This is a genomic window from Lentzea miocenica, assembly GCF_033949945.1.
GTDB lineage: Bacteria > Actinomycetota > Actinomycetes > Mycobacteriales > Pseudonocardiaceae > Lentzea > Lentzea miocenica.
The window spans coordinates 1-56,888 of sequence record NZ_JAXAVW010000050.1 but is presented as its reverse complement, the minus strand read 5'-3'; the positions used below and the strand labels follow the sequence as shown (position 1 = coordinate 56,888).

Sequence of the window (56,888 nt, the reverse complement as noted above, 5' to 3'; positions counted from 1 at the left end):
CGAGGAACGCGAGGACGGCTGGCACCTGATCGCCTCGATGGACGACCTCTACGAGATCGCGGCCGAGTGGGGCACGCGGGCGTACTGGGACCTCATCGACCAGGTGAAGTGCCCGTCGCTGGTCATCGAGGCAGGCAAGGGCGGCCAGCTACCAGGGCAGATGGAGGAGGCGGCGCGGCGTTCGAAGGGCCAGTACCTCTACGTGCCCGAAGCCGGGCACGTCGTGCACGCCAGCGCGCCGTGGGTCTACCGGGGCGCTGTGGAGGCCTTCTTGAGCACGTCGATCTCGCCGGTCTGAGTGTCGACGACCGACACCTCGCGGACCTTCGCGCGGATCGGCTCGACTGGGAACACCGCGGCGAATGCGGCCTTCATCGCCTCGTCGTCGATGTCGTGGGCGAGCGTGCAGTGCGGCACCCAGTTGCCCGGCAGGTAGTAGGCGCTCGGGTTCTTGACCTTGCTCGCCAGCACGTCGTGGATGGCGGAGTGGACCGCGAGCAGTTCGGTGTCGACCACGGCGCCCAGCATCAGCACGTTCTCGGAGGTCGAGAACGTGCTGAGCGTGTGCAGGTAGAGGTCCGGCAGCCACAGCCGTTCCAGGTCCTCGCGCAGCTCCTTGCGGACCTTGGGGCCGATGGTGCTCGCCACGGCGTAGGTGAGGTGTGGCGGGTAGTCGTGCTTCGTGCCGACGCGTCGTTGCAGGTCACGGACCTTCTTGTCCGCTTCATCGTCGAAGAACGCCACCAGCGCGTGCATCAGTGCTCTCCAGGTAGTGCGAAGAGGCCGTCGTGCGTCTGCTCGAGCAGGCCGTCGTCCAGCAGCGAGACCAGGCACTTCTCGCGCTGCGTCACGTCGTGCCAGACCACGTCGAGCTGGATCTTCGGCACCGGTCCGGGCGCACCCCGCAGCACGTCCAGCAGCTTGCCCCGCACCTGCCGATCGGTGCCCGCGAACTGCTGCACCTTCTTCGCCGGCCCCGCGTAGGCCGGTCGGCCCGCCTGCTGCCACGCGCACTCGGTGTAGAGCGGGCAGTCCGCGCACTTCTGGTTCTTGGCCGTGCAGATCAACGCCCCGAGCTCCATCAACGCCGCCGAGAACACGGCGGCGTCGTCCTGAGCCTCGGGCAGGATCGCCTCGACGTCCCGGAGATCGCGCTTGGTCGACGGCGGCCCGGCGTCACCGGCACCGTGGACCGCGCGAGCCACCACGCGCCGGACGTTCGTGTCGACGACAGCGCACTTCTGCCCGTACGCGAACGTGGCCACCGCACGAGCCGTGTAGCTGCCGATGCCGGGCAGCGATTCCAACGTCTCGACGTCCGAGGGCACCACATCGCCGTGGTCGCGCGCGATGGCCGTGGCGGCCTCGTGGAGACGCAACGCGCGGCGCGGGTAGCCGAGCTTGCCCCACATGCGGAGCACCTCGCCCTGGGAGGCGGCGGCCATCGCGGACGGCACCGGCCAGCGCGCCAGCCACTCGTGCCAGATCGGTTCGACGCGGGCCACCGGGGTCTGCTGCAGCATAATCTCGCTGACCAGCACACCCCAGGCCGTGCACTCGGGACGGCGCCACGGCAGGTCGCGGGCCGCGGTGTCCCACCAGCCCAGAAGCAACTCGTGATTCATCGCCGCCATTGTCGCAAACGCACGCGGGGCGCTTTCGTACTCTCATGTAGTACGAAAGCGCCCCGCGTGCGGAAGAATCAGGCGGCCTTGGCGTCCGCCGCGTCGACCTCGCGCAGCTCACCGGAGTGCACGTCGTACACGAACCCGCGGATCTTGTCCGTGTGCGGGATGAACGGGCTGCGGCGCAGCCGGGCCATCGATCCGCGGACGCTCTGCTCGACCACCTTGAACGCCTCGACGGCCCAGGTCGGCCGCAGGCCGGTGTCGGCCTCCAGCTCGTCCTTGAAGTCGTCCTCGGTCACCATCTCGAGACCGCAGTTCGTGTGGTGCACGAGCAGGACCTCGCGCGTGCCCAGCTTGCGTTGGCTCAAAGCGAGCGATCGGATCGCGTCGTCGGTGACGACACCACCCGCGTTGCGCAGCACGTGCGCCTCACCCTGCTTCAAGCCGAAGATCTCGAACACCCGGATGCGCGAGTCCATGCAGGTCAGAATCGCCACCTGCAGGGACGGCTTCGCGGACGAACGGTCTCCGGGAACCACGTTCCCGAGTTCGTAGTTCCGCTTGAGCAGTTCGTCGATCGCGGTCATGACACCTCCATGGCCTACCGGCGGACCCCTCAGGCGATTGGAACTGGTGTTAGCGCACGTTCACAAGGGGTTTCCGGCCAATATCACGTTCACCGGATCGAGCGATGCTCGCCTACCACTGGATTCCACCTGGTCGGGCTACGTTCGGGCCGTGACCGAGCCCACAGGACCCCTGCCGTCCACGGTGTACTGGCGCCGCCGCCTCGCCGCGATCGGGGCCGCACTGGTCACACTGCTGCTCGTGATCTGGATCGTCGGGATGTTCGGCTCGGACGACCACCAGGCCCAGCCCACCAACGCGGCCGCGGCGTCGTCCTCGAACCCGCCGCCGAGCATGTCCGAGACGGCGTCTCCGTCCTCGTCGACGACGGCACCCTCGCCGACCGCGACCACACCGCCTGCCCCGCCGCCTCCGCCTCCCGGACCGCCGCAGCCCTGCCCGGACGACGTGATCGGGGTGATGGCGAAGGCGAACAAGCCCTTCTACACCATCGGTGACCAGCCGGAACTGTCGATGGACGTGGCCAACAACGGGCCGGTGCCGTGCATCAAGGACATCGGGCGCCAGCACCGCGAGCTCACCGTGCTGACCGCCGACGGCGCGACGGTGCTGTGGTCCAGCAACCACTGCCTGTCGACGGCGGGTTCCGAGGTGCGGGTCATGCAGCCCAAAGAGGTCTTCAACTACGGCACGAAGTGGGCGGGCTCCACCTCGAAGCCGGGGTGCGGTGCGCACACCCGGCTCGGGGCCGGCGACTACCTGCTGGTGGCCAAGCTGGCCGGGAAGGCCAGCTCACCCGTGGTGTTCAGGCTGGAGTACTAGCTAGCGCCGACGCAGGCGGTACCACTGCTCGTCGGGCCGCAGGACCGCCTCCATCAGCTTGGGCAGGGTGAAGTGCGACTGCTCGACACCGGTGATCGTCCAGTCCGGGAAGGCCAGCTCGATCTCCTCGCGGTCGGCGCCGCGGATCAGCGGCCTCCTGCGGCGGGGCCAGGCGATCAGGAGCAGGGTCGCGTCGGCGGCGGCCACGGCCGTCACCTCGCGGCCCATCGCGCGCTGCCGTTCGGTGTCGAAGTCGTGGAACGTGCCGGAGTCGACGATCAGCCGGTAGCCGGAGCCGACGTCCGCGGCACGCAGATCGGTCACGTCGCCGTGGACGAGCCGGACGTCGACGCCTGCCTCGGCCACGCGGTCCCTGGCGCGGCGCAGGGCCTTGTCGACGATGTCGACACCGGTGACCTGCCAGCCGCGCTTCGCCAGCTCCACCGCCCAGATGCCGCTGCCGGTGCCGAGGTCGAGCGCCGGGCCGAACGGACGCTCCCGTCCCGCTTCCTCACGGTCGAAGAGCTCGGAGATCTTGTCGACGAACGGCTGGTCGGTCGCCGCGTCCTCCCACGGGTGAAAACCGATCGAGTAGGCCAGTTGGTAGTGCATGGCGCCCTCCTGACGAAGCGGGTGCGCCGACGGTAGGAGTCCGAGACGCGCCACCACATCGGGAGAACTGCGGAGGTGGGCACTGCCGGGCGTCAGTACTTCAGACGAGGCCGTTCTCGTAGGCGTAGGCCGTGGCGGCGGCCCTGCTGGGCAGGTCGAGCTTGGTGAGGATGTGGCTGACGTGGCTGGCCACGGTCTTCTCGCTGATGACCAGGTCCGCCGCGATCGTGCGGTTGCTGCGGCCCGCCGCGACCAGGGCGAGCACCTCGCGTTCGCGTGCGGTGAGCACCCCGGTGTCCTCGGTGTCGACGCGGTCGAGCCACCCCAGGTCGGGCACGGCGCGCAGCGTGCGGAACATCGAGCGGGCCGCCTGCCACTCCACTGCGGCACCGTCGGCGTCGCCCAGCGCCCGGCAGGCGAGTCCGATGTGGACGCGGACGCGGGCGTTCTCGTGGCGGGCACCCAGTTCGAGCAGCCGGGCGGCCGCAGGGCGCAGCGCGGTCAGTGCCGCGGCCGGGTCGTTCTCGGCGAGGAGCACCGTGCCGAGAGCGTGGTCGGCCCGTGCCCGCGGCAGCGGTGCGGCGAGCCGCACGGCGTGCCCGGACAACTCCTCCGCACCGGCCCGCGCGGCCGCGATGTCACCGCACGCCAAGGAGATCTCGACGAACGCGGGCAGCAGCGCGCACCGGCGCAGCGGCTCCTCCGCCTCGTCGAGTGCCCTGCGGATGCCACCGTGCGCCGCATCGGCCCTGCCCTGGACGAGCCGCAGCAACGCCAAGCCGGGCTGGGGATCGCGCCCGTGCGAGGCGGCCTCCTGGTAGGACCGCTCGGCCTCGGTGAACCGTCCGGTGAACCGGCGCAGCTCACCCTGCTCGTAGCAGGCGGCCGCGAGGGTCATCGGCCCGGCAGCGGGGGCGAACCGCTCCCGCGCACACGCGAGTTCGTCGGCCGCGGCCGACCACTCGCCCTGCAGCCGCAGGAGTTCGGCGCGGTGCACGAGACACTGCCCGCGGTACAGCACCAGCCCCTGCTGGCCGTCGCACCACCGGCTGAGATCCGCCGTCCACTCGCGCGCCCGGCCGAGGTCGAACAGCTCCACGCAGCCCTCGATCACCGTGCAGTACAGGTCGCCGACCGCGAGTGGCGAGATCTCGCCCGACGTGACCGCGGCCATCGCCTCGTCGAGCAACGCCACCCCTTCGGCGACGTCGCCGAGGTAGATCAGGCAGCGCCCCTGGCCGACACGCGCCAGCGTCGTCAGCTCGACGGAACCGAACCGCTCGCCGATCTTGGCCGCCTGCGTGAAGCCGTCGTGCCCGGCCACCACCTCGCCCTGCAGCACGTGCCGCAGGCCGGTCAGGTACCGCAGATAACCCTGCTCGACGCACTCGCGTTCGTTCAGCAACCGCCGCGCCCGGTCGGTCCACCCACCGCCGCGCGCGAACTCGCACCTGTTGATCAGTCCGAACGCGAGCCAGAACGCGCACCGGACGGCGCGCGGCGGGTCGTCGGCGGTGAGCTGGAAGGCGCGACTCCACGCGGCGACGCTCTGCTCGTCCTCGCCCACGAGGAACGCGGCCTCGGCGAACCGCACGAGGCCGTCTGCCTGCTCGGCGCCGGACAAGGAGCGGTACGTGGCCGGCCAGTCCTCACCCGCCATTCCGGGAACGGTACGCGCGTACCCGGCAGAACGCCGGACTTGTTCGTCCAGTCCTCACGGACCGAACCAACGCTCCTCCGCACCACCGCGCGGCGGACCGGACGTCTTGCCGATGATCAGCTCGGTCGCGAGGTTCACCGACCGCGGCCGGGTCCGCTCGTTCGCGTCGAGCAGCAGCTTGCCCGCCGCCCGGCCCTTCTCCAGCACCGGCTGACGGACCGTCGTGAGCCCGGCCTCCTCGCCGGCGCGGATGCCGTCGAACCCGGTCACCGTGATGTCGTGCGGCACGCGCAGGCCACGCCGGGCCGCCTCGGTCATCGCGCCGAGCGCCAGCACGTCCGAGGTGCAGATCAACGCGGTGATCTGCGGGTCCTTGTCGAGCACCTGGGCGGCACCGGACGCGCCGGAGGCCATGTTGTGGTCGAAGCGCTCGACCACGGGCACCTGCGACCAGTCGACGCCGGCCTCGCTGAACGCCTCCGCCAGGCCGGACAGGCGGTTGCGCTGGACGTGGAAGTGCGCGGCGTGCTGGCGGTCCGGGGTCACGAAGCCGTCGTTGCGGTCACGCGCGAGGCGCATGCACACGACGCCGACGCGACGGTGGCCCAGCCCGATCAGGTGCTTCGCGAGCTCGTACATCGCGCCGCGGTCGTCGATGCCGACCCGGTCGACCGTGCCGAGGTCCGGCTGGTCGCAGACCACGGTGGGCACCGGGCGCTCCAGGACCGCGGCCAGGTGCGGGTCGTCGTCCGGCACCGAGTAGACGACGAAGCCGTCGACACCTGCGCGGTGGACGGACGCGACGTCCTCACGTTCGGGATTGGCGGGCACCAGCAGCAGACCGGTTCCCGCGTCCTCGCACGCCAGCGCGAGGCCCTCGAGGAAGCCGATCGCCGCCGGGTCGCGGAACGCGTAGGAGAGGTTCTCGGTGAGCAACAGGCCCACCGCACCGGCCTTGCGCGTGCGCAACGAGCGCGCCACAGGATCCGGGCCGGGGTAACCCAGCCTTCGGGCCGTGTCCAACACCCGCCGACGCAGCTCGGGCGAGAGCTGGTCGGGCCGGTTGTACGCGTTGGACACCGTTGTCCGGGAAACGCCCAGCTCAGCGGCCAGAGAGGCCAACGTTGCCGGACGTCGCACATGCATCGACCGCGCCATGAAAGGACCGTAACGGTTCAGAACCAATTCGTGAAGTCAGGGTGACCTGCGTCCCTCAAATGACGCATCCGCGCTGGTTGACCCATCTGCCTTGTTCAGAAGTTGGTCCAGACCAATATGGGCAATCGGTCATCTCATTTCGGGGGCGCAGACGATTCCCTCGCGACCAGTCGCGGCCGGAAGACGCGGGTGTAGTTGTCGGTGCCCTGCCTGCGGCGATCCGGATCCAGACGCAGCACGAGCTCGTCGATCGCCGCGGCCGCCATCTCCTCGATCGGCTGCGCGAGCGTCGTCAAAGCGGGCGACGAGTAGGCCGCCAGCGGGATGTCGTCAAACCCGACGACGGACAGCTCGTCCGGTATCGAGATCCCTCGTTGGTGTGCCTCACGCATCACGCCGAGCGCCATGTGGTCGGACGAGCAGATCACCGCCGTCGGCGTCACGGTGTCGAGCAGCTGCGCCACCGCCAAGCCGCCGCCTTCCGCGCTGAACGGTCCGTGCGCGACGTACTCCGAACCCGCCGGCAGATGGTTCTCCTCGAGCGCCGCGGCCCAGCCGGCGCGCTTCAGCCGTGAGGGGAGGGACCGCGCCGGACCCGAGACGAACCCGATCCGCTCGTGGCCCAGTTCGATCAGGTGCTTGGTGGCCATGTAGCCCGCGAGCTGCTCGTCCACCGTCACGTCGGGCACGTCCAGCGCGGGCGTGGCACCGTTCAGGAAGACCATGTGGACGCCGTCCGCGACGAGCTTCGCGTAGTAGCTCGGCTGCGGCGCCTGACCGAGCGGCACCTCGACGTTGGTGATCTCCGGTGACACGAACACCATGCCCTCGACTCCGCGAGCCAGGAGCATCCGGACGTACTCCTCCTCGCCCATCGGGGCGCCGCTGCGGGTGTTGCACAGCAGTGACGAGTAGCCGAGGCGCGCGGCCCGCGTCTCCAGTGCTTCGGCGAACGCGGGGAAGACCGGGTTCGAGAGCTCCGGCACGAGCAGGCCGATCACGCCGGTGCGCTGCAACGCACCGAGCCCGCGTGGGGTGTAAGGCATCTCCGCGAGCACCGACAGCACCCGCTGCCGGGTCTCCTCGTTCACACCTGCGCGCCTGTTGAGGACACGGCTCACGGTCGAGATGGACACCCCGGCTGCCCTGGCGATCTCGGACAGTCCGGACACGTTGCCTCCCTGGTCAAGCACGGTTGCGCGCAAGCTTGCCGCGAACAGAAAAATTTTGCAACGAGCGTTTGCAAGACAACGCCGTTACGGCTTGGTTACGGTCGACGTCTTGACCTGACCATGGTTCTGGTAGTGAAATCGCCCGCAACATCTTCGCAAAAACTTGCAAGACCCCTCATCTCACTGGGAGATGAGGCCCAGCTGGAGGGAACGGCAGCAACGATGCGACGGACAACCCTCGTGACCGCCATGGCGACGGGTGTCGCCCTCGTGCTCACCGCCTGCGGAGGCGGTGGATCGAGCAGCAACAGCGGATCCGACTCGGGCGAAGTGACCTTCTGGGACACCAGTGGCCCCAACGAGAGCCCCGTGTTCAAGAAGATCGCGGAAGGCTGCGCCACCAAGGACGGCTACAAGGTCAAGGTTGAGACGCAGGCGTTCGACACCGCCTTCGCGAACTACAAGACCGCCGCGCAGGGTGGCCAGGGCCCCGACGTCTTCCGCGCAGAGGTCGCGTGGGTGCCCGCGCTCGCCAAGCTCGGCTACGTCGCCGACCTGACGGACACCGACCTGGCCAAGGACACCTCCGACTTCGTGGAGGCCGCGCTGGGCTCGACGAAGTTCGAGGGCAAGAGCTGGGCCGTGCCGCAGGTGACCGACTCGCTGGCGCTGTTCTACAACAAGAAGAAGCTCGCCGACGCGGGCGTCGAGCCGCCGAAGACGTGGGACGAGGTCAAGGCCGCCGCTGCCAAGCTGGGCGGCGAGAAGGCGATCTTCCTCAACAACGACGCGTACTACGCGCTGCCGTTCATCTACGGCGAGGGCGGCGACCTGGTCGACGCCTCGGCGAAGAAGATCGTGGTCAACTCGGACAAGAACGTGAAGGCGCTGCAGACCGCGAAGGGCCTGCTGGACGCCAAGGCCGCGTTCACGTCCCTGGACGCGACGAACTCCTACACCACGATGCAGGCCGCGTTCTCCAGCGGTGACACCGCGATGGTGATCAACGGTCCGTGGTCGGTCGCCGACTACCTCAAGGGCACCGCGTTCACCGACAAGGCGAACCTGGGCATCGCACCGGTGCCCGGTCCCTCCGCCGGCAAGGGCAGCGCGCCGGTCGGCGGCCACGACTACGTGATCCGCCAGGGCACCAAGGCGAAGCAGTCGTCGATCAAGTTCATCCAGTGCATGGCGTCGGTCGAGTCGCAGGCCGCGATCGCCAAGGACCTGGGCCTGCTGCCGACCCGCAAGTCGGCCTACCAGAACGCCGACGTCAAGGCCAACGCCGTCGTCGCCGCGTTCGAGCCGGTCACCAAGACCGCGCACGAGCGCGCCTGGATCCCTGAGGGCGGTCAGCTGTTCGACCCGCTGAAGATCGCGTACGCCGACGTGCTCGCCGGCAAGAAGGAGCCGAAGGCGGCACTGGACGAGGTCGCCAAGGCCTACAAGGACACCGTCGTTCCCGAGTACTCGATCGGCTGATTGGTGCTGAGTGGCCGGGGGCGACGTCCCCGGCCACTCGCCTGAGGTTCGGAGGAGTTCGGTGCGTCGGTTCCTGGACCGGTACTGGTACGCGTATGCGATGGTGCTGCCGGTCGTGGTGGTCATCGCGGTGTTGGTGCTCTACCCGCTCGCCCAGGGCGTGTTCTTCACCTTCACGAACATCAACGAGGGCAACATCGCCAACCCGGTCCTGGACCGGCCCGCGTCCTACGACGTGGTGGGCTTCAAGAACTACCTGAACGTCCTGTCCGGCGGTGAGTCGTACGGCGCGTTCTGGGGCACGCTGGTCCGCACGTTGATCTGGACCTTCGCCTGCGTGTTCTTCCACTACACCATCGGTCTCGGCCTGGCCCTGCTGCTCAACCGGCAGGTGCGCGGCCGGTCGTTCTACCGGGTGCTGCTGATCCTGCCGTGGGCCGTGCCCGCGTTCATCAGCGCGTTCGCGTGGAAGTACATGTTCAACGCGCAGTACGGGATCATCAACCAGGTCCTGCGCGCGGTGGGCCTGCCCGATCCGGTGTGGCTCGGTCAGTCCAGCTGGGCGTTGGTGTCCGTGATCATCGTGAACGTCTGGCTCGGCACGCCGTTCATGATGGTGGCGCTGCTCGGTGGCCTGCAGTCGATTCCCGGCGACCTGTACGAAGCGGCCGAAGTGGACGGTGCCACGCCGTGGCAGCGGTTCCGCCACGTGACGCTGCCGGGTCTTCGTTCGGTGTCGTCGACGGTGATCCTGCTGGGCATCATCTGGACGTTCAACATGTTCCCGGTGATCTACCTGGTGGCGGGCCCGAACCCGAACACCCGGATCCTGGTGACTTACGCGTTCGAGCGCTTCTTCTCCGGCGCGTCCCGCGACTACGCGATCGCCTCGACCTACGGCGTGCTGGTCCTTTCGGTGTTGTTGGTGTTCGCCACGGTGTACCGGCGGGCGCTGCGCAAGCAGGGCGAGGTGTGGTGATGACGCTCGACGCTTCGTCCCTCCAGGTGGTTCAGGCCCCCGAACGCCGGCTGCGTCGCGCGGACCGTTCGAAGGGCGCTTCCGCGTTGCTGCACGGCGCTCTGATCGTCGCCTCGGTCATCTCGGTGTTCCCGATCTTCTGGGTGTTCGTCACCTCGCTGAAGCCGGACGCCCGCGCCGTCGAGCCCACGCCCAAGCTGGTCAACGAGTCCTCTTTGGACAACTACACCCGGATCCTGGCCGGCGAGAAGGGCGACTTCCTCGCCTGGTTCGGCAACTCCGTGGTGATCGCGCTGATGACGACCGTGATCGGCGTCTTCATCTCGGCCACCGCCGGGTACGCGGCCTCGCGGTTCCGGTTCCCAGGCAAGCGCGGCCTGATGATGTCGTTTCTACTGGTGCAGATGTTCCCGTTCGCGGTGCTCATCGTGCCGCTGTACAACATCCTCATCGCGTTGGGGCTCAACGGAACCTCCATCGGTCTGGTGCTGGTCTACTGCACGACCGCGGTGCCGTTCTGCACCTACATGTTGAAGGGCTACTTCGACACGGTGCCCGCCGACATCGACGAGGCCGGCCGGGTGGACGGGCTGTCGCCGTTCGGCGTGTTCTGGCGGCTGATCATGCCGCTGGCCAAGCCGGGTCTCGCGGTCACGTCGTTCTACGCCTTCCTGACCGCCTGGGGCGAGGTGGCGTTCGCGTCGGCGTTCCTGTCGGCGGCGGACGAGTCGAAGACGCTGGCCGTCGGGCTGCAGGTGTTCGTGCAGCAGAACAGGACGGAGTGGGGCCACCTCGCCGCCGCGTCCATTTTGGTGGCGATTCCCGCGATCATCGTTTTCTACCTGGTGCAACGGTTCCTGGTGCAGGGCCTCGCGTCCGGCGCGGTCAAGGGCTGACGGAACGTAAGCGCTTGCGTTGAGGAACCTCGAAACGTAAGCGCTTACGTCTGTTCCCGTAAGCGCTTGCAATGCCTAACGTCGCGCCCAGACAAGGTGAAAGGTGCGTCACATGGCTGAGGTGTCCTACGTCAAGGCGTCGCGGATCTTCTCCGGCAACCCGCCGGTTCGCGCGGTTGACGAGCTGTCTCTCGAGGTCTCGGACGGCGAGTTCCTCGTGCTCGTCGGCCCGTCCGGTTCCGGCAAGTCGACCGCCCTGCGCATGCTCGCGGGCCTCGAGGACGTGGACGAGGGCGCCATCCAGATCGGTGGCAAGGACGTCACGAACGTGCCGCCGAAGGGCCGGGACATCGCGATGGTGTTCCAGTCGTACGCGCTGTACCCGCACATGACCGTCGCGGAGAACATGGGCTTCGCGCTCAAGCTGCGCGGCGTCAGCAAGACCGAGATCAAGGCGAAGGTCGAAGAGGCCGCCAAGATGCTCGACCTGCAGAAGTACCTGGAGCGCAAGCCGAAGGCGCTGTCCGGTGGTCAGCGTCAGCGTGTCGCGATGGGTCGCGCCATCGTGCGTGAGCCCTCCGTGTTCCTCATGGACGAGCCGCTGTCCAACCTGGACGCCAAGCTGCGTGTCGAGACCCGTGCGAACATCGCCGCTCTCCAGCAGCGTCTCGGCACCACCACGATCTACGTCACGCACGACCAGGTCGAGGCCATGACGATGGGTCACCGCGTCGCGGTGCTCAAGGACGGTCTCCTGCAGCAGTGCGACACGCCTCGCGCGCTGTACGACCGCCCGGCCAACGCGTTCGTCGCCGGGTTCATCGGCTCGCCGGCCATGAACCTCAAGACCGTGCCGATCTCGGCTGAGGGCGCGAAGCTCGACGGCGTCATCGTGCCGCTCAGCCGTGCCGCGCTGGACGCCGCCGGCGGTCTGGACGAGGTCACGTTCGGCATCCGTCCCGAGGCGCTCGGCATCGTGCCGTCGAGCGAAGAGGGCATGGACATGACCGTTGAGCTGGTCGAGGAGCTCGGCGCCGACGCGCTCGTGCACGGTGCCGTGAAGATCGGCGACGCGTCGCAGCGCTTCGTGGTCCGCGTCGACGGCCGCACGCCGCCGACCCTGGGTCAGAACGTCAAGGTCGCCGTGCGCGACCACACCGAGATCCACCTGTTCCACCCCGAATCGGGCGAGCGCCTGGAGGCGTGAGTCACACGCGAAAGCCCTCGGCGTGACAGTCGGGGGCTTTTTCGTGCTCTAAACTGAACTCGACAACGGTTTCCATTACCTGATCGAGGGACGGCGTGATGACTCTCCGCAACGTTCTGGTGGGTGCGCTCGCAGTGGTGAGCCTGGCCGCCTGTGGCACCAGCACGCCGTCCGGAGACAGCGGCAAGATCCAGGTCGTCGCCTCCACGAACGTGTGGGGCAGCGTCATCAAGGCCGTCGGTGGCGACGCCGTCGAGGTCAAGGCGCTGCTGGACGACCCGTCGGCCGACCCGCACTCGTACGAGAGCAAGCCCGCGGACGCCGCGCTGGTCAAGGACGCCAAGCTGGTCGTGTTCAACGGCGGTGGCTACGACGACTTCTTCGCCAAGCTGATCACCAGCGACGCCACGAAGAAGATCGAGGCGTTCCCGCTGCGCGACAACCACGCCGAGCCGCAGACCGGGACGCCGGACGCGGACGGGCACGACCACAGCGTGAACGAGCACGTCTGGTACGACCTGCACACCGTGCGCGCCGTGGCCGAGGCCGCCGCGAACGAGCTGGGTGCGATCGCGCCGGACAAGAAGACGACGTTCGAGAGCAACACCCAGCAGTTCACCGCCGCGCTGGAGGACCTCGAGAAGAAGGTCGACGGCATCGGCAAGGGCAAGAAGGTCGTCGCGACCGAGCCGATCGCGCACTACCTGATCGACGAGACCGGTGCCGAGGACGTCACGCCCGAGGCGTTCAGCAATGCGATCGAGGAGGAGTCGGACGTGCCGGCCGCCGCACTCGCGTCGATGAACCAGCTGGTCGAGGGCAAGCAGGTGAACGCGCTGGTCAACAACACGCAGACGGAGAACCCGGTCACCAAGGGCGTCGTCGAGAAGGCCAAGACGGCCGGGGTCGCGATCGTGCCGGTCACCGAGACGTTGCCCGAGGGCGTGACCGGCTACCTTGACTGGATGAGCAAGCAGGTGGACGCGTTGTCGCAGGCGCTCAAAGCATGAGCGCGATCTCGCTGCGCGGGGCCCGGCTGTCCTACGGGGACAGGGTGTTGTGGGACGGGCTCGACCTCGACGTCGAGCCCGGTGAGTTCCTCGCGGTCCTCGGGCCCAACGGGTCCGGCAAGACCAGCCTGATGAGGGTGCTGCTGGGGTTGCAGCCGCTGTCGTCGGGCTCGGTCGACGTGGCCGGCGGAAACCGCGCCATCGGGTACATCCCGCAGCAGCGAGCGCTCGACCAGTCCATGACGTTGCGCGGCCGCGATCTCGTCGGCCTCGGCCTCGACGGTTACCGGTGGGGCCTCGGCCTGCGCAACCGTCGTGAGCGCGGGATCCGCGTCGACGCGGCCATCGAGTCCGTCGGCGCCACCCGGTACGCGGACTCGCCGATCGGCCTGTTGTCCGGGGGTGAGCAGCAGCGGTTGCGCGTCGCCCAGGCCCTGGTCGGCGACCCGACCGTGATGCTCTGCGACGAACCGCTGCTGTCGCTCGACCTCGCGAACCAGCGCAACGTCAGCGAGCTGATCGACAAGCGCCGCCGCGAGGCGGACACCGCAGTCCTGTTCGTCACGCACGAGCTGAACCCCGTGCTGCCGCTCGTCGACCGGGTCCTCTACCTGGTGGGCGGGCGGTTCCGCGTCGGTACGCCGGAAGAGGTCATGAACTCCCGCACGCTGTCCGAGCTGTACCGGACGCCGGTCGAGGTCGTGCGGGTGCGCGACCAGATCCTCGTCGTCGGTGCCGGGGCCTGCGAGGAGCAGACCCACCACCTCACGGCGGAGGCCGCGTCGTGACGTTCCTCGACCTGCTCGAACTGGACTTCGTGCAGACCGCGTTGATCGCGGCCGCCGTGCTGGGTCTGGTCGCGGGCGTGCTCGGACCCCTGGTCGTGACCCGCAAGATGGCTTTTGCCGTGCACGGGACCAGTGAGCTCGCGTTCACCGGTGGTGCGGCGGCGTTGCTGCTCGGCATCGGGATCGGGTACGGCGCTCTGGCCGGGTCGATCATCGCCGCGGTGTTGCTCGGGGTGCTGTCGCGCCGGGAGAGCGACCGGGACTCGGTGATCGGCGCGATCCTGGCGTTCGGGCTCGGCATGGGCATCCTCATGCTCTCGCTCTACAAGGGGAAGGCGACGAACAAGTTCGGCCTGCTGACCGGGCAGATCGTCGGCGTCGACAGCACCGACCTGAAGCTGCTGGTGGTCTCGTCGGTCGCGGTCCTGGCCGTGCTGGCGTTCATCTACCGGCCGTTGTTCTTCGCCAGCGTCGACCCGGACGTGGCTGTTTCCCGCGGTGTGCCGGTGCGCGGACTGTCGGTCGTGTTCGCGGTGCTGGTCGGTGTCGCGACCGCGCTGAGCATGCAGGTGGTCGGCGCACTGCTCGTGCTGGCTTTGATGATCACACCAGCGGCAGCAGCCATGCGCGTTACCGCCTCGCCTCTGCGCGCAACGTTGCTGTCCGTGGTTTTCGCCGAGGTCGCGGCAGTGGGCGGCATTCTGCTGTCGCTGCAACCCGGCCTTCCGGTCTCGGCTCTCGTCACGGCGGTGAGCTTCGTGATCTACCTCGTCTGCCGGGGTGTTGGGGCTGTGCGACGACGTTCCGCATGATGGGCCGCGTCGGCGGCGGCCAGGACCGCGTCAGCGACCTCTACCAGCGGCCGGGTGCCGTCGATGATCGTCGCGCCGAGGGCTCGGTAGGTGGCCTCGACACCGTCGTTGTGCTCGAGTGAGGCCACCAGCTCCTCGGGGTGCTTGCCGAAGGAGTTGGTCGTGCGGGTCAGCAGGCGGTCGCGGAGCGTCTCGCTGTCGATCACCAGGCAGACCACGTGGGTGAAGAGGTCCCGGACTTCGGCCTCGTTCTCGACACAACCACAGAGGAACACGGTCTCGTCGGGCGTCCTCGCCGCGAGAGCCTCGATCTTCGCTCGGCTCATCCTCCAGCCGAAGCGGTCCAGCCAGCCCGCTGGTACCGGGTCGGGAGGATCGACGACGACCTCTCCGCTCGTCCGGCCCACCCAGTGGTTGTAGCCCTCCCAGTCGGCGTCGATCGTCGACCGTCCCCGGCTCTTGAGGAGCGCGCAGACGGTCGACTTGCCGGCCCCTGAGGTGCCGGTCACCCACACCAACGGCACGGCTCAGGCCGTGCGGGAGGTGATCGGCTTGGTCACGTCGTCCTGGCGTGGGGCGGGCATCAGGCGCGGCGGGATGTCCAGGCCCGCCACGCGGACCTGGTTGCGGCCGTTCTCCTTGGCCTTGTAGAGGGCTGCGTCGGCTGAGTGCTGGGCGGTGGCCATGTCCGGGCCGTTGTCCGGGATCACGGCCACGCCGATCGAGGCCGAGATCGCTTGCAGCGACTCGCCTTCGGGTTCCGGCGGCTGGATCTCGCGGCCGTACAGGGTGACCACGTTGCGGTGCTTGTCGGTGGTCGGGACGGCCAGCGAGCCGATGGCCTCGCGAATGCGTTCGGCGATCGTCACGCCTTGGGCCACCGGGGTGTCCTTGAGCGCCACCACGAACTCTTCGCCGCCGTCTCGGCCCGCCACGTCGCCCGGGCGGAGTTTTTCGCGCAGGATTCGGCCTACTTCGGCCAGGACGGCGTTGCCCGCCGGGTGTCCCCAGGTGTCGTTGATGCGCTTGAAGTGGTCCAGGTCGATCACCAGGACGGTCATCGGTTCGCCGTCGAGGCGGCAGCGTTCGGCGAGCCTTCCGGCGTACTCGGTCAGTCCGTTGGTGTTGAGGAGGCCGGTTCGGTAGTCGGTGTGGGCGTCGGCTGCCAGGCGTTGGTGGAGCTGTTCCTGTTCGCGCAGCAGGCGTTCCAGGTGGGTTCGGCGTTCTCCGGCGCGAGAGAGGAGGGCGTTCACGAGGATCACCGGGACGGTCAGCAGCAGGGGGCCTACCCAGTGGGTGGTCATGAGCATGCCGAGCATGGCGCCGGCGCCGAGGGTGCTCATTTCGAGCATGTTGTCGACTTTGGAGCCGAGGAAGTCGAGGACCTTGGAGTTCGGGGTAACGATCTTGAACGCCACCGCGACGGTCATCACCTGGACGAACCAGTAGAGAACGGCGGCGATGGCCAGGACCAGGACCAGGCCCAGGTCGGTCGGGATGCTTCCCGTTGCTGCCAGCGATACACCCGAAAGATGGACCAGTGCCCACGAAAGGAGGGTGGAGGCGAGCATCGAGGCTGTGCCGAAGACGAAGCGGTACGGCTGGCGGCGCGCGATGGGCTGGATCAGGATGCGCATCCAGATCGTGGCTATGACGGCCAGACCGCCTGGCAGGGCCACGGCCGCGGCGAAGGTCCAGACCGAGGTCAGGTCGATGTGGGGGCCTGAGGCCTCGTTGCGGCGGGCCTCTTCCGCTCTGCGGACGACGGTCAGGTGAATGGTGATCGCGGCGATGATCGCGCCGAAGCGCAGCCAGTCGGAAGTGGAGACCGTCGTCAGCTTCGTCAGCAGCCAGATGGACGCCACGGCCACGGCCGCTTCGAGCACGAAAAAGTACGCGATCGCACTAGGCGCAACGGTCCAAAGGTCCCAGTTGCGAATCGGAGTCAAGCCGAGTGCCCGCGATCGCCTGCGATCAGTCAAACTGTTCTTCACCACGACCCCCTACGCTCATGGCACTTCATGAGCTAAGCCGCCGCTGACCAGGTCGTAGACCACCCGCTGCTGCTTGTCGCAACGAGGAGGTGTCCTTCCATGTGCAACCGAGACTTCTGAACGCTGCCTCTCTTCTCGACCCGACTTCAATCGCACCTGATCATCCTGGTGCCTCTGCTACGGATATCGCTATTGGTGACCGTTCTGTTTCAGATTGCCACCGCCTTCGTGTCGTTGCGACCCCGAGCACGTCGCCAGGCGAAGGTTGCCTGCGTCGCCAGCAGCAGTCCGATACCGCCCGCGCCCGCGATCGTGGCCGTGAGCGAGCCGATCGAATGAGCGACCACACCGGCCAGCGCCATTCCTCCGCCCTGGCTCGAGCGCAACGCAGCGCGCCCAATGCCATAAGCCCTTCCTCGGTACTGATCCGGTAGCAGCCGCATCCAGGCTGAACGAGCAGGCGTGTGATAAGCCCCGCCTATACCGGCAATGACCAACAAAACGATCGTCCACGTCAGGTTCGGGTGGAACGCGAACATGATCAACGGGGCCAGCGACAGGATCGCCAGCGGGCCGATCAGCCGTTCTCGCTTTGCCGGATCTCGCACCAGACGGAAGAGCAACGCCACACCCAGCACGTTCGCCGCGGGTTCGATGGCGAGGATCAGACCGACCGCCCACACCGCGTTCAGGCTCGCCGCGAGTGGCACCGCGAGTCCTTCCGGGACCATCGCGAGGCCCGCGAGCAGCCGGACGCCGAGCAGTGTCCTCAATCGCGGCTCGGACACCATCAGGGTCAGCACGCCGCGCGGTTCGTCGTCCTTCTTCTTGCGGCCCAGTGGATCCGCGGCCGGACGGTGCTTCACGGACACCTGCACCAGGATCGCCAGGAACGCGAACGTGGCCGCGTTGATCGCGAGCGCGACGCCGGGGTTGGTCTGCGCGACGAGGAAGCCGGCGGCGGCCAGTCCGGCCATCTGGGCTATGTCAACGGACGTGCCGAACAGCGCCACGCCGTCGTCGTAGCGGTGTGCCGGTAGGACGTGCGGGAGGCTCGCCTCCTGGGCCGCGAGGTACGGCGACGAGATCGCCAGCACCGTCACCAGCAGCACGATCATCGCCCACAGCGGCATGCCGGGAATGGCCATCGCGGCCATGAGCGCGGCCTGCATCCACGCCGTGGTCACCATTACCGTGCGTCGCGGGAACCGGTCGGCCACCCAGCCGAGCAACGGGCCCGAAATCAGCGGCGGGAAGAGCGTCAGCGACCAGGTGAGGGCAGTCCAGGCAGCGGATTGTGTTCGCTCGAATACGAGCAGTGACAATGCGACCGCGGCGAGTTGGTCACCGGCGGTCGAAGCGGTCGAACCGATCCACATCGCGCGGAACTCCCGCAAACCCACGAGCTCGCGGAGGGCGCCGCGGGTCGTCATGCGCGACCTCGGCGAGCCGCGCGTCGCGCGCGGCGAATCAGCACGTCCTGATTCGCTCTACGCCGAGTCACGTCGCCCCCGCCGGTGGTAATCAATTTCTATCGACAATCACGGTAGAAGCTGCCTGACCGTTCAACGTCTGTCCTACCACAGTGTGTACCTAAACGGAGCAGGCTGGTTACCTAAAGTAGTTACAATAGCGAAACGTAACGCTGATCTTCTTCACAGTTGACCTCGGCGTCGCCTGATTGGACCCCAAATGGTCACGTTGTGTGTCAACTGGTGCCAAACGGGTGTCATCTGCTCGGCCAACCGGTGCAATCGGCTCCGACTCCTGCACGGCTGAACTGGTAATTGGTGAACCGGACAGAAGGTACCCGCGCTCGGGAGTGGCGCGGAATAGGCCACGCCGTTTGTCATCACAGTCACCCGCAAGTGCTTGGCAACAGCGAAGTTCATCGTTTCCCCGCCCGCTCACCTAAACCGGTTTCGCAGGCAGGAAAACGATCACTAACGTCGGAGAATGGACGCACTTAGCGTCGCGAACCAGCCGATAACGTCAGTCGACTCAGGCCTCGTGCGACTTCAGCCCTTGGCGACGATGCGGCGGCGGCGCGCGATCTCGGCGAGCACGACACCGGCCGCGACGGACGCGTTGAGCGACTCGACACCGGTGGCCATCGGGATCGACACGGTCTGGTCGCAGGTCTCCTTGACCAGACGGCCGAGGCCGCGGCCTTCCGAGCCCACGACGACGACCAGCGGGCCCGTCGCGAGGTCCAGACCGTCGACGTCCACGTCACCGTCCGCGTCGAGGCCCACGATCATCAGGCCGGCCTCTGCCCAGTCGCGCAGCGTGCGGGTGAGGTTCGTGGCCATCGCGATCGGCAGCTTGGCCGCCGTACCAGCGCTGGTACGCCAGGCAACAGCCGTCATCGAGGCACTGCGCCGTTGTGGCAGCACCACGCCGTGCGCACCGAACGCCGCGGCCGAACGCACGACGGCGCCCAGGTTGCGCGGGTCCGTCACGCCGTCCAGCGCCACGAGCAACGGCGTGTCGCCGGCGCGCTGTGCGATCTTGAGCAGCTCGTCGGGCGTGGCGTACTCGTACGGAGGCACCTGCAGGCCGAGGCCCTGGTGCATCGCGCCGCCGGTGATCCGGTCGAGCTCACCGCGGGCCACCTCCAGCACGGAGATGCCCCGGTCGGCGGCCAGGCGCACGGCTTCCTGCACGCGGTCGTCCGCGTCGATGCCCAGCGCCACGTACAGCGCCGTCGCCGGCGTGCCCGCGCGCAGACACTCGACGACGGGGTTGCGGCCCGCCACGGTCTCCGCGTAGGCCTTCTCGTTCTTCTGCCTGCGCTGGGACTTGATCGCCTCGGTCTTCGCCACGACCTTGGCCCGCTTGTACGCGGGGTGGTTCGGGCGCTCGGAGGCCTTCGGGGTCGGGCCTCTGCCTTCCAGCCCCTTGGACTTCTGCCCGCCGGAGCCGGTGACCGCGCCCTTCTTCGAGCCCGGATTGCGCATCGCGCCCTTGCGCTTGGAGTTGCCAGCCACGGAAGTCAGTCGTCCTTCAAAGTCCACTGCGGACCGTCGGGGGTGTCCTCGACGGCGATGCCCGCCTCGAGCAGTGAGTCGCGCAACGCGTCAGAGCGTGCGAAATCCCTGCTCTTGCGAGCTTCCTGGCGCTCGACGAGCAGCCGATCAACCAGCGTGGTCAGCGCCTGCCGCATGCCGAGATCGGCAGACGACTGGTCGTTCCACTTCGGCGCCAACGGGTCGACGCCGAGGATGTCGGCCATCCGGCGGACGCACTCGGCGGCCTCGCGGGCCGTCTCGTGGTCGCCGTCGGCGAGTGCCGTGTTGCCCTGGCGCACCTTGTTGTGCAGTGCGGCCACGGCCTGAGGCGTGTTCAGGTCGTTGTCCATCGCAACGACGAAGTCCGGGCACATGTCGCCGCGGAGCTGAACCTGGCCCACCCGCTCGGCGGTGCGGCGCAGGAACGACTCGATGCGCCCGTAGGACGTCACCGCCTCCTGCAACGCCTCTTCCGAGTACTCGATGTGCGAGCGGTAGTGCGGCGAGACCAGGTAGTACCGCAGCTCCTGAGCGCGGACCAGCTCCAGCATCGCCGGGATCGACACGGTGTTGCCCAGCGACTTGGCCATCTTCTCGCCGGACATCGTGACCCAGTAGTTGTGCATCCAGTAGTTCGCGAAGCCGTCACCGGCCGCGCGCGACTGGGCCTGCTCGTTCTCGTGGTGGGGGAAGATCAGGTCGAGCCCGCCACCGTGGATGTCGAACGTGCCGCCGAGGTACGTCGTGGCCATCGCGGAGCACTCGAGGTGCCAGCCGGGCCGTCCGTTGCCCCACGGCGTCGGCCAGCTCGGCTCACCGGGCTTGGCGGCCTTCCACAGCGTGAAGTCACGGGCGTCGCGCTTGCCGCGCACGTCCGTCTCGCCCTGCTGCTGGTCGTCCAGCTTGCGCCCGGACAGCGCGCCGTACTCGGGGAACGAACGCACGTCGAAGTAGACGTCGCCGTCCACGTCGTACGCGTGGCCCTTGTCGATCAGCCGCTGCATCAGCTCGACCATCTGCGTCACGTGCCCGGTGGCACGCGGCGCGTAGGTCGGCGGCAGGCAGCCGAGCGCGTTGTAGGCGTCCTCGAAGGCCAGCTCGTGCTTGTACGCCCAGGCCCACCACGGCTTGTCGTGCTCGGCGGCCTTGGTGAGGATCTTGTCGTCGATGTCGGTGACGTTGCGGACCAGCGTGACCTCGGCGCCGTCGCGCGCCAGCCAGCGGCGCAGCACGTCGAAGTTCAGACCGCTGCGCACGTGCCCGATGTGAGGTACGCCCTGCACGGTCGCCCCACACACGTAGATCGACGCCGTTCCGTTGACCTGCGGGTGGAACTCCCGCATGGACCGGCTCGCGGTGTCGTAGATGTGGAGGCTCACACGGGAATGGTACGGGCCACATCCAAAAGAGCGTTCGGGCGGTCACTCGTCGGAACCGGGTTGACGAGCCGGAAGGAGCAACCGATCGCCTCCGCTCCGCCGTCCGCCTCCTCGCTGTCACCGACCATTACGGCGTTGCGCGGATCGACGCCCAGCCGTTCGCACGCCGTGGTGAAGATCTTCGGGTCCGGCTTGATGACGCCTTCTTCGTAGGACAGCACGAACTCGTCCACGAGGTGGGTCAGGCCGTGCCGCTCGAACACCGCGCGGATGTCCCAGCCGATGTTGCTGACGACCGCGACGGGGATGTCCTTCAGGCGTTCCAGCGTGGCCTTGGTGTCCGGGTACGGCTGCCAGGAGTCGGCGTGCAGCAGCTGCTCGTAGAAGGCCTCTGCGTCGGGCACCAGCGAGTCGTTGAGCACCTTCACGTGGACCCAGCGGTGGACGTCGGGGTCGAGGTCGCGGCGTTGCCACGCGTCGGCGAGCTCAGCGTCCATGCCGTCGGCGATGCCGACCGGGGCGGTGAGAGCACGCATCAGGTCGCCGTTGGACTCGAGCTCGGGGTGCTCGAGCCGGAACAGCGTGCCGGAGAAGTCGAAGAGCGCAGCGCGGATCGTCACGCTCCCGACTCTACGTTCTCCCGGCTAGGTGGTCTGGACCTTTTTGAGCTCGGCCTCGACCGGCGACGTGTCGTAGGAGAGGTTCAGCTGCAGGTCGCCACCGCCGCGCTGGCTGGCGGCCGCGAACTGCTGCACGAACTCCTCGATCTGCTTGAGCGGCTGGTCGGCCAGCTTCGCCGCGGCCCTGTACAGCGTGCGGAAGCGGTCCGGCGTCGTGGTGCCGCGCAGGTCGGCCGCCCAGTCGAGCAGGCTCTCGTACGACTCCACGAACCGGTTGGCCAGGAGCCTGATCCTGTCCTTGTCACCCGGCCGCCCCGCCGGTCCGAACGCCCACTGCTGCTTGCCGGGGGAGAGCAGGTCCGCGATCCGGTTGACGATCTCGTCGAACGTGCGGCTGCGGGCCAGGAAGTTGTCGAGCGCGTCGGTGTCCGTGGTGATCGTGCGCCCCGGCGAGACGTCGCCCATCTCGTGGCTGATCTGCTTGTCCTCGAGCTTGCCCATGTGCAGCGCGATGCTGTCCGAGAACAGCTGGTACTCCCAGCCTGCCGACTGCGGGCCGACCGCGAGGCCGACCTTCTTCGCGATCATCTCCGCCAGCTCGCGCGGCGTGCGCGTGCGCAGGTCCAGATAACCGACGCTGGGGCGCAGGCCAGGGACCTCGGTGTCGTCGAACCGGGCGGGCAGCACGTACTCCTGCTCCGGGTTCTGCATGCCGCGAGCGAGCGCGCTGCGGCGTTCGTGGATGGTCCACATCTTCCGCACGTAGTGCTCGGACACGAACATCACGCAGAACCGCGAGTTCTTGCGGTAGATGTCGTCGAGGTGCTCGCTGAGTTCCTTGCCCCAGAGCTCCGCCTGCTCGTCGACGTCGTAGAAGTGCTCGATCCCCAGGTTCTTGAGGTGTTCGGCCACTTCGGCGACGTACTTGCGGTCTTCACCGGCGAACGACAGGCAGACGGCGTACTTGGTCACCGGGTGGATGTTAGTGGCGGGAACCACAGCGCTCGGCGGGGAGTTGTCCAGGTATGAGCCTGGGGTTCCTTTTCGCGATGTCGTTACCGGCGTTGGTGGCTGCCTTGTTCCTGCTCGCCGTGGTCGAACGGTTCGCGCGCGGCAAGAAGGGCACGCCCATGGCCACGGCCGGAATCGGTGAGCTCGGCGCGACGTTCGAGGCCGGCAAGCGCGAGGAGCTCGAGTTCCGCAAGGAGGAACGGCAGCTGCGCGACGAGGAGGGGGACGGCGCGCCGCCGCGAAGCCGGGTGGACCTCGACGGCGGCTTCGCTGTCCTGAAGGTGCCGGCCCAGCGGACGCCCAACTAGACGTTGCCGGTGGTCTTCGCGACCTGCACGCGGACGATCACGCGCACGTTGTCCGTGCCGACGTCGCCGGGGTAGTCCTTGCCGAGGTACTTGTGCGACAGCTCGTTGATGAGCTCGGGCCCGCCCTCGGTCGTCAGCGACGCGTCGCCGCGGAACTCCGAGTACTGGTACGGGTTGTCCTTGTTGATGACGGTGATGCTGACCCGCGGGTCGCGCGCGATGTGACGTTCCTTCGCGCGGCCGACGACGGTGGAGAAGAGCACGTCGTCGCCGTCGCGCTTGATCCACACGACCGAGGTCTGCGGGCTGCCGTCCTTGGTCAGCGTCGCGACGGTGGCGTAGTTAGCGCTGTCCAGCAGTTCGCGCTGCGGTTCTGAAAGCGTGGCCATGCGGTCAGGTTACGCTGATCAGCAACGCCGTGGCGATGGCCGCGATCCCCTCGTTCCGCCCGGTGAGGCCGAGGCCGTCCGTGGTGGTGCCGGCGACGGAGACCGGGCCGCCGATGGCCTCGGAAAGCGTTTTCTGGGCTTCGGCGCGGCGCTTGCCGATGCGCGGCTGGTTGCCGATGACCTGCACTGTGGCGTTTCCCACACGGAAGCCGGCCTCTTCGACGAGGCGGCGGACCTCGGTGAGCAGGACCACGCCGTGCGCGCCTGACCAGCGCGGGTCGGACGTGCCGAAGACCTCGCCCAGGTCACCGAGACCGGCGGCGGAGAGCAGGGCGTCGCACAGCGCGTGCGAGGCGACGTCGCCGTCGGAGTGACCCGCGCAACCGTCCACGCCGTCCCACAGCAGTCCGGCGATCCAGCACTCGCGACCGGCTTCGATCGGGTGGACGTCGACGCCCTGGCCGATCCTCACGCGCTTCCTCCAGCGAACAGTGCTTCCGCGACCGCGAGGTCGAACGGGGTGGTGATCTTCATGGCGTGCGCGTGCCCGGGAACCGTGTGGACCTGACCGCCGTTTTTCTCCACGAGACCAGCGTCGTCAGTTGCGGCAATACCGGAGCAATAGGCGGCTTTGAGAGTCTCGGCGCGAAAACCCTGCGGGGTCTGGACGACTCGCAGACCGGCACGGTCAGGTGTGGAGACGACCACTCCGACCTCGTCCACCTGCTTGATGGTGTCGGTCACCGGAAGCACCGGGATGACGGCGTCGTGCCCGTCGCGCACCGCGGCCACGACGTCGGCGATGACCTCGGGAGGGGTGAAGGCACGAGCGGCGTCGTGGACCAGCACGATCGAGGTGTCCGGAATCACGCGGAGCGCGTGTTCGAGGGCGAGGCGCACCGAGTCGGTGCGTTCGGCGCCCCCTGAAAGCACGTGCACCGCCCCGCCGACCGGGGCCAGCGAGGCGGTAGCGGTGTGCACCAAGTCCACATCGGACGGTGGAGCGGCGATGACCACGTGCTGAACCTGGCCTGACGCGAACAGGCCTTGCACGGCACGGGTCAGGAGCGGCACTCCGTTGACCGGCACGAGCGCCTTGGGCATCCCGTAGCCCAGACGCTCACCCCGCCCTGCCGCGGGCACGAGCGCGACAACACTCATGTTCGCGGTTTGTCCGATGCTCTGTTTGTTTTGTTGAGAACTACGACGCAGTGGCGAGAACTTCGTCGAGGAGAACCTCGGCCTTGTCCTCGTCGGTGCCTTCGGCCAGCGCCAGCTCGCTGACCAGTATCTGCCGCGCCTTCGCCAGCATGCGCTTCTCGCCGGCGGACAGCCCGCGATCCTTCTCGCGCCGCCAGAGGTCGCGCACCACTTCCGCAACCTTGTTCACGTCGCCGGAGGCGAGCTTCTCAAGGTTGGCCTTGTACCGCCGAGACCAGTTGGTCGGCTCCTCGGTGTGGGGAGCACGCAAGACCTCGAAAACCTTGTCGAGCCCTTCCTGGCCGACAACGTCACGCACGCCTACGATTTCGGCGTTGTCAGCGGGAACCCGAACAGTGAGGTCGCCCTGCGCTACCTTGAGAACGAGGTACTTCTTCTCCTCGCCCTTGATCACGCGGGTCTCGATTGCTTCGATGAGAGCGGCACCGTGGTGCGGGTAGACGACGGTCTCTCCGACCTTGAAAACCATGTGTCCTCTGCCCCTTTCGATGCCTCCATCCTAACACGTCCGGCAACCCTCCGATCGCTGCTCGATGATCCGTTAGTGCTGGTCAGGGCCATGCGGGGGGTTGACAAACCACCTGTTCGCGTGCAAGGTACGACTCATCGAAGATCGAATGGCACCACGTGCCGTGCGCTTTTCGGGCCCCGGTTAGGCTCCTTGCCTGGTGGTTGTTCCCTAGGAAGGACGCTGGAGCCGTGAACTCAGGAGTGTCTCGCCGGATGATCGTGACGGCAGCGCTGGCCGCGGGCCTCGGCCTGGTGGCGGTCGGCTGCAGCGCCGGTCAGGTCACCCAGACCGACACCCAGGTCGCCGCAGTCGACGGTGCGAGCGGCAACGCTGGCCCCATCGCGGTGCGCAACGTCATGCTGGCCTTCCCGCCGGACGGCAACCGGTATCACGAGGGTGAAGACGTGCCGATGACCTTCGTCATCGCGAACACGGGCGAGAACCCGGACAAGCTGTTGTCGATCAAGTCGGAGGCCGCGGAGGCCGAGGCCGAGATCGTCGGCGGCAAGGACATCCCGTCCCGGTACGCGCTGCAGGCCGAGTACGACGCCTCGAAGGCGCCGACGAAGACCTCCGCGCCGTCGTCCTCGTCGCACGCCTCGGAGTCGCACGCGCCTTCTTCGTCGAACGCGCCGTCCTCGTCGGTCTCGGTGACGTCCGGTGCGCCGTCGTCGTCCTCGGTGGCGCCGACCTCGGGCTCCGTGACGCCGTCGTCGTCCGGTTCGGCGTCGCCCTCTTCCGGCCGTCCGTCGGGCTCGTCCTCGGTCGCGCCGACCTCGTCGTCGGCCGCGATTCCGGACGACCTCGAGGTGCTGCGGATCCGCTGCACGCTGAGGAAGGTCAACCGCGACGTGGTGGCCGCGCAGACCATCAAGGTCACGTTCCTCTTCGAGAAGGCCGGTTCGGTCACGCTCGAGGTGCCGATCGCGCCGTCCGAGCACAAGCGCGTCAGCGAGGGCCACGAGACCGGCGGTCACTGAGCCTCTGAACGCGAAAACGCCGCTCCCTCGTCGTGAGGGGGCGGCGTTTTTCGTTGTGCGATCAGGGCGCGATCAGGCGGCCTTGAGCATCGGGCGGAACTTGTCGCGGTAGGCCCACGCCAGGCCGATCTCGGCCGCGACCACGAGCAGCGCCATGACCAGGCCGGACGGCTCCAGGAAGACGTGGAACAGGAAGATGTTCACGACCATCGGGGCCAGCATCGCGAGCGCCAGCGGCACGAAGCGGCCGACGATCAGCAGGACGCCGGCGAGGAGCTGGACGCCGGACGCGAGCTGCAGCATGTACCCGGTCGCGTAGAGCGCGGCGCTGAACGCGACACCTTCGGGTGCCATCGTGCTGGGGTCCGGGGCGGGCATGAACATGATGAAGCCGTTCAGACCGGTCGTGGCGAACAGCAGGCCGGTCAGCACGCGGGTGACGACGGTGGCGTAGCGGCCGAGGGCGAACTTGCGGGTCTGGGTCGCGGTTGCGGTGGTCACTGTGTCCTCCAGGCTGTCGTGTCCTTCCACTGATGCGTCGAACGGGCTCCCGGCCGGATCGACAAACCGGCCCGAGAATCTTGGAAGTTTCTTCGACGGCCCCCTGACCTGCGCCGATCGCAGCCGTGTGGCTTGCAGACCAACTCGCCGCCGTCCGCGAAGCGGCGGCCGATCAAAACTGTCAGGGGTCTGCTCTAACGTTCGATCCGTGGCGAAGACAGCGCGGCCGATCTTCCGTTGTGCCGAGTGCGGGCACGAGGTGGCGAAGTGGTTCGGCCGCTGCCCCGAGTGCCAGGCCTGGGGCAGCATCGAGGAACGTGGCACGGCATCGGTGACCCGCGTGGTCGCCGGCGCGCCCACGTCCGCGGCGCGCCCGATCGGCGAGGTCGACATCGAGTCGGCACGGGCGTTGTCGACCGGCGTCAGCGAGTTCGACCGCGTGCTCGGCGGCGGTCTGGTGCCGGGCGCCGTCGTGCTGCTGGCCGGCGAGCCGGGCGTGGGCAAGTCGACGTTGCTGCTGGAGACCGCGCACCGCTGGGCCGAGCACCACGGCCGCTGCCTCTACGTCACCGGCGAGGAGTCCGCGGGCCAGGTGCGGCTGCGCGCCGAACGCACCGGCAACCTCCACCCCGAGATGTACCTGGCGGCGGAAAGCGAACTCAGCGCGCTGCTCGGCCAGGTGGACGCGGTGAAGCCGTCCATGTTGATCGTCGACTCCATCCAGACCATGTCGACCGTGAGCGTCGAGGGCGTGCCCGGCGGCGTCACCCAGGTGCGGACCGTCGCATCCGGACTGATCGCGATGGCCAAGGAACGCGGCCTGCCGGTCGTACTGGTCGGACACGTCACCAAGGACGGATCCGTTGCAGGGCCCCGAGTTCTGGAACACCTGGTCGACGTCGTCCTGCAGTTCGAGGGCGACCGGCACTCCAGCCTGCGGCTGCTGCGCGGCATCAAGAACCGCTACGGCGCGGCCGACGAGGTCGGCTGTTTCGAACTGCGCGACGACGGCATCGTGGGCGTCCCGGACCCGTCCGGCCTCTTCCTCACGCGCCGGGAGAAGGCCGTGGAAGGCACCTGCGTGACGGTGATCGTCGAAGGCAAGCGCCCGATGCTCGGCGAGGTGCAGGCCCTGGTGGCCAAGACGAACCTGCCGGCACCGCGGCGCGCGGTGAGCGGCCTGGACTCCGCGCGGATCTCGATGGCGCTGGCGGTGCTGGAGAAGCGCGGCAAGGTCAACCTGTTCCAGAAGGACGTCTTCACCGCGACCGTCGGCGGCATGCGCCTGGTCGAACCCGCGGCCGACCTCGCCGTGGTGCTGGCGGTGGCGTCCGCGGAACGGGAGATCGCCCTGCCCGCCGACCTGGTGGTGCTGGGCGAGGTGGGGCTCGCCGGGGAGATCCGGCGCGTCAACGGGGTGGGCAAGCGGCTTCAGGAGGCCGCGCGGCTGGGGTTCAAGAAGGCGTTGGTGCCGCCGGACCACGGGCCGTTGCCGGACGGGGTGCGGGCGCTGGTGGCGAACGACCTGGTGTCGGCGCTGGAGGTGTTGGGGCTGAATCGGCGTCGCAGCACCAAGGGCGACGACGGCGGCAAGGGTGACGATGACCGCCGGCGTGGTGGTGGCGAGGGCGACGAAGACTGAGCTCCGGCGCGGCGCCGGACTGTGCGGCGGAGTCGGCTGAGGCCGAGCCGGGTGGTGTCGGGCTGTGCGGCGACGACGGCTGAGACCCAGCCGGGTGGTGTTGGACGACGCGCTGGGCGGCGGAGCGACGGCCGTGGCCGGGCGAGAGATCACGCTGTCCGCCGATCTGGAGCTGGGCCAGCGTCGCGGTGAGGCGGGGTCGGTGTTCCGGAGTGCTGCGGGCGGTGTTCTGCCTGGCGAGCCGGGGGCTGAGCCAGCAGCGTCGACGTGGGGAGGGCCGGGGTGGCCTCGCGGTGGTGCGGGCGGGCCGGTGTTCGCTGGGCGGCCTGCTGTCCGGGGTGCGGCGGGCGTTTTGATGCCTGACCGAGGCGTGGGGGGCTGAGCCGGCGTCGCGGTGGCGTGCGCCGGGCTGGCGTCGCGGCGGCATTGGTAACGAAGAGTGTGCCAGTGCGGCCCCGTGGGGCGACCGTGATCGAATGTGCGGGTGTTGGGGAGGCACGACCGCGAGATAGGTGAGTTGTTGCGGTTCGCCGCGGGCATGGTCCCGGCGGAGGTGCAGAGCGAGGACGTGCTCGACCACCTCGACCACGAAGAGTGGGAGCTGGTCCTCGAACTGCTGGGGGAGTTCGACGGCAACACCTGGCAGACACCGCGTTACTGGGCCCTGCTGGCAGAGGCCGCGACGCAGATGGACGTGGACGGGGCCTGGTTCCAGTGGCGGTGCGTGGAGTCGATCCAGGGCGTGTTGCGGGTGGAGCTGGTGCTGGAGCTCGACGCGGAACCGTTGCAGGCCAGGGGAGAGCGGCCTGCGTGGGACGTCACGGGCAACCATCGGCGGGTCGCGGCGTTGTGGATCGAGTCCAAGCCCGTGCTGGGGCCGGGTGAGCGTGCGACGGCGCGGCTGAGGCCGTTCGTGCCGCCGGCGTGGACTCATCTCATCCGGGGTGACCTGATCACGCTGCTCGGCAGTTCGCCGGGCACCGCGAAGATCATTGAGAAAGTGCCGCCGCGGCCCTAGGAGGACCGCGGCGGCACCAAATCAACTACACCGAAATCAGACTTACTGGGACAGCAGCTGGGCGCAGCGGATCAGGCCCAGGTGCGAGTACGCCTGCGGGTGGTTGCCCAGCGAGCGCTCGGCGACAGGGTCGTACTCCTCCGGCAGCAGGCCGGTGGGGCCCGCGGCCGCGACGATCTGGCCGAACAGTTCCTCGGCCTCGGTGCGACGACCCGTCAGAAGATAGGACTCGATCATCCAGGCGGCGCAGAGGTGGAAGCCTCCCTCGTCGCCCGGCAGGCCGTCGTCGCGGTGGTAGCGGTACACGGTCGAACCGGACCGCAGTTCCGCCTCGATGGCCGTGACGGTCGACTGGAAGCGTTCGTCGGTCGGGTCGATCAGGCCCGACAGGCCGACGAACAGCGAGGCCGCGTCCAGGTCGTCGCCGTCGTAGGCCGTGGTGAAGGACTGAACTTCGTCGTTCCAGCCGTTCTTCAGCACGTCCGTGGCGATGGTGTCGCGCAACGGCACCCACGACGGGTCCAGTGAGCGGCCGAACTGTTCGCCGAGCTTGATCGCGCGGTCGATGGTCAGCCAGCACATGACCTTCGAGTACACGTGGTGGCGCGGCGCGTGCCGCTCCTCCCAGATGCCGTGGTCGGGCTCGTGCCAGCGCCGTGAGACGGCTTCCGCCATCGCTTCGGCCATCGCCCAGTCGGCGTCGGACAACGAACCACGTGCGGACGCGAGCTGCACCACGAGATCCACGACCGGACCGAACACGTCGAGCTGCACCTGCTGGTTCGCGAGGTTGCCGACGCGCACGGGACGCGAGCCCGCGTAGCCGGGCAGCGTGTCGATCACGGCCTCGGCACCGAGTTGCGTGCCGTGCAGCGTGTACAGCGGGTGCAGGCGCTCCGGGCCGGGGATGGTCTCCAGGACGCCGTGCAGCCACGCCAGGAAGCCGTCAGCCTCCGCGAAGGAGCCCACGGACACCAGCGCGGCGGCGGTCATCGCGCCGTCGCGCAGCCAGCAGTAGCGGTAGTCCCAGTTGCGGACGCCGCCCAACTCCTCCGGCAGTGACGTGGTCGCCGCTGCCATGATCGAGCCGGAGTCCTTGTGCACCAGGCCGCGCAGCGTCAGGGCCGAGCGCAGCACCAGGTCGGTCTGCACGGTCGGCAACCGAAGCCCCGCCGCCCAGTCCGACCAGTAGCCCGCGGCACGGTCCCGGCGAACGGACTCGGCCTGGGCGTGCTCGGAGATGTCGTCGGTGCCGCAACGCAGCTCCAGCAACACCGGCGCGCCCTCACGCGGACGAACCACGGCGCGTGCGGTCTCCTGCACGCCGTCGGAGGTGATCTCCCAGTCGACGCCGGGCGAACGCAGCACCATCGGGTCCGAGGTGCCGACGACCCGCAGGCCGTCCTGCTCGCGGATGAACCGCACGGGCACCTGACCGAACTCCGGCCGCGGCGCGAACGTGATCACCGCGTTGGTCGAGCCCGAGATCCGTCGCACCAGGTCGGTGCGGTGCGAGGCTAGGTCGTGCTCCAGGTAGTCCGTCACCAGGAGGCGCGACCAGCGGGTCTCCACGATCATCGTGCCCGGCAGGTAGCGCTGGCCCAGTGGCAGCGACCCGTGTTCCGGCTTGATCGAGAAGTGGCCCGCGGCCGGACCGCCCAGCAGGTCCGCGAAGATCGCCGCGGAGTCCGGTTCCGGGTGGCACAGCCAGTTGACCTTGGCGTCGGGCGTGACCAGGGCGACCGAACGCTCGTTCGCGAGCATGGTCAGCCGCTCGATCGGCACGGCCTGGTCGCCGTGCAGCCACGCGCGTCGCTCCTCCAGGAGGAACGCGAGCACGGTGGCCACGTCGGCGGGGTCGCTCACGTAGTGCTGGGCCAGCGACTCGCCGGCGCCGACCCGGATGCCCAGGTCGGGGCCGTGCAGGCGGGCGAACGCCTTCTCGTCGGTCACGTCGTCGCCCAGGAAGATCGCCGCGGTGGCGCCTACCTGGTGCCGCAGGACGTCGAGGGCGTGGCCCTTGTCGGTCTCGACGACGGCGAGCTCGATGACGGCCTTGCCCTCGGTGACCTGCACACCTTCCCAGGTGCACGGGCCGGAGCGGACGGCGGAGAGCACGGCCTCCCCGATCGCCTCGCTCGCGGCACGGCGCACGTGCACCGCGACCGAGGCGGGCTTCACCTCGAGCTGGACGCCTTCTTGGCCGTCGGCGATCTCTTCGAGCTCGGCTTCGATGCGCCGGAGCAACGCCTTGGCGTTGGCGTCCAGCGCGTGCACGAAGCCGACGTCGAACTCGGAGCCGTGCGAGCCCACCAGGTGGACCTCGCCAGGCAGGCGGGAAAGGGTGGCCAGGTCGCGCAGCGCACGCCCGGAGATCACGGCTGACGTGGTCTCGTGCAGGCTCGCGAGCGAACGCAGTGCGTTCACCGACTCCGGGAGCGGGCGTGCCTGCTCCGGGTCGGCCACGATCGGCGCGAGTGTTCCGTCGTAGTCGCTGGCGACCAGCAGTCGCGGGGTCCGCGCGAGCTGACAGATAGCTCTGCGCAGTTCGGCGGGGAGGGCCTCGGCGGTCAACGCCCCTCCTGGAGCACTCGATGGGTCAGTGGGATCTGAAAGGATTCAGACCGAGGTCTGCGTGCCCAACGCCTCCAGGAACGACCTCGCCCAGCGGTCAACGTCGTGGGTGAGGACCTGGCGGCGCAGCGCGCGCATCCTACGGCGGCCTTCAGCGGGATCGATGTCGAGGGCGGCCTGCAGTGCGTTCTTGACACCGTCCAGATCATGGGGGTTCACCAGGAACGCACTGGTCAGTTCTGCGGCAGCGCCGGCGAACTCGCTGAGCACCAGAGCTCCACCAAGATCATATCGGCAGGCCACGTACTCCTTGCACACGAGGTTCATTCCGTCCCGAACGGGCGTGACGACCATGACGTCCGCCGCGCTCATGAACGCGACGAGCTCCTCGCGGTTCACCGACTGGTGGAGGTAGTGCACGACGGGCTTGCCGACCCGTCCGAACTCGCCGTTGATCCGGCCGACCGACTGCTCGATGTCCTGGCGCATCGTCTTGTAGTGGTCGACCCGTTCCCTGCTGGGGGTGGCCAGCTGGACCATCGTGACGTCCTCGGGGTCCACGCGTCCGTCCGCGATCAGCTCGTACAGAGCGCGGATCCTGACGTCGATGCCCTTCGTGTAGTCGAGACGGTCCACGCCCAACAGGATGCGCTTGGGGTTGCCGAGGTCCGCTCGAATCTGCTTCGCGCGGGCTTGCGTCTCCTTGCGCCGCGCCACCGCGTCGAGCCCCGCGCTGTCGATCGAGATCGGGAACGCGCCGACGCGCACGGTCCGGTCGCCGACCTGCACGACACCTGGCCGGGTGCGGACACCAACGGTGCCGCGGCTGGGCTCCAGGCCGACGAGCCGGCGGGCCAGCCAGAGGAAGTTCTGCGCGCCGCCGGGCCGGTGGAAGCCCACGAGGTCGGCGCCGAGCAGGCCGCGGATGATCTCCGTGCGCCACGGGAGCTGCATGAACAGCTCGACCGGCGGGAACGGGATGTGCAGGAAGAAGCCGATCTTCAGGTCGGGCCGCTGCTCGCGCAGCATCGCCGGGACGAGCTGCAGCTGGTAGTCCTGCACCCAGACGGTCGCGCCCTGGGCGGCGACCTTCGCGGTCGCGTCGGCGAACCGCTGGTTGACCCGCACGTAGGAGTTCCACCAGTGCCGGTGGAAGGCGGGCTGGGCGACAACGTCGTGGTAGAGCGGCCAGAGGGTGCCGTTGGAGAAGCCCTCGTAGTAGTCCTCGACCTCTTTGGCGGACAGCTCGACCGGGTGCAGCAGCAGGCCGTCGTCCTCGAACGGCGAGACCACGGCGTCGGACACGCCGGGCCAGCCGACCCATGCGCCGCTGTGTGAGCGGAGGAACGGTTCGAGCGCACTCACCAGCCCTCCGGGGCTGTGCTTCCAACGTTCTGTGCCGTCGGGCAAGCGCTCCAGGTCAACCGGCAGCCGGTTGGCCACGACTACGAATTCCGCCCCGTTCTCGCCAATGTCCATGCTCACAAAAACCCAGGTTAGTGCGGTCGCGTGGCCCCTGCGCCCCGTGTAACCCCCGTCACAGCGAGGTTCACTCCAATCGACGCTTGGTGGGTTTGAGCGGCCCGGACATGCGCGGACCAGCGAACTTGCGCTCCAAACGGCCCAATCCCGTACGCACCGGCTGGGCCAGATACTCGCCCAACACGACCCCTCCGGCCAGTGCGAGAGCAATACCACTCGCGAACACCAGCGTGCTCAAACCGGCCGGATCGCCCTCGGCGGTGAGCTGGAACAGCCCCCGGTACGTGGTCCAGCCGGGCAGCAGCGGCACGACGCCCGCCTGCACGACGACGAGCGTCGGGATGCGCAGCCGCCGGGTCATCGTCGCGCCGCCGAACCCGGTGATCGCGGCGGCCACGGCCGACCCGAGCAGCGCGTCCAGGCCGGCGCTCGTCACGAGACCGTAGGCGGCCGTGCCGATCGCGCCGGAGATGGCGGCGGCGACGAGCGCGCGGGGCCTGGCGTAACAGGCGAGCGCGAAGAACGCACTCGTCGCCGCGCCGGCCGCGAACTGCATCGGCACGGCGGAGATCAACGCGGGCAACGGGTCGCTGAGCCTGATGTCCAGTCCGAAGTGGACGGCGGCGCGGATCGCCAGCGCGACACCCGCGATCAGGCCCGCGCTGAGCAGCACGGTTTCGACCGTGCGGCCCGCTGCGGTGACGTTGTAGCCGGAGATCGCGTCCTGCACGGTGCTGACCAGCGCGAGCCCGGACAGCAGCACGACGATCCCGACCGCGACCAGCAGGCTCGGCCGCACGGGCAGTAGCCCGGTCGAGTAGATGGCCAGCGCGGCACCCGTGCCGAGCGCGCCGCCGACGAGTTGCTGGAAGAAGAACGGGAGCGCACGGCGGTTGAGGAGCCTGCCGACGCGGTCGACCACGGCGGTGATGGCCGCGGCGGTGATCGCGAGCACCAACCCGCCACCGACGAGGAAAGCGACCGCGGCGGCCATTCCGCCCCATGCGGCGGTCGCGACCCAGCGCGGATACGGGTGCTTGGCGTTGGTGATGTCTTCGAGTTGTGCGTGCGCGTGCTCGATCGGCCCGAGATTGCGCACCAGATGTTCGACGGCGGCAAGTCGCGTGTAGTCGAGACTGCGTTGCCGGACGACCCGAACCGCGGTGATAGGCGGCGCCTCTGTGCCGCGATGACACGACACGCTGATAGAGGTGTAGATCACGTCTACTTCGGTATGGGGAAGTCCATAGCTCTCGGTGACGGAGAGAATCGTGGCTGTTACATCGGCCGCGCCCGCCCCACTGGACATTTGGACCTCACCGATCTTCAGTGCGAGATCGAGTACCAGGTGAACCGTGGTGTCATCGGGCAGAGCGGGGCCGTGCAGGCTGTTCGTGGAAATCTTGCGCACCTCCGTCGGGTGATCGTGAGGAGTCCTTCGACTGTTGCTGTGGTGTCTGCCACCTCCGATCGGGCGACCCAAAACGGAGGACATGATCACTGTCCGTTGGTTACCCTCCTGACCTGGTCAAGGCGGCCCGTCCGGCGCTTTGAGCCACTCAGTTGGTTGGTCTGACTCCGGTCGGAGCAATCCGATCACACTGAGAGCAGACCGTTCGCCGCAGGTAGCACCCGCAACGGGCGCTTACCATGTTCGCGAACACGAGCCAGGCCGGCGTAGCTCAATTGGCAGAGCACTCGCCTTGTAAGCGAAAGGTTAGGGGTTCGATTCCCCTCGCCGGCTCTTATGCAACGGGGGTTCGCCCAGGTGGGCGGGCCCCCGTCTCAATTCGACGTGACAGTTCGTCAGCTTTTGCGAACGAGTCCGGTAAAGCCCGCGACACTCAGCGTGGCGAACGACCAACCCAGGATCTGCACCACCCAGCCTGCTCCGGTCGCCCACTGCCCGGCTGGCCCGTTCGCCAGTTCGCAACGCGGTGTCCCGCCGAGCTTCACCAGCGGGATCGCGAGATCCGCCGCAAGACTGATTCTGTTCACCGGTGAACACGAGTCGGCGGGGCGGTCCTTGGCCGGTGTAAGGCCGTTATAGGCATTGGTTGTCCACACGAGACAAATCGCGAGCACGAACGTGACGAGCAGTCCGACGACCGCCCTGGACGGCTTGTAGCCGTAGCCGAGCGTGACGCCGAGGAACCAGTGCCAGAGCTTGTTGCCGGGGTCGCCGCGGCGGCGGAGGTCCCGTTGCTGGGCGATCAGGACCTTGCGCGCGGTGTGTTCGTGGCCGGCGGCTCGGTGCACGGCGGCGAGTTGCTGATAGGGCTGCGCTTCGTACTCACGCGTGTGGTCGCGCAGCATCGTGAGCCACGCGTCGGTGTCCTCAGGTGGTTCCGGATAGGTCAGACCGTTCAACGACGCGGTGAACGGTCCGGCGGCGATGCGCTCCGTGACGTGGAGCCGGAGCGCCCGCCCGGCTCTCGTGGTGAACAGGTCGACCGCGAGACCGTTGGCGTGATTGACGATGCTGTCCGGAATGATGGTGACCTCGCCTCCGGCGTCGGTGTCGCTGATCTCCAGCGCGGCACCGAACGACGTCGCCTCGATGCGTGAGTTCGCGATCACCAGGCTGCCCTCGACGGCCGCTCTGTGCACGGCCACCGCCCGGCCGCGCCGGTTTCGAACCGATCCGCCGATCCAGAGATCCCCGCCCAGCCTCGTGTTGACCAGCTGTACAGCGGCGTTGACGCTGTTGTTCAGGGCGTTGAAGTCCCTGTCGAGGGTGATGTCGGAGCGGATGTGCGCGCCGTTGCCGCACAGGGCCATGCCGGCGTCGCTGCGCAGTACGGTGCCGGAGAGCCTCAGCTCGCGTGCTGTGGCGTCGATGAAGGTCAACGCGTCGCCTTTTCCTCCTGCTCGCACGAAGGCGTTGTGCAGCCTGACCACGCCGCCGATCCGTGCGCCGTCGAGGTAGATCGCGTCGTTCGCCGCATCGACGACGGCCTCGTTGAGGAGCAGGTCCATGCCGATCTCGCAGCTGTCGAACCAGCATCCGATGCCCTCGGAGGTGATGAACACACCGTCCATCCACACGTCGCGGCTCACGTGCATGCTGCCGGCGCTGAGTCCGCGCAGGCTGCTTCCGGTGAGCAGCAGTGGGCCGTCGATCCGTGCGTTGTCCAGGTCGAGCAGTCCGGTGCAGCGGGCGTCCCGCATGGCGAAGTAGGCGGTTTTCAGGCCTTCCGCGGAGATGCCGGGGATAGTCGAGTCGTCGAGCGACAGCCCCGGCAGTTCGGTGTGGAAGAGCGACAGCGGCTCCTCGAACAGGCACCCGTCCAGCAGGAGCGGTGTCGCGGACTGGACGAACCCGAGGTCGAGCGCACCGGTGATCCGCGCGCCGATGACCTGGAGCCCGCGCGGGTCGTGGTCACCCGCACGCAGCACGTCTCTGATCGCGTCGGCGCGCAGGACGTTGTTCCCGCGGCGGGAGAGATCGAGGATTTCGCCCGCCTCCGCGGCGCGCTTCATGTCCTGCTCTGTCTCACTAGGACGTGACATTCTGGGCCCCATGTCCTACCTCGCGGATAGCGCGCGCTACGACCAGATGACGTACCGGCGGACGGGACGCAGCGGCCTCAAGCTGCCCGCCATCTCGCTCGGCCTGTGGCACAACTTCGGCGGCGACCGGCCTTATGAGCTGGGTCGCGGGATCGCGCGGAGGGCGTTCGACCTCGGTGTCACGCACTTCGACCTCGCCAACAACTACGGTCCGCCCTACGGCTCGGCGGAGATCACGTTCGGGCAGATCCTCTCCGATGATCTCAGGCCGTACCGCGACGAGCTGGTCATTTCGACGAAGGCGGGCTACGACATGTGGGCCGGCCCGTACGGGGAGTGGGGCAGCCGCAAGTACCTGCTCAGCTCGCTCGACCAGTCGCTGACCCGGATGGGCCTCGACTACGTCGACATCTTCTACTCCCACCGGTTCGACCCGGAGACGCCGCTCGAGGAGACGATGGGCGCGCTCGTGTCCGCGGTGCAGCAGGGCAAGGCGCTCTACGCCGGCATCTCGTCGTACTCGCCGGCCAAGACGCGGGAGGCGGCCGAGCTGCTGCGGTCCGCGGGGGTGCCGTTGCTGATCCACCAGCCGTCGTACTCGATGCTCAACCGCTGGATCGAGCCGGAGCTGCTGGACGCGCTGGAGGAGGTCGGGGCCGGCTGCATCGCGTTCTCACCGCTCGCGCAGGGCATGCTGACCGACCGCTACCTCAACGGCATTCCGGAGGGCTCGCGCGCGTCGCAGGGCAAGTCGCTGTCGACGGACCTGCTGAGCGACGAGAACCTCAGCCGGATCCGCTCCCTCAACGAGATCGCCAAGTCGCGCGGGCAGTCGCTCGCCCAGCTCGCGCTGACCTGGACGATCCGCGACCCGCGCGTCACGTCGGCGTTGATCGGCGCGTCCTCGGTCGGGCAGCTGGAGCAGAACCTCGCGGCTCTGCAGGCGCCGCCGCTGACCGACGACGAGCTCGCCGAGATCGACAAGTACGCCGTCGAGTCGGGCATCGACCTGTGGGCGACGAGCTCCAACGCCGAGTGATTTGAGCGCACGCGGGGAGCTTTCGTGCGCTCGTGGTGCACGAAAGGGCCCCGCGTGCGATCAGGGCTGCCGGGGGAGGCGGATGGTGAAGGTCGTCGAGCCTGGGCGGCTGGTCAGGGTGATCGTGCCGCCGTGGGCCTGGATCAGGGATTGCACCACGGCGAGGCCGAGTCCGCTGCCGCCGCGCTGACGGGTCCGCGAGTTGTCCACGCGGTAGAACCTGTCGAAGATCCGCGCCTGGTCGGCCGCCGGGATGCCTGGGCCGGTGTCGCTCACCCGCACGACCGCCCAGCCGTTCTCGGCCGTCACCTTCAACGACACCGTGGTGCCGTCCGGCGTGTGCACGGCCGCGTTGGTCAGCAGGTTGTCGAGCACCTGTCGCAACCGCGTCGGGTCGGCGGCCATGGTGACCGTGTCGGCGTCCAGCGTCAGCTCGTGGGACGGACGGGCCGCGCGGAACGCGTCGGCGGCCGCCTCCGCGAGCACCGACAGGTCCATCTCCTCCGGGCGCAACGGTGGTTCGGACTCCGCGGAATCCAGGCGTGCCAACAACAACAGGTCGTCGAGCAGCACGCTCATCCGTGACGCCTCCGACCGCAGCTTCTCCAGGTGCTTCTCGCGTTCGCCCGGCTCGTTGGCCGCCGCGTACCGGAAGAGGTCCGCATAGCCGCGCAACGACGTCAACGGCGTGCGCAGCTCGTGTGAGGCGTCGGCGATGAACCTTCGCAGCCGCTGTTCGGCGGCCGTGCGGGCGGCCAGAGAAGAGTCGATGTGCGCGAGCATGTTGTTGAACGCCTCGCGCAGCTCCTCGACCTCGACGCCGCCGCCCTTGCCGTCCACGCGCACGGTCAGGTCGCCCGAGTCGGTCAGGTCGTGCGAGGAGATGTCGTGCGCGGTGTCGGCCATGTCCGACAGCGGCTGCATGCCCTTGCGGATCAACGCCTGGCCGCCGACCACCAACGCGACGAGCGCGGCCAGGAAGGCGATGACGCCGACCGTGACCAGCTGGGAGATCGTGCCGTCCCGGTCGTTCATCGGGGCCGCGCTGACCACGATGTACTCGTTCTCGATGATCTGGCAGGCGCGCAGCCGGAACTTGCCCTCGTCGCGGAGGTACTCGGTCTCGAACTTGTCGGCGGTCAGCGCCTGCTTCGCGAGGGCGTCGAACTCCTCGCGGTCCTGTGGCTGCTGGTCGCCCGGCAGGGGCGTGACGCCGCCGTTCTCGATCTTGTAGACGACGGCGAACCAGTCGGGCGGGATCTTGGTGATCTTGCCGTAGTACTCGACCTCCTTGGCCGCGCCCTGCTGGCTGATCACCATCTGGTCGTCGAGGCGGCGGTCCAGGAAGTCCTTCATCGACGTGACCATGACCCAGCCGACGATCACGAACACCGTCAGCGCGAGCGCGCCGAGGCCCAGCGCGAGGCGGGTGCCGAGCCGCCAGTCGCGGACGGGCTTCAGCCTGAACCTCATCCGCCGGCTCACTCCGCTGCTCGGCGGAGCACGTACCCCACACCGCGCACGGTGTGGATCAACGGCTCGCGGCCGTCGTCGAGCTTGCGGCGCAGGTGGGAGATGACCAGCTCGACCACGTTGGAGCGGCCGCCGAAGTCGTACTCCCACACGTGGTCGAGGATCTGCGCCTTGGTCAGCACGGCAGGCGAGCGGCGCATCAGGTAGCGGAGCAGCTCGTACTCGGTCGGCGTGAGGGTCGCCAACTTGCCGGTGCGGCGGACCTCGCGCGTGTCCTCGTCCATCACCAGATCGGCGACCTTGAGCACGGAGCGCTTCCACGACGGACCCGTCGAGCGGCGCAGCACGGCCCGCAACCGGGCCATGAGCTCTTCGACCGAGAAAGGTTTTACGAGGTAGTCGTCGCCGCCACGAGTGAGACCCGCCACACGGTCCGCGGTGCCGTCACGAGCCGTCAGGAACACCACGGGCACCATCGCCCCGGCCGCGCGCATTCGATCTAGAACGGTGAATCCGTCCAGGTCAGGCAGCATGAGGTCGAGCACGACGATGTCCGGCTGGAACTCGGCGGCCTCTCTCAAGGCCTCCTCGCCGTTGTGCGCGATCGCGGCCTGCCAGCCCTCGTACCGGGCGACCGTCGCGACCAGGTCAGCGATGTGCGGCTCGTCGTCGACGACGAGCAATCGAACCGAGTTCCCCTTGTCCACGTGCTCATGGTGCGTCACCTGGTGGCCCCCTCGCTCGATCGACAGGAAGTCGACAGTCGGTGCATAGGGGAGCCACAGCTCGAACGCTGAGGATCGAGAACGACCGACAGAGACCGCCTGACCGAGGAGCCCGCCGTGACGACCACCCTGCAGCAGACCGCTCGACCGGCTCCGGCCGGCCGGGCGACGCCGCACAAGGTGCTGGCCAAAGCCGGCCTCTACGTGTTCCTCCTGGCCAACGCGGCGTTCGTGACCTACCTGTTCAACGCGGCGGGTGTGGGCTCGAACAAGCTGATCAACTTCGGCCGGTTGACCGGGCTCTACGGCGCGCTCGCGATGGCGTTCCAGCTGCTGCTGGTCGCCCGGCTGCCGTGGCTCGACCGCCGGCTGGGCATGGACAAGCTGACCTCGTGGCACCGCTGGGTCGGCTTCACGATCTTCTGGATGCTGATCGGCCACCTGACCTTCATCGCGTTCGGCAACGCGGGCTCCGACGGCCCGATCGCCGAGGTCCTCCGGCAGGCGACCGAGCTGGAGGGCATCCTCCGCGCGCTGGTGGCGTGGGCGATCATCATGATCGTCGGCGTGGTCTCGGCCCGCTTCGCGCGGCGCCGGATGGCCTACGAGACCTGGCACTTCATCCACCTGTACACCTACATCGCGATCTTCCTCGCGTTCACGCACCAGGTCGCGGTCGGCAGCACGTTCCGCAAGTCCGAGCTCGCGACGGCCTACTGGTGGGGACTCTGGGCGTTCGCGCTCGGAGCCGTCTTCGTCGGACGGGTGGCACTCCCGTTCTGGCGCAACTGGCGTCACCAGTTCCGGGTCGCCGCGGTCGTGCCCGAGGCGCACAACGTCGTCTCGGTCTACATCGAGGGCAAGGACCTGGACCAGCTCGGCGCGAAGGCCGGACAGTTCTTCCTGTGGCGCTTCCTGACCAAGGACCGCTGGTGGCAGGCCAACCCGTTCTCGCTGTCCGCGGCGCCGAACGGCAAGTACCTGCGGCTCACCGCGAAGGCGCTGGGCACCGGCAGCGCGGACATCCGCAACATCAAGGTCGGCACCCGCGTGTTCGCAGAAGGCCCGTACGGCGCCTTCACGACCATGCACCAGACCAGGCCGAACGCGCTCCTCGTCGCAGGTGGTGTCGGCGTCACGCCGATCCGCGCGCTGCTGGAGGAGATCAAGGGCCACGTCGTGGTGCTGTACCGGGTGAGCGACCCGCGTGAGGCCGTGCTGCTGCGCGAGATCGAAGGACTCGTGCGGGCCAAGGGCGCGGTGTTGCGCCTGGTCACCGGGTCCTCGAAGACCATCACCGCGAACGGCCCGTTGCTCGGCCCGAACAACATCGCCGCGCTGGTCCCGGACGTGGAGGAGCGCGACATCTTCATCTGCGGACCGAACGGCATGACCGACGCCGTGGTGCGCAGCCTCGACGAACTGGGAGTGCCCGGCAAACAGGTCCACGCCGAGCGCTTCGCGCTGGCCAACTGAAGGGGATCGACGACGTGAAAAGGGCAATTCCCGTTCTGGCGCTGAGCGTGGCCGGCCTGGTTCCGGTCTGGCTCTACTCGCCGGGCGCCGCGCACGAGGGTGAGCTGACCGAGGTCGCCGCGCCGGAAAACCCGCAGCAGCAGCAGACCCAGGCCGCTCCGCAGACCACCAGCGCCGCACCCACGACCACCGGTGCCGCACCGAAGACGACCGGTGCCGCGCCGACGACCCAGCAGCAGCAGACCCAGCAGCAGGCGCAGACCCGCAACGTATCCGGACCGGCGGTGAACACGTCCGAAGGCACCGTGCAGGTCCAGATCACGTTGCAGGGCAACAAGATCACCGATGTGAAGGCGTTGCGGGCGCCCAACAGCGAACCGACCAGGATGGCGCTGCCGATCCTGAAGCAGGAGGCGCTCAAGGCGCAGAGCGCGGACATCGACACGGTGTCCGGCGCGACCGCGACCTCCGAGGGCTACAAGAAGTCGCTCCAGGGCGCCCTGGACGGGGCGCGGTAGCGGTGTCGGTGCGGCGCGTCGAGCAGATCATGGGCCTGCCGATCTCGGTGGACCTGCGGGACGGGGACGACGCACTGGCCGAGCGGGCTTTTGCCTGGCTGAGGGCAGCGGACGCGCAGTTCTCGCCGTTCAAGCCCGACAGCGAGGTGTCCCGGCTGGACCGGGGTGAGCTCTCCAGGGAGGAGCTCACCCCGGATCTGGTCGAGGTGCTCTCGCTGTGCGACTGGTACGAGGAGTCGACCGGCGGCGCGTTCACGGCGCAGGTGCCGGGACGCGGCCTCGACCCGTGCGCGGTGGTCAAGGGCTGGGCCGTGCAACGCGCCGCGGACATCCTGCGCGAGGGCGGAGCGTCGACGTACTGCGTCAACGCCGGTGGCGACGTCGTGACGGCCGGCGAGCCCGAGCCCGGAAAGCCTTGGCGCGTGGGCGTTCGGCATCCCGATCTCGCCGACCAGGTCTGCGTGGTGCTCGGCGTGCGGGACGGAGCCGTTGCCACGTCAGCGTTGTACGAACGCGGCCGGCACATCCTGGACGGCCGTACCGGTAAGCCCGTCACGGGACTTTTGTCGGTCACAGTTTTCGCCGAAGATCTCGCCATCGCCGATACCACTGCCACAGCAGCGTTTGCGCTGGGCAGAGACGGAATCGAGTGGGCTGCGGAGCAGGAGGACTGCGAGGTTTTCATCGTCGACGAAGATCGTCAGGTCTTCCGCAGTCCTGGACTTCCGGTACACATCTGTTAACATGCCCGCCCAACGGAGCCTTGACTCCGGGGCACGGATTTCGTTGATCAAGAGCTGGATCGGAGCTCGCGCTCGGGGCAAGACCCGGCCTGCTGTTGACCAACACCTCGTGCGAGAGAGCCTGCTGGTGCGCGAATTCGGGAGCGCACACCAGCGGGCTCTTTCTGTTTTCAAGGCTCTGTTCGGTCAGGCGTACCGGTCTTCGTTGAAGTCGAGGTTGACCGCCGAGCAGCCCAGATCGCGGCCCATCGCGTCCAGCACGTCCACCAGCTCCAGCCCGCTCAGCCAGTCGCGGGGCAGCGCCTCGGTGCCGTGCAGCGCGCCGAGCACGTTGCCGGTCAACGCCGCCGTGGCGTCGCTGCCGCCGGAGTGGTTGGCCGCGGCGCGCATGGCGTCCACGAACTGCACGGGCTTCGGGTGGGTCAGCACGGTGTAGACCGCGATGGCCAGCGCTTCCGGACCGGTCCAGCCGCTTCCGAGCCGGTCGACGCGTACGGGCGCGCCGCTGTCGTGTTCCTCGGCGAGCACCACGGCGCGTGTCAGCACCGTCGCCGTGTAGGTGTCGTCGCGCAGCACGCGGCCGATGACCTGGTCGATCGCCTCGCGCAGGGGCCTGCCCTTCACCGCGAGCAGGTGGACCAGCAACGCCAGTGCGCCGCCGGAGACCCAGCCGCCGGTGCCGCCGTGCGTCAGCGCCGCGAACCGGCAGCCCAGGTCGTAGGCGATCTGGGCAGACGGTGCGAAGCCGGCTGGGGCGGTGCGTGTGACGCCGTTGCAGCCGGACGACTCGTTGTGCGGGTTCTCCGGAGTGGACGGTGTCTCGGCGGCGAGCGCGCGCAGGCAGGTCAGACCCGGCGAGCGGCTCTCGTACAGCCGTTCGTCTGCGAGCAGCCCGACCGCACCCCGTTCCGGGGCCGGTTGCTGCTGGGTGATCAGCCAGCGCCGGTAGCTGTGCCACACCATCTCCGACGGCTCCCACTCGCCGGTCCGCTTTCCACGCACCCAGGCGCGCAGGTAGCCGTCGGCGGTGAAGAGGGTCAGCTGGGTGTCGTCGGTGAAGAGCGCGGGCTTCGGTGGGGCGAGCACACCCTCCGGGCCGTGTTCGCGCTGGATGTCGGCCAGGCCGAGGTACTGCACGGGCGCGCCCAGCGCATCACCCAGGGCGCCGCCGAGAAGGCACCCGGCGCCGCGGTCAACCACGGAATTCCTGTCTCGCGGCACCCGTGAACAGTAGCGTCCCGCGAACTTGAACCGTACTTGTATCTGAGACGGCCCCCGGCGCACCTGTTGAAGTGACGAGGTCAGCGCACCTGAAGGAGGGGCATGCGGAGCAAAACCGGACTCGAGTTCGGCGTGCTCGGTCCACTCCAGGTGCTCGCGGACGGACGGCTGATCCAGCTGGGCCGCCGTGGCATGCGCGGTCTGCTGGCCATGCTGGTCGTCGAGGCGAACCGACCCGTCTCGATCGACCAGATCGTCGATGCGCTGTGGACGGAGTCGCCGCCGGCCACCGCGCGGACGATCGTGCACGGTTATGTGTCGCGGCTGCGCAAGGTGCTGGAGGAGTCCGACCCGTCGGGCTCCGCGACAATCCGCACCACGCCGACCGGCTACCAGCTGACCGTGGACCCCTGGCGTCTCGACCTGCACCGCGCCCGGCAGCTCGTGGCGTCGGCTCGTGGCAAGCCCGCCGCCATCAGGGCGGGCTTGCTGCGCGAGGCGCTGGGTCTGTGGCGCGGGCCGGTGCTCGCGGACGTGCCGGGCGACCCGATGACGTCTGATCTCGAAGAACTCCGGCTGTCGGCGCTGGAGGAACGCATCGACGCCGAGCTGGAGCTGGGCCGCCACCTGGAGCTCGTGGGGGAGCTGCGCGGCCTGTGCACCGAGTACCCGTTCCGGGAACGGATGGTCGCGCACAGCATGCGCGCCCTGTACCGGTCCGGGCAGCGTGCGGACGCTCTTGAGGCCTACCAACGGTTCCAGCGCCGTGCGGTGGACGAGCTGGGCATCGATCCCGGTCCGCAGCTGCGGTTGCTGCAGGAACAGGTGCTGCGCGACGACCCGGCGCTGAGCCTGGTCGGCCCGGTCGAGTCGCGTCCCGTCGCGCCGCGGGCGGGGATCGTGTCGCCGGCCCTGTTGCCCGCCGCCGCCTCGCGGTTGTTCGGTCGCGAGGCCGACAAGACGTGGCTGGACAACGTTTGTGCTTCGCGGAACCTGCTCGGCACGACCGTGGCCGTGCTGACCGGGGCGCCCGGCGTCGGCAAGAGCGCGCTCGCGATCACGTGGGGCCACGAGAACTCCGAGATGTTCCCGCACGGCGTGCTGTTCGCTTCTCTGGGGGACACCGAACCCGGTGAGATCCTGACCAGGTTCCTGGTGGCGCTGGGCGTGCCCGCGGACGGTGTGCCGGTCGCGGTGCAGGACCGCGTCGGGCTGTACCGGTCGTTGCTCAACCGCCGCCGCGTGCTGGTGGTGCTGGACGACGCGACGAGCTTCGACCAGGTGCAGCCGTTGCTGCCGCCGGGGTCGGGCTCGGTGGTGCTGGTGACGTCGCGTTCTCAGATGGAACGGCTGGTCGTCACGAACAGCGCCCGCGTCCGGAAGCTCGGTCCGCTGGACGACGAGGCCGCGCGTGCGCTGGTGGACGACGTGCTGGGCAGGCCGCTGTCGTCGGAAGACCCGATGGCGGCCAGGAAGCTGGCCGAGCTGTGCGGCGGGCTGCCGCTGGCCCTGCGGGTGGCCGCGGCGAAGCTGGTGATCAGTCCGGAGTGGACGGTCGAGGAGCTGGTGGGTGAGCTGGCCGACGACGGGCACCGGATGCGTGGGTTGGACCTACCTGAGGCAGGCGTGGGGGTGTCGCGGGCGCTCGACCTGTCGACCCGCGACCTGCCGTCCGATCTCGACGAGGTCTTCCAGTCCGTCGGCATGGCGCCCGGACGGTGGATGTCGTCACACGCGGTCGCCGCGTTGACCCGCACCCGCGTCGAGTCGGCCCGTGATCGGCTGACCCAGTTGGTCGAGGTGAACCTGCTGGTCGAGCCCTGGCCGGACGGGTTCACGATGCACGAACTGGTGCGGCTGTACGTGCGCGGAACCGGCCGTCCGGACCTGGACTCGTTGCGGCGCCTGGTGAACTACTACCTCGTCGCGTGCGACCACGTCCGCCGCGCCATCCGCCCGGCGCGTGACGGCCTGGACTTCGCCTTCGGGGACAACGGTTCCACGTCGCTGCCGGCGTTCGGCGACCCGGTCGACTGGTTCGACCAGGAGTGGCCCAACATCGTCGCGGTCGTGCACGCGTCCGCCGAATCGGGTCTGCACGACCAGGTGTGGCAGTTGGTACGACTGTTGCACCCCTACGCGACCGTGCGCGCGCTCACCGGGGAGTGGGTGGCGCTGGTCGGGTTCGGCCTGGCCGCGGCCGAGGTGACGGGGAGCCGCCTCGGCCAGATCCTGATGCTGGACACGACCTACACGACGAACGCCCGGCTGGGACGACCCGTTCTGCTGCCGGACGCCCGCCGTGCGCACCGGCTGGCGTCCGAGCTGGGTGAGCGCCAGTACCTGGTGCTGACGCTCGCCCAACTCGCCGACGTCCTGTTCCGGCTCCAGCAGCACGACGAGGCGTTGCTGCACTTCTGGGAGTCGGTGCAGCTCGCGCAACAGTCCGGCGACGTCGTCGGCGAGGGCCACGGGCTGAACAACGTGGCACAGGTCGAGCAGGCCCGCGGACAGGTGGAAGTGGCGCTGCAGCACCAAGCTCACGCCGTCGAGGTGTACCGGCGCTCCGGCGATCAGGTCGCGTTGATCCGCGGTCTGGCCAACCTCGCCGAGCTGAACCTTCAGGCGGGAGCCCTGGACCAGGCCGAGATGCTGGCCAGGCAGGTGGTCGACCAGGCAGCCGTCGCCGAGGTGACCTACCTCGAGGGTTTTGGTCGCCAGGTGCTCGGCGGAGTGCTGCTCCGGCGGGCGGAATGGGTTGCTGCGACAGCGGAATTGACTGAAGCGCTGCGGCTGTATGCGCAGGTCAACTCGGCCCGCGCGGTCGAGGTGCGGGCCACTTTGGACTCGCTGTCGTCCGAGGTTTAGCGGGCGTTTAGTCGTCTGGTCCCAAAACATGGGATGTTGGAAGTGCAGGCCGCCGAGTGGGGGATTACCGAGGGGGTAAGGCGCCTGCGTTTGGAGGGCCCGACCGGCATTCGGGGGAGAGTGCCGGTCGGGCCTTCGCTTTGTGTCCGAGACCGCTGGTGTCCGGGACCGTTCAGTTGTTGACGCAGTTCTCGTCGGTGGCGCGGGCGAGCGGCAGCAGCTCTGGACGCTTCGGCGCCATTCCGTCCCCCATGGACTCACCCCTGAGCGTGCGGCCGATCCAGGGCACCACGTGTTCGCGGGCCCACTTGAGGTCGGCTTTCCGCTGAGTGACCCAGTCCGCCTGCTCAAGTGCCGGCCACGGCTCGTTCCACGCGTGGGCGTCGCTGAGGCCGAGCACCTCGTAGGTCTTGAGGGCGACGCGCTGGTGTCCTTCCGGGGAGAGGTGGAGCCGGTCCTCGCTCCATGCGCGACGGTCGTGCAACACGTGCATGGACCACAGGTCGACCATCCGGCAGTGATAGCGCTCGGCGATCGACCACAGGTGCGAGTTGTAGATGGCGATCTTGCCGCGCAGGCTGCGGAGGAGCGGGGTTGATCGCGTGTCGAAGCCGGTGAAGATGACCACGTCGGATCCGGAGGCCCTCAGGTCGGCGACTGCGACCTCGTAGACCTCGGCCAGGGCATCCGGGTCGCTGTTCGGGACCATGATGTCGTTGCCGCCACCGCAGAAGGTGACGAGGTCCGGTTTGAGTGAGATCGCCAGTGGGACCTGTTCGTCGATGATCTCCTGCAGCATCTTGCCTCTGATGGCGAAGTTGGCGTACCTGAAGTCAGGTGCCTGCTGGGCGATCATGCTTGCCAGGCGGTCCGCCCAGCCGACGTAGGTGTCGCCAGGGCCGGGGTCGTCCATGCCCTCGGTGAAGCTGTCCCCCAGTGACACCAGACTGTTCCATCGCAGCAGCACAACATCCCCCTTACTCGCGCGACTTCCTGCCCGTTTGGCGGCTCCCGTCTGCGGCTCCCGTTCGCAGGCGACTGGTTAGCATGCACAACCAACCACGGGCTACGCCACCGTCGGTTACAGCATCGTAAGTTTTTTCGCTGTGGGTGATGATTCTTTTGCCACACGATCGAGGGAAGCTTGAGCTGGATCCGGGGGATTCGGGCGGATTCGTCTCATTCGGTCGCTAGCTTCTGCCGGGTGCGTTCTGGTTTGCCGCTTCCCTCCATTTCGCTTGGTGTCGCGCTTGTCACACTGGGGGTTCTCACCGGTGTGGTGATCGGCACTGGCGTGGTGCCGGTTCCGGGTCCCTCCGATGCCGCTCCCGGCGAGCCCGATGTGACCCAGGTCGGGGGTGATCAGCCGCCCATGGAGTTCACGCCGGTGCCGTCCTCGGTGAAGGTGACGCCGTCGCGGCCTTCGTCGGTCCGGCTGGTGGTGACGCCGCCGCCGCATTCCAATCCGGTGGTCACGCCTGAGGTTGGGGAGGCTCGGGTGAGTGTGGTGGGGACGACGGTGATGCCGTCGGTGTCGGTGCCGGAGTTGTCGGCTGAGGTTGTGCCTAGTGCGGGCTCGTCGTCTGTGGGTGCGCCGGTTCCGTAGGTGGTTGGGTTGCGGGCGGCGAGTTCCTGTTGAGTGCTTCCACTGGGGGACTCCGTCCCCCAGACCCCCTGCCAATCTGATCAGGGGGTACCACGCCACGGGCGGGTTGATGGCACGTCTGTTGCGTTGGGCGGCTGCCGGTTGCGTGGGTGGTGCGGTTCGGGTGGGGGTCCCCGTCACAAGCCGTACCAGAGCGCGCCACAACCAGGGAGGGATGTCAAACGGACGAAAAGCGTGTCCGTTTGACATCCCTCCCTGGTTGCAGCAAAAGCTGAGGCACGACTCGTGACGGGGACCCCCACCGGAACCTCGCGTTTCAAGCTAAGGGCGCCTCGGCTTCGCCATTGGGTCGCCTCGCCTGCGGCATCGGCGTGAGGGCAAGGGAAAACCCCCGCAGCACCTCGGCGCGTGAGGTGCTGCGGGGGCCGTGGGACCTTTCCGAAGGGGAGCGCCGCCGCCGATCAGCTCCCCCTCGGAAAGGGGTGGGACCACTGCTCGGGGCACCGCCGCCGATCTGCCCCGAGCAGTGGGGTTGGGACCGTCTCAGGGGGCGCCGCCGCCGATCTACCCCCTGAGACGGGGTTCTTGTCACCCGCTGGCTGCCGCGCCCACGGTGGTGGTTGCGGCCGGCAGGTGGTCGTCGTAGGCCGAGCGCAGCCTCAGCTCTGCGCTCGGCTTGGCTCCGATGGTGTCCAGGCCCAGTAGGGCTGCGCCTACTACTGGGGGGACGTCCACTACCCGTACTTGGGCCAGTGGGGCCATTTCGGTCACTCGTTGGCGGACTGGGCCCACCACTGTGTCGCCGGTGTTGGTGATGACGCCGCCGCCCAGGACGATGTCGACCGGTTCGTTCATGAGGTCGAGTTTGCGCAGTGAGACGGTGGAGAGGAGGACGATTTCCTCTACCAGGCGTTCGATCTGGGCCAGGGCTACGGCGTCGCCGTTTGCCGCTACCTCGAAGACGAGGGGGCAGAGGGCGTGCGGGTCCAGTTCGATTTCCTCGAAGTGGATCTTTTCTACCACCTTGAGGATCGAGGATTCGTTGTAGTGCGCGAGGAGTGCTGGGAGTAGTTCGGTGGGTTGGCCTCGGCCGTCTTCGGCTCGGACGGCGTGCCAGAGGGCGTCGTTGCCGATTTGGCCGCCGCCGCCCCAGTCGCCGGAGATGGCGCCCAGTGCGGGGAAGCGGTGGGTTCGGCCGTCGTGGGCCACGCCTACTGCGTTGATGCCCGCGCCGCAGACGACGGCCACGCCTACGCCTGAGGCGGTGCCGGCTCGGAGGAGCGCGAAGGTGTCGTTGCCCACGAAGGTGGTGGTGGACCAGCCTCGTTTGGTGATCTCGCGGGTCAGGTCCTCCTCCTCGCGGGGGAGGTCTGCTCCCGCGAGGTAGGCGGCTGTGTGCGAGGCGATCGGCTCGTCCGGGGACAGTCCCGCTTGGGCTGCGGCCTCGCGTGCCAGTGCTTCGAACACGTCCAGTCCGCGCTTCATGCCTACTGTCTGGGGCGGTGCGCCGGGGCCGCGCACCTGCGCGAGCACCTTGCCGTCCGCGTCGACCAGCAGGACTGCGGTTTTGCTGTTCCCGCCGTCGATCGCGAGCACACGGTCGGTCATCGTTGTCAGTTTCCCTTCACCCACGGCAGCAGATCGCGGTTCTGCGCGATCAGCTCGTCGGCCAGCTGGTCCGCGATGGCGTGCTGGCCGATCAGCGGGTGTGCGAGCAGCGCGTTCGCCACTCGGTCGCGGCCGCCGTGGACGGCCGCTTCCAGTGCCAGGTACTCGTACGCGGTGACGTGCGAGATCAGGCCTGAGATGGACGGTTCCACGGGGCGGACCGGGAGTGGCACGCCGCCGTTTGTGTCCACAGTGGACGATACTTCTACCACTGCGTCGTCTGGCAGGAACGGGAGTGTGCCGTTGTTCTGGACGTTTACCACGTGCTTTTCGGCGCCTGCGCCGCCGGTGAGGGCGTGCACCAGCTGTACGGCGGCTTCGGAGTAGTAGGCGCCGCCGCGTTGGCCGAGTTGTTCGGGCTTCGTGACCACTGACTGGTCGCCGTAGATGTCGAGCAGTTCCTTTTCCACCGCGGCAACCACTTCGGCGCGTGGGGGTTCGGTTTGCTGCTTCTTCACGACGGCGTCGTGGTTGTAGAAGTAGTTGAGGTAGTACGACGGCACCATGTTCAGGCGCCGCATCAGGCCGCCGTCGATGCCGATGTGCTCGGCTAGGCCTTCGACGTGGTCGGCCAGGAGTTCGGGGAGGCGGTCTACGCCGTCGACGTAGACGCCGCGTTCCCACGTGAGGTGGTTGAGGCCCACGTGCTCCAGTTCGACGGTGGACGGGTCCACGCCGAGCAGGGCGGAGGTCCAGCGCTGGAACGTGATGGCCACGTTGCACAGGCCGATCGCCTTGTGGCCGTTCTGGAGGAGCGCGCGCGTCACGATGCCCACCGGGTTCGTGAAGTTCACGATCCAGGTGTCCGGGCCCGCGAGGCGGCGGACCTTGTCGGCGATGTCCAGGACCACCGGCACGGTCCGCAGGGCCTTGGCGAGGCCTCCCGCGCCGGTGGTCTCCTGGCCGACGCACCCGCAGGTGAGCGGGAACGTCTCGTCTGACGCGCGTGCTTTCTGGCCACCGACCCGCAACTGCAGCAGCACCGCGGACGCGCCCTCGACACCGTCTTCGAGCGACGTGGTGGTGCGGACCTTCGCCGGGTGGCCTGCGTGTTGCAGCAGGCGCTGGCTGAAGGGGCCGACCAGCGACAGGCGGTGCTCGTCCGGGTCGACGAGGACGATCTCGTCCACCGCCAGGCTGGTGCGACGGCCGGCGATGCCGTCGATCAGCTCAGGTGTGTAGGTGGATCCGCCACCGACGACGGTGAGTTTCATCCCTTGACTCCCGTGAACGTGATTCCCTTGACGAACGACTTCTGGGCGAAGACGAAGAGGACGACGGCCGGGATCATCGTCAGGAACGTCACCGCCATCGACGAGTTCCACTGGACGATGTGCATGCCCTTGAACGTCGCCAGTGCCAGTGACAACGTCCACTGGTCCTTCACTTCACCGGTGTAGAGCAACGGGCCGAAGTAGTCGTTCCAGGTGAAGAGGAAGCAGAACAGCGCGGTGGCCGCGATGCCGGGCTTCGCCATCGGAATGATGATCCGGATCAGCGCCTGGAACTCCGAGCAGCCGTCCACCCTCGCCGCGTCCACATAGGACTGCGGGATGGTGAGCATGAACTGGCGCAGCAGGAAGATGCTGAACGCGTCGAACAGGAAGTAAGGAGCGATCAACGGCACCAGCGTGCCGGTCAGGCCCAGCGACGACCAGGTGTCGTACAGCGGCACGGCCACGACCTGCGGCGGCAGCATCATCGCGCCGATGACGAGGATGAAGGCCACGTTCCGGCCGCGCCACTTGAGCTTCGCGAGCGCGTAGGCGGCGGGGATCGACGAGATCAGCATGCCGAAGGTCGCGAGCAGCGAGTACGTGAGGCTGTTGATCAGGTACTGGAACAGCGGGGCCTTCTCGAAGACCTCGACGAAGTTCTCCCAGTGCCACTCGGTCGGCCACAGGTTCGAGGTGAACGCCTGGTCGTCCGACATCACCGCGGTGAGGAAGACGAACACGACGGGCGTGGCGAACATCAGGCCGAGCGCGAGGCCGATCGCGTGGGTGGCGACCCAGTTGAGGAAGCCTCCGACGTTGCGCTTGCGGCGCGGCTGCTCCGGTTCCGCGGAGACGTCGACCGGTGGTTTGGTCAGCGTGGCGGTCATGCTCCCGGACCCCCTTCCTCAGCCGTGGAGTTCTTGCGCATCCGCTGGACCAGCACGATGGTCACGGCGAACGAGATGATGAACAGGACCGTGGCCATGGCGGCCGCGTAGCCCATGTCGAAGTAGCGGAAGCCTTGCGTGTACAGGTAAACCGGGAACGTCAGCGTGGAGTTGTCCGGGAAACCGAGATATTTGGTCGATCCCGTCGCGTCCGCCGCTCCGGAGCCGGCCGACCCCGCGACGACCGCCTGTGTGAAGAGCTGCAACGCGAGGATCACCGAGTTCACGATGCCGAAGAGCAGCACCGGCGAGATCGTCGGCAGTGTGACGTGCCACCAGCGCCGGATCGGGCCCGCGCCGTCGAGTTCTGCTGCCTCGTACTGTTCCTGCGGCACGTCGAGGATCGCGGCCAGGATGATGATCATCAGGTCGCCGGAGATCCACAGCATGATCGCGGTGATGCCGGGCTTGGCCCACGCCGGGTCCGAGAAGAACAGCGGTGCGTCGACCCCGAACCAGCCGAGCACGCTGTCGAGCGGACCGCCGTTGGGACGCATCACCATGAAGAACACGAGTGTCGCGGCCACCGGCGGCGCCAGTGAGGGCAGGTAGCAGAGCGTCCGGATCAGGCCGACGCCCGACTTGAGACGTGCGATGACCGATGCCACGCCCAGCGCGAAGACCGTCCGCGCGATCGTGAGCACGACGACGAACCACAAGGTGTTCGCGATCGCCTTGGTGAGCAAGGGATCCTTGAACATGAACTCGTAGTTGGCCAGTCCGTTGAACTCCGGTGCGTTGATCAGGTCGTACTTCGTGAAGCTGAAGATGACCGTGGCGACCAACGGGTAGACGAAGAACAGGACGAAGCCGATGATTGCCGGGGCCATGAACCCGAGCACGGCGAGACGGTGGCGGGCACGTGCCCGCCCCTTGCCGGGGGCGGGCCGCGCGCCGAGCGTGGCGGTCATCTTGCGAATCCCCTACTTGCCGCTCTTGGCGATCTGGTCGTCGATGTTCTTGTCGACTTCCTTGAGGCCTGCCGCCAGGTCCGGGACCTTGCCGGACTGGTAGGAGACCGAGAAGTCGGTGACGGCCTTGATGTGCGCGTCACCGATGGGGGTGACCGGGTTGCCCTTGAGCTTGTCGCTCTTGGCCAGGTCGATGAACGTCTTGAACTGCTCGTCCACCTCGAGCTTGGAGCTCTCCATGGCGGCCTTGGTGCTCGGGACGTTCTTGATGGCGTTCGACAGGTCGACGATCGTGTCGGTGTCGAACGTCAGGTGCTTGATCAGCTCCCACGCGGCGCCGGCGTTCTTGGCGCCCTTGGGAATGCCCATGATCGTGCCGGTGGTGAACGCGGTGCCGTAGTCGGCGGGCTTCCAGGTCGGGAACGGAGCCGTGCCGAACTTGATCTGCGGCGCCTGCGCCTTGAGGAAGGCGGTGCGGTACTCGCCGTCGATCATGATCGCGATCTTGCCCTGGTGGAACGCGTGGTCGGCCGAGTACTCCTGGCCGAGACCCGCGCGGAACCGCTCGAGCGCGTCGTAACCGTAGAAGTCGACGAGCTTCTTCTGGAAGGTCATCATCTCGGTGAAGCCGGGGGAGCTGGCCAGGCCGGACTTGCCGTCCTTCTCCCACTCCGCACCGAACGTCGGCGCGAGGATGGTCGGGCGGTTGGCGTAGAAGCCCATCGTGGGTAGGTAACCCGCTACCTCGATGTCACCGTTCGGCGCCTTCTTGGTCGCCTTCACGGCCGCGTCGTACAGCTCGTCCAGCGTCTTCGGCGGGTTCGTGATGCCGGCCGCCGACAGCATGTCCTTGTTGTAGTACATGGCGTAGACGTCGGTGAGCATGGGCATCGCACAGCGGTTGCCCTTGTACTCGGTGTACGCGCGGACCGCCGGGGAGAGCTGGTTCAGGTCGACCTTGTCGCGCTCGATGTAGGACTTCAGCGGCTGGAACGCACCGGAGGAGCAGAACTGGCCGATGTTGTCCGTCGTGAACGACAGCGCGACGTCCGGCGTGTTGCCCGAACGGATACCCGCGGTGATCTTGTCGTCGTCCTGCGAGCCCTCGTGCTTGATCTCGATGTTCGGGAACTTCTTGTTGAACGTCTTGAGGGCCTTCGTGACTTCTTCGTACTCGCGGTCGGAGTAGTTGCTCCAGACCGTGAGGGTCAGCTTGTCGTCCTTGCCAGGAGCAGCTGCGGCGTCGGAATTGGCGCCGCCACCCTTGCCCGCCGCACATGCGGTGAGGGTCAGCGCTGCGGCGACACAGAGCAAGGCAGCACGGGTGTGCTTGCGCATGTGCACTCCTTCTCGATCAACGTGGGGACCCGGCGACCACTGGGCCGCGGAATGGAGCCGTGGTGGCTGCCGGCAGGCCGAACACCGTCTCTCGTGCCACTGCCAGTGCCGAGTGCAGTGCGCCGCTGCGCACCGGTTTCCCGGTCACCAAAGCCAGTTGGAGGGGTGTCCTCGGAACCACCAGTTGCCGCAGTTCCGCGGCAACGAGATCGTTCAGCGTGGTTCCTCCCGCCTGGGCGATGTCGCCAGAGAGGAGGATGAGTTCCGGGTCGAGCACCGCGACGACGCTAGCCACGCCCGTGGCGATGCGCTTGGCGAGATCGGCCATGAACTCCCGGCCCGCCGGACCCGCGGCCAACGCCTTGCGGACGGCCCCGTGGCCGTTGCGCGCGGCGAGCCCGTGAGCCCTGGCGAGCTTGCAGATCGACGTGTTGCTGAGCAGCTCACCGAACGTGCCGCCGGAGCGGTCCGTGTCGGTTTCGGCCGCTGCGCGGTCGGGGATCATCAACCCGTCGATCTCGCCCGCGCCACCGGATGCGCCGCGCAGCAGCGATCCGTTGACGACGACAGCGGCACCGACGAGGTCTGCGGGCCAGATGACGACGAAGTCGCGCACCTTGGTGGCCCGTCCGGCGACCATCTCCTCCAGGGCGACCAGGTTCACGTCGTTCTCGACGCTCACCGAGGTCGCGAGCTGCTCCCGCAACCGGCCGGGCATGTCGAAGCCGTTCCAGCCGGGCAGGTGTGGTGCGTAGGCGAGCTCACCGTTCGCGGGGTTCACCGCTCCGGGACAGCCCACCACGACGTGCAGCAGCTGGTCGGGAGCGAGGCCTGCCTGCCCGCACGCCTTGCCGACCGCGCTCACGAACGCCTCCAGCACACCGTGCTTCGCGGGCATCGGTGCCTTGTGCTCGGTGAGCACTGCACCGGAGATGTCCGCGATCGCGATGTCGACCGTCTCGGGGGTGAGATCGACAGCCGCGATGTGCGCAAGCGTCCCGTTGACCGACCACAGCTGGGCCCGAGGCCCGCGTCCACCGCCGCGCAGTCCGTTGCGGACCACGGTGTCGGCGGTTTCCAGCCGGGTGAGCAGCTGTGCGGTCGCCGGCTTGGAGAGACCGATCAGGCCCTCCAACTCCGACCTGGTCAGCGGCCCGTTGCGCAGCAAAGCCTCGATGGCTGCGCGGTCGTTGATCTCCCGCAACAGTCGTGGGCTTCCGGCACGCATTAGGTCCGCTCCTGTCTGTTAACTTTCCAGACGATTTCGGGAGACGGTAGTGACCTGGTTCACCGGGGTCAATCCCCGATATGGGTCCGTTACCTGAGTTAGGTTCGCCTAAGGCACCCTGGAACCATGACGGACGTGCGCCAGGAGTCGCTCGCATCACTGCTAGGAGGCCGAGGCGGCGCCCTCGACGCCTCCCTGCCGCCGCTGGCGTTCGTCGCAGGCTGGCTGATCTGGGGGCACTCGATCGGCGCGGGTGCCGTCGTGGCCGTCCTGTGCGGCGTGGTGATCGGCATCGTGCGGTTCGTGCGCGGCGAGAAACCCCGCGCCGTGATCCTGTCGGTGCTGCTCGTCGTGGCAGCCGCGTTGGTGGCGCTCTACACCGGGCGCGTCGAGGACTTCTTCCTCATCCAGCTGCTGTCCAACGTGGCATCCGCGCTGGCCTGGGCCGGTTCGATCGCGGTGCGCTGGCCGTTGCTCGGCGTGGTGGTGGGGACGCTGCTCGGGCAGAAGACGAAGTGGCGCCGGGATCCTGCCCTTTTGCGCGCGTACTCGGTCGCGTCGTGGGCGTGGGTCGGTCAGTACGTGCTGCGGGTCGCCGTGTTCACGCCGTTGTGGCTCGACGCCCAGATCCTCTGGCTCGCCACGGTTCGGGTCGCTTTGTCGTGGCCGTTGCAGATCGTCTGCATCCTGGTGTCGGGGTGGCTGCTGAAGCGGGCGCTACCAGCAGACCACCCCGGGTTCCGGCACCCTCAGGTCAACGAGGAACGCTGACCGTCAGCTTCAGGAACGCCGACCATGCGTTGGCGGAAACGGGGATGTGGGTGCTCGGGGCCTTGCTGTCCCGGATGCCGACGCTTCGGCCCACTTCGACGCAGTTGTCGCCGCTGCCGCTGTAGCTGCTCTTACGCCAGGCGGTCATTGGAGGCCCTCCAAAATGTTGTC

The 56,888-nt window shown here is 68.2% G+C and carries 53 protein-coding genes and 1 tRNA gene (1 of these 54 running past the window's edge); 20 read left to right on the top strand and 34 right to left on the bottom strand.

Features of this window, described 5'->3' with window-relative positions:
* A protein-coding gene (locus tag SK803_RS42335; RefSeq protein ID WP_319971870.1) for an alpha/beta fold hydrolase crosses the window boundary here: on the top strand, nt 1-298 show its 3' portion. 467 nt of this gene lie to the left of the window's left edge; only the last 298 of its 765 coding nucleotides appear in the window; its start codon lies beyond the left edge, outside the window; the stop codon is at nt 296-298.
* Here the strand turns inward: SK803_RS42335 and SK803_RS42330 are convergent.
* The 3 genes from SK803_RS42330 to SK803_RS42320 form a co-directional block, all read right to left on the bottom strand.
* Nucleotides 247-756, bottom strand: a complete 510-nt coding sequence (locus SK803_RS42330; RefSeq protein ID WP_319971869.1) for a 2'-5' RNA ligase family protein — start codon at nt 754-756, stop codon at nt 247-249. The two genes, SK803_RS42335 and SK803_RS42330, sit on opposite strands and share 52 nt — an antisense overlap.
* Complete coding sequence (locus SK803_RS42325) at nt 756-1,625, bottom strand: A/G-specific adenine glycosylase (protein WP_319971868.1); 870 nt, start codon at nt 1,623-1,625, stop codon at nt 756-758. Before SK803_RS42325 ends, SK803_RS42330 begins: the two co-directional genes overlap by 1 nt.
* A gap of 77 nt (nt 1,626-1,702) precedes the next feature.
* Nucleotides 1,703-2,215, bottom strand: coding sequence for a beta-class carbonic anhydrase (locus tag SK803_RS42320; protein ID WP_319971867.1), 513 nt, complete (start codon nt 2,213-2,215; stop codon nt 1,703-1,705).
* A gap of 151 nt (nt 2,216-2,366) precedes the next feature.
* Here SK803_RS42320 and SK803_RS42315 point away from each other — a divergent pair, with 151 nt between their 5' ends.
* Nucleotides 2,367-3,038 carry a hypothetical protein gene (locus SK803_RS42315; RefSeq protein ID WP_319971866.1) on the top strand — a complete coding sequence of 224 codons (672 nt, stop codon included), beginning with the start codon at nt 2,367-2,369 and terminating at the stop codon, nt 3,036-3,038.
* Here the strand turns inward: SK803_RS42315 and SK803_RS42310 are convergent, their stop codons facing one another.
* The 4 genes from SK803_RS42310 to SK803_RS42295 form a co-directional block, all read right to left on the bottom strand.
* Nucleotides 3,039-3,650, bottom strand: coding sequence for a class I SAM-dependent methyltransferase (locus SK803_RS42310; protein ID WP_319971865.1), 612 nt, complete (start codon nt 3,648-3,650; stop codon nt 3,039-3,041).
* Nucleotides 3,651-3,750: 100 nt separating this feature from the next.
* Nucleotides 3,751-5,310: a response regulator transcription factor gene (locus tag SK803_RS42305; RefSeq protein ID WP_319971864.1), complete on the bottom strand. Its 1,560-nt coding sequence runs from the start codon at nt 5,308-5,310 to the stop codon at nt 3,751-3,753.
* Between the two features lie 54 nt (nt 5,311-5,364).
* A complete protein-coding gene (locus SK803_RS42300; protein ID WP_319971863.1) occupies nt 5,365-6,468 on the bottom strand; it encodes a LacI family DNA-binding transcriptional regulator in 1,104 nt (367 codons plus the stop codon).
* 134 nt (nt 6,469-6,602) lie between these two features.
* Complete coding sequence (locus SK803_RS42295; protein WP_319971862.1) at nt 6,603-7,640, bottom strand: LacI family DNA-binding transcriptional regulator; 1,038 nt, start codon at nt 7,638-7,640, stop codon at nt 6,603-6,605.
* A gap of 222 nt (nt 7,641-7,862) precedes the next feature.
* On the opposite strand from SK803_RS42295, the gene SK803_RS42290 reads away from it, so the two are divergent.
* The 7 genes from SK803_RS42290 to SK803_RS42260 all read left to right on the top strand — a co-directional run bounded on the left by SK803_RS42290 (nt 7,863) and on the right by SK803_RS42260 (nt 14,814).
* Nucleotides 7,863-9,122, top strand: a complete 1,260-nt coding sequence (locus SK803_RS42290; RefSeq protein WP_319971861.1) for an extracellular solute-binding protein — start codon at nt 7,863-7,865, stop codon at nt 9,120-9,122.
* 61 nt (nt 9,123-9,183) lie between these two features.
* Nucleotides 9,184-10,101: a carbohydrate ABC transporter permease gene (locus SK803_RS42285; protein WP_406601664.1), complete on the top strand. Its 918-nt coding sequence runs from the start codon at nt 9,184-9,186 to the stop codon at nt 10,099-10,101.
* Nucleotides 10,101-10,997 carry a sugar ABC transporter permease gene (locus SK803_RS42280; protein ID WP_319971860.1) on the top strand — a complete coding sequence of 299 codons (897 nt, stop codon included), beginning with the start codon at nt 10,101-10,103 and terminating at the stop codon, nt 10,995-10,997. Before SK803_RS42285 ends, SK803_RS42280 begins: the two co-directional genes overlap by 1 nt.
* Before the next feature lie 112 nt (nt 10,998-11,109).
* Nucleotides 11,110-12,204 carry an ABC transporter ATP-binding protein gene (locus SK803_RS42275; protein ID WP_319971859.1) on the top strand — a complete coding sequence of 365 codons (1,095 nt, stop codon included), beginning with the start codon at nt 11,110-11,112 and terminating at the stop codon, nt 12,202-12,204.
* A gap of 98 nt (nt 12,205-12,302) precedes the next feature.
* Complete coding sequence (locus SK803_RS42270) at nt 12,303-13,214, top strand: metal ABC transporter solute-binding protein, Zn/Mn family (RefSeq protein WP_319971858.1); 912 nt, start codon at nt 12,303-12,305, stop codon at nt 13,212-13,214.
* Nucleotides 13,211-14,002, top strand: coding sequence for a metal ABC transporter ATP-binding protein (locus SK803_RS42265; RefSeq protein WP_319971857.1), 792 nt, complete (start codon nt 13,211-13,213; stop codon nt 14,000-14,002). Before SK803_RS42270 ends, SK803_RS42265 begins: the two co-directional genes overlap by 4 nt.
* A complete protein-coding gene (locus tag SK803_RS42260; protein ID WP_319971856.1) occupies nt 13,999-14,814 on the top strand; it encodes a metal ABC transporter permease in 816 nt (271 codons plus the stop codon). The genes SK803_RS42265 and SK803_RS42260 overlap by 4 nt, the downstream gene beginning before the upstream one ends.
* Here SK803_RS42260 and SK803_RS42255 read toward each other — a convergent pair.
* The 7 genes from SK803_RS42255 to SK803_RS42225 all read right to left on the bottom strand — a co-directional run bounded on the left by SK803_RS42255 (nt 14,766) and on the right by SK803_RS42225 (nt 22,790).
* Nucleotides 14,766-15,323, bottom strand: a complete 558-nt coding sequence (locus SK803_RS42255; RefSeq protein WP_319971855.1) for an AAA family ATPase — start codon at nt 15,321-15,323, stop codon at nt 14,766-14,768. The two genes, SK803_RS42260 and SK803_RS42255, sit on opposite strands and share 49 nt — an antisense overlap.
* An 18-nt stretch (nt 15,324-15,341) precedes the next feature.
* The gene (locus SK803_RS42250; protein ID WP_319971854.1) at nt 15,342-16,700 is read right to left on the bottom strand and encodes a GGDEF domain-containing protein; all 1,359 of its coding nucleotides are present in this window, start codon (nt 16,698-16,700) and stop codon (nt 15,342-15,344) included.
* A gap of 317 nt (nt 16,701-17,017) precedes the next feature.
* The gene (locus SK803_RS42245) at nt 17,018-18,241 is read right to left on the bottom strand and encodes an MFS transporter (RefSeq protein WP_319971853.1); all 1,224 of its coding nucleotides are present in this window, start codon (nt 18,239-18,241) and stop codon (nt 17,018-17,020) included.
* A 585-nt stretch (nt 18,242-18,826) separates the two neighbouring features.
* Nucleotides 18,827-19,798, bottom strand: a complete 972-nt coding sequence (gene rlmB, locus SK803_RS42240; RefSeq protein WP_319971852.1) for a 23S rRNA (guanosine(2251)-2'-O)-methyltransferase RlmB — start codon at nt 19,796-19,798, stop codon at nt 18,827-18,829.
* A gap of 5 nt (nt 19,799-19,803) precedes the next feature.
* Nucleotides 19,804-21,198 (bottom strand): cysteine--tRNA ligase, encoded by a 1,395-nt coding sequence (gene cysS / locus SK803_RS42235; protein WP_319971851.1) that lies wholly within the window; start codon nt 21,196-21,198, stop codon nt 19,804-19,806.
* Nucleotides 21,195-21,818: an HAD family hydrolase gene (locus SK803_RS42230; RefSeq protein ID WP_319971850.1), complete on the bottom strand. Its 624-nt coding sequence runs from the start codon at nt 21,816-21,818 to the stop codon at nt 21,195-21,197. Before SK803_RS42230 ends, cysS begins: the two co-directional genes overlap by 4 nt.
* A 24-nt stretch (nt 21,819-21,842) precedes the next feature.
* Nucleotides 21,843-22,790 carry a toll/interleukin-1 receptor domain-containing protein gene (locus SK803_RS42225; RefSeq protein ID WP_319971849.1) on the bottom strand — a complete coding sequence of 316 codons (948 nt, stop codon included), beginning with the start codon at nt 22,788-22,790 and terminating at the stop codon, nt 21,843-21,845.
* Nucleotides 22,791-22,843: 53 nt separating this feature from the next.
* Here SK803_RS42225 and SK803_RS42220 point away from each other — a divergent pair, with 53 nt between their 5' ends.
* Nucleotides 22,844-23,137 carry a DUF6191 domain-containing protein gene (locus SK803_RS42220; RefSeq protein WP_319971848.1) on the top strand — a complete coding sequence of 98 codons (294 nt, stop codon included), beginning with the start codon at nt 22,844-22,846 and terminating at the stop codon, nt 23,135-23,137.
* On the opposite strand, the gene SK803_RS42215 is transcribed toward SK803_RS42220, so the two are convergent.
* From SK803_RS42215 to SK803_RS42200, 4 genes are read right to left on the bottom strand one after another with little or no spacing between them, the layout of a single operon-like run.
* On the bottom strand, nt 23,134-23,526 hold the full coding sequence (locus tag SK803_RS42215; RefSeq protein WP_319971847.1) for a PPOX class F420-dependent oxidoreductase: 393 nt from the start codon (nt 23,524-23,526) through the stop codon (nt 23,134-23,136). The two genes, SK803_RS42220 and SK803_RS42215, sit on opposite strands and share 4 nt — an antisense overlap.
* A gap of 4 nt (nt 23,527-23,530) precedes the next feature.
* Nucleotides 23,531-23,998 (bottom strand): 2-C-methyl-D-erythritol 2,4-cyclodiphosphate synthase, encoded by a 468-nt coding sequence (gene ispF, locus SK803_RS42210; protein WP_319971846.1) that lies wholly within the window; start codon nt 23,996-23,998, stop codon nt 23,531-23,533.
* Nucleotides 23,995-24,687 carry a 2-C-methyl-D-erythritol 4-phosphate cytidylyltransferase gene (gene ispD, locus SK803_RS42205; protein WP_319971845.1) on the bottom strand — a complete coding sequence of 231 codons (693 nt, stop codon included), beginning with the start codon at nt 24,685-24,687 and terminating at the stop codon, nt 23,995-23,997. The genes ispF and ispD overlap by 4 nt, the downstream gene beginning before the upstream one ends.
* 40 nt (nt 24,688-24,727) lie before the next feature.
* Complete coding sequence (locus SK803_RS42200) at nt 24,728-25,216, bottom strand: CarD family transcriptional regulator (RefSeq protein ID WP_012782996.1); 489 nt, start codon at nt 25,214-25,216, stop codon at nt 24,728-24,730.
* 230 nt (nt 25,217-25,446) lie between these two features.
* Here SK803_RS42200 and SK803_RS42195 point away from each other — a divergent pair, with 230 nt between their 5' ends.
* A complete protein-coding gene (locus tag SK803_RS42195) occupies nt 25,447-26,238 on the top strand; it encodes a hypothetical protein (protein WP_319971844.1) in 792 nt (263 codons plus the stop codon).
* Nucleotides 26,239-26,310: 72 nt separating this feature from the next.
* Here SK803_RS42195 and SK803_RS42190 read toward each other — a convergent pair whose 3' ends face one another.
* On the bottom strand, nt 26,311-26,739 hold the full coding sequence (locus SK803_RS42190; protein ID WP_319971843.1) for a hypothetical protein: 429 nt from the start codon (nt 26,737-26,739) through the stop codon (nt 26,311-26,313).
* Nucleotides 26,740-26,947: 208 nt separating this feature from the next.
* Between SK803_RS42190 and radA the strand changes: the two genes are divergently transcribed.
* Both radA and SK803_RS42180 read left to right on the top strand, forming a co-directional pair.
* The gene (radA, locus tag SK803_RS42185; protein WP_319971842.1) at nt 26,948-28,381 is read left to right on the top strand and encodes a DNA repair protein RadA; all 1,434 of its coding nucleotides are present in this window, start codon (nt 26,948-26,950) and stop codon (nt 28,379-28,381) included.
* Nucleotides 28,382-28,868: 487 nt separating this feature from the next.
* Nucleotides 28,869-29,399: a hypothetical protein gene (locus tag SK803_RS42180; RefSeq protein ID WP_319971841.1), complete on the top strand. Its 531-nt coding sequence runs from the start codon at nt 28,869-28,871 to the stop codon at nt 29,397-29,399.
* Nucleotides 29,400-29,441: 42 nt separating this feature from the next.
* On the opposite strand, the gene otsB is transcribed toward SK803_RS42180, so the two are convergent.
* The 3 genes from otsB to SK803_RS42165 all read right to left on the bottom strand — a co-directional run bounded on the left by otsB (nt 29,442) and on the right by SK803_RS42165 (nt 34,950).
* Nucleotides 29,442-31,973 (bottom strand): trehalose-phosphatase, encoded by a 2,532-nt coding sequence (otsB, locus tag SK803_RS42175; RefSeq protein WP_319971840.1) that lies wholly within the window; start codon nt 31,971-31,973, stop codon nt 29,442-29,444.
* A gap of 45 nt (nt 31,974-32,018) precedes the next feature.
* Nucleotides 32,019-33,452 (bottom strand): alpha,alpha-trehalose-phosphate synthase (UDP-forming), encoded by a 1,434-nt coding sequence (locus SK803_RS42170; RefSeq protein ID WP_319971883.1) that lies wholly within the window; start codon nt 33,450-33,452, stop codon nt 32,019-32,021.
* Between the two features lie 70 nt (nt 33,453-33,522).
* Nucleotides 33,523-34,950, bottom strand: coding sequence for a threonine/serine exporter family protein (locus tag SK803_RS42165; protein WP_406601663.1), 1,428 nt, complete (start codon nt 34,948-34,950; stop codon nt 33,523-33,525).
* Between the two features lie 176 nt (nt 34,951-35,126).
* On the opposite strand from SK803_RS42165, the gene SK803_RS42160 reads away from it, so the two are divergent.
* Nucleotides 35,127-35,199: transfer RNA gene (locus SK803_RS42160), tRNA-Thr, on the top strand.
* 62 nt (nt 35,200-35,261) lie between these two features.
* On the opposite strand, the gene SK803_RS42155 is transcribed toward SK803_RS42160, so the two are convergent.
* Nucleotides 35,262-36,938: a hypothetical protein gene (locus SK803_RS42155; protein ID WP_319971838.1), complete on the bottom strand. Its 1,677-nt coding sequence runs from the start codon at nt 36,936-36,938 to the stop codon at nt 35,262-35,264.
* Nucleotides 36,939-36,978: 40 nt separating this feature from the next.
* On the opposite strand from SK803_RS42155, the gene mgrA reads away from it, so the two are divergent.
* Nucleotides 36,979-38,007: an L-glyceraldehyde 3-phosphate reductase gene (gene mgrA / locus SK803_RS42150; RefSeq protein WP_319971837.1), complete on the top strand. Its 1,029-nt coding sequence runs from the start codon at nt 36,979-36,981 to the stop codon at nt 38,005-38,007.
* A 60-nt stretch (nt 38,008-38,067) separates the two neighbouring features.
* Here mgrA and SK803_RS42145 read toward each other — a convergent pair whose 3' ends face one another.
* Nucleotides 38,068-39,480, bottom strand: coding sequence for a sensor histidine kinase (locus SK803_RS42145; protein ID WP_319971836.1), 1,413 nt, complete (start codon nt 39,478-39,480; stop codon nt 38,068-38,070).
* Between the two features lie 8 nt (nt 39,481-39,488).
* Nucleotides 39,489-40,187, bottom strand: a complete 699-nt coding sequence (locus tag SK803_RS42140) for a response regulator transcription factor (RefSeq protein WP_319971835.1) — start codon at nt 40,185-40,187, stop codon at nt 39,489-39,491.
* Between the two features lie 135 nt (nt 40,188-40,322).
* Between SK803_RS42140 and SK803_RS42135 the strand changes: the two genes are divergently transcribed.
* Genes SK803_RS42135 through SK803_RS42125 form a run of 3 tightly spaced genes read left to right on the top strand, consistent with a single transcriptional unit; the run spans nt 40,323 to nt 42,942 of the window.
* On the top strand, nt 40,323-41,681 hold the full coding sequence (locus tag SK803_RS42135; RefSeq protein WP_319971834.1) for a ferredoxin reductase family protein: 1,359 nt from the start codon (nt 40,323-40,325) through the stop codon (nt 41,679-41,681).
* A 14-nt stretch (nt 41,682-41,695) separates the two neighbouring features.
* The gene (locus tag SK803_RS42130) at nt 41,696-42,199 is read left to right on the top strand and encodes an FMN-binding protein (RefSeq protein WP_319971833.1); all 504 of its coding nucleotides are present in this window, start codon (nt 41,696-41,698) and stop codon (nt 42,197-42,199) included.
* Nucleotides 42,200-42,201: 2 nt separating this feature from the next.
* Nucleotides 42,202-42,942 (top strand): FAD:protein FMN transferase, encoded by a 741-nt coding sequence (locus tag SK803_RS42125; RefSeq protein WP_319971832.1) that lies wholly within the window; start codon nt 42,202-42,204, stop codon nt 42,940-42,942.
* Nucleotides 42,943-43,128: 186 nt separating this feature from the next.
* On the opposite strand, the gene SK803_RS42120 is transcribed toward SK803_RS42125, so the two are convergent.
* Nucleotides 43,129-44,163: an ADP-ribosylglycohydrolase family protein gene (locus tag SK803_RS42120; RefSeq protein ID WP_319971831.1), complete on the bottom strand. Its 1,035-nt coding sequence runs from the start codon at nt 44,161-44,163 to the stop codon at nt 43,129-43,131.
* 102 nt (nt 44,164-44,265) lie between these two features.
* On the opposite strand from SK803_RS42120, the gene SK803_RS42115 reads away from it, so the two are divergent.
* The gene (locus SK803_RS42115) at nt 44,266-47,031 is read left to right on the top strand and encodes an AfsR/SARP family transcriptional regulator (RefSeq protein WP_319971830.1); all 2,766 of its coding nucleotides are present in this window, start codon (nt 44,266-44,268) and stop codon (nt 47,029-47,031) included.
* A gap of 172 nt (nt 47,032-47,203) precedes the next feature.
* On the opposite strand, the gene SK803_RS42110 is transcribed toward SK803_RS42115, so the two are convergent.
* The 7 genes from SK803_RS42110 to SK803_RS42080 all read right to left on the bottom strand — a co-directional run bounded on the left by SK803_RS42110 (nt 47,204) and on the right by SK803_RS42080 (nt 55,946).
* The gene (locus tag SK803_RS42110; protein WP_319971829.1) at nt 47,204-47,998 is read right to left on the bottom strand and encodes an SGNH/GDSL hydrolase family protein; all 795 of its coding nucleotides are present in this window, start codon (nt 47,996-47,998) and stop codon (nt 47,204-47,206) included.
* 1,227 nt (nt 47,999-49,225) lie between these two features.
* Nucleotides 49,226-50,245 (bottom strand): N-acetylglucosamine kinase, encoded by a 1,020-nt coding sequence (locus SK803_RS42105; protein WP_319971828.1) that lies wholly within the window; start codon nt 50,243-50,245, stop codon nt 49,226-49,228.
* Nucleotides 50,246-50,250: 5 nt separating this feature from the next.
* The gene (locus SK803_RS42100) at nt 50,251-51,519 is read right to left on the bottom strand and encodes a 6-phospho-beta-glucosidase (RefSeq protein WP_319971827.1); all 1,269 of its coding nucleotides are present in this window, start codon (nt 51,517-51,519) and stop codon (nt 50,251-50,253) included.
* Nucleotides 51,516-52,409, bottom strand: a complete 894-nt coding sequence (locus tag SK803_RS42095) for a carbohydrate ABC transporter permease (RefSeq protein WP_319971826.1) — start codon at nt 52,407-52,409, stop codon at nt 51,516-51,518. The genes SK803_RS42100 and SK803_RS42095 overlap by 4 nt, the downstream gene beginning before the upstream one ends.
* On the bottom strand, nt 52,406-53,380 hold the full coding sequence (locus tag SK803_RS42090) for a carbohydrate ABC transporter permease (protein ID WP_319971825.1): 975 nt from the start codon (nt 53,378-53,380) through the stop codon (nt 52,406-52,408). Before SK803_RS42090 ends, SK803_RS42095 begins: the two co-directional genes overlap by 4 nt.
* A gap of 12 nt (nt 53,381-53,392) precedes the next feature.
* Complete coding sequence (locus SK803_RS42085; protein ID WP_319971824.1) at nt 53,393-54,718, bottom strand: ABC transporter substrate-binding protein; 1,326 nt, start codon at nt 54,716-54,718, stop codon at nt 53,393-53,395.
* Between the two features lie 16 nt (nt 54,719-54,734).
* Nucleotides 54,735-55,946, bottom strand: a complete 1,212-nt coding sequence (locus tag SK803_RS42080; protein WP_319971823.1) for an ROK family transcriptional regulator — start codon at nt 55,944-55,946, stop codon at nt 54,735-54,737.
* Between the two features lie 126 nt (nt 55,947-56,072).
* On the opposite strand from SK803_RS42080, the gene SK803_RS42075 reads away from it, so the two are divergent.
* Nucleotides 56,073-56,717, top strand: coding sequence for a DUF3159 domain-containing protein (locus SK803_RS42075; RefSeq protein ID WP_319971822.1), 645 nt, complete (start codon nt 56,073-56,075; stop codon nt 56,715-56,717).
* Here SK803_RS42075 and SK803_RS42070 read toward each other — a convergent pair.
* Nucleotides 56,701-56,888, bottom strand: a 188-nt coding sequence (locus tag SK803_RS42070; RefSeq protein WP_319971820.1) for a DUF397 domain-containing protein, incomplete at its 5' end; no start/stop codon positions are given. The genes SK803_RS42075 and SK803_RS42070 overlap by 17 nt on opposite strands.

Coding starts and splice junctions, on each gene's coding strand:
- SK803_RS42200 (WP_012782996.1), bottom strand. CDS start 25,216: ATGGTTTTCAAGGTCGGAGAGACCGTCGTCTACCCGCACCACGGTGCC.
- SK803_RS42145 (WP_319971836.1), bottom strand. CDS start 39,480: ATGAGGTTCAGGCTGAAGCCCGTCCGCGACTGGCGGCTCGGCACCCGC.
- SK803_RS42270 (WP_319971858.1), top strand. CDS start 12,303: ATGACTCTCCGCAACGTTCTGGTGGGTGCGCTCGCAGTGGTGAGCCTG.
- SK803_RS42330 (WP_319971869.1), bottom strand. CDS start 756: ATGCACGCGCTGGTGGCGTTCTTCGACGATGAAGCGGACAAGAAGGTC.
- SK803_RS42275 (WP_319971859.1), top strand. CDS start 11,110: ATGGCTGAGGTGTCCTACGTCAAGGCGTCGCGGATCTTCTCCGGCAAC.
- SK803_RS42105 (WP_319971828.1), bottom strand. CDS start 50,245: ATGACCGACCGTGTGCTCGCGATCGACGGCGGGAACAGCAAAACCGCA.
- SK803_RS42165 (WP_406601663.1), bottom strand. CDS start 34,950: ATGTCCTCCGTTTTGGGTCGCCCGATCGGAGGTGGCAGACACCACAGC.
- SK803_RS42095 (WP_319971826.1), bottom strand. CDS start 52,409: ATGACCGCCACGCTGACCAAACCACCGGTCGACGTCTCCGCGGAACCG.
- SK803_RS42085 (WP_319971824.1), bottom strand. CDS start 54,718: ATGCGCAAGCACACCCGTGCTGCCTTGCTCTGTGTCGCCGCAGCGCTG.
- ispD (WP_319971845.1), bottom strand. CDS start 24,687: ATGAGTGTTGTCGCGCTCGTGCCCGCGGCAGGGCGGGGTGAGCGTCTG.
- SK803_RS42155 (WP_319971838.1), bottom strand. CDS start 36,938: ATGAAGCGCGCCGCGGAGGCGGGCGAAATCCTCGATCTCTCCCGCCGC.
- SK803_RS42280 (WP_319971860.1), top strand. CDS start 10,101: ATGACGCTCGACGCTTCGTCCCTCCAGGTGGTTCAGGCCCCCGAACGC.
- mgrA (WP_319971837.1), top strand. CDS start 36,979: ATGTCCTACCTCGCGGATAGCGCGCGCTACGACCAGATGACGTACCGG.
- SK803_RS42080 (WP_319971823.1), bottom strand. CDS start 55,946: ATGCGTGCCGGAAGCCCACGACTGTTGCGGGAGATCAACGACCGCGCA.
- SK803_RS42325 (WP_319971868.1), bottom strand. CDS start 1,625: ATGAATCACGAGTTGCTTCTGGGCTGGTGGGACACCGCGGCCCGCGAC.
- SK803_RS42100 (WP_319971827.1), bottom strand. CDS start 51,519: ATGAAACTCACCGTCGTCGGTGGCGGATCCACCTACACACCTGAGCTG.
- SK803_RS42245 (WP_319971853.1), bottom strand. CDS start 18,241: ATGACGACCCGCGGCGCCCTCCGCGAGCTCGTGGGTTTGCGGGAGTTC.
- SK803_RS42170 (WP_319971883.1), bottom strand. CDS start 33,452: ATGGACATTGGCGAGAACGGGGCGGAATTCGTAGTCGTGGCCAACCGG.
- SK803_RS42320 (WP_319971867.1), bottom strand. CDS start 2,215: ATGACCGCGATCGACGAACTGCTCAAGCGGAACTACGAACTCGGGAAC.
- SK803_RS42300 (WP_319971863.1), bottom strand. CDS start 6,468: ATGGCGCGGTCGATGCATGTGCGACGTCCGGCAACGTTGGCCTCTCTG.
- SK803_RS42290 (WP_319971861.1), top strand. CDS start 7,863: ATGCGACGGACAACCCTCGTGACCGCCATGGCGACGGGTGTCGCCCTC.
- SK803_RS42115 (WP_319971830.1), top strand. CDS start 44,266: ATGCGGAGCAAAACCGGACTCGAGTTCGGCGTGCTCGGTCCACTCCAG.
- SK803_RS42265 (WP_319971857.1), top strand. CDS start 13,211: ATGAGCGCGATCTCGCTGCGCGGGGCCCGGCTGTCCTACGGGGACAGG.
- SK803_RS42090 (WP_319971825.1), bottom strand. CDS start 53,380: ATGACCGCCACGCTCGGCGCGCGGCCCGCCCCCGGCAAGGGGCGGGCA.
- SK803_RS42220 (WP_319971848.1), top strand. CDS start 22,844: ATGAGCCTGGGGTTCCTTTTCGCGATGTCGTTACCGGCGTTGGTGGCT.
- SK803_RS42310 (WP_319971865.1), bottom strand. CDS start 3,650: ATGCACTACCAACTGGCCTACTCGATCGGTTTTCACCCGTGGGAGGAC.
- SK803_RS42215 (WP_319971847.1), bottom strand. CDS start 23,526: ATGGCCACGCTTTCAGAACCGCAGCGCGAACTGCTGGACAGCGCTAAC.
- SK803_RS42305 (WP_319971864.1), bottom strand. CDS start 5,310: ATGGCGGGTGAGGACTGGCCGGCCACGTACCGCTCCTTGTCCGGCGCC.
- SK803_RS42075 (WP_319971822.1), top strand. CDS start 56,073: ATGACGGACGTGCGCCAGGAGTCGCTCGCATCACTGCTAGGAGGCCGA.